The organism is Bradyrhizobium sp. UNPF46 (genome assembly GCF_006658625.1).
Lineage (GTDB): Bacteria > Pseudomonadota > Alphaproteobacteria > Rhizobiales > Xanthobacteraceae > Bradyrhizobium > Bradyrhizobium nitroreducens.
On sequence record NZ_LFJB01000012.1, the window covers coordinates 57,672 to 115,342 of the forward strand.

The 57,671-nt window shown below is 64.3% G+C and carries 48 protein-coding genes (2 of these 48 cut by a window edge); 21 read left to right on the plus strand and 27 right to left on the minus strand.

Annotation, left to right across the window (positions count from 1 at the left end; genetic code table 11):
* The 4 genes from UNPF46_RS07060 to UNPF46_RS07085 all read right to left on the minus strand — a co-directional run.
* Window positions 1-99, minus strand: the beginning of a protein-coding gene (locus UNPF46_RS07060; RefSeq protein WP_100180733.1) for a DUF7146 domain-containing protein. It extends 1,044 nt beyond the left edge of the window; 99 of the gene's 1,143 nt are visible here — the first part of the coding sequence; it begins with the start codon at window positions 97-99; its stop codon lies beyond the left edge, outside the window.
* Window positions 99-4,415 (minus strand): strawberry notch-like NTP hydrolase domain-containing protein, encoded by a 4,317-nt coding sequence (locus UNPF46_RS07065; protein ID WP_142249499.1) that lies wholly within the window; start codon window positions 4,413-4,415, stop codon window positions 99-101. Before UNPF46_RS07065 ends, UNPF46_RS07060 begins: the two co-directional genes overlap by 1 nt.
* A gap of 184 nt (window positions 4,416-4,599) precedes the next feature.
* On the minus strand, window positions 4,600-6,717 hold the full coding sequence (locus UNPF46_RS37335; protein WP_181769823.1) for a ParB/RepB/Spo0J family partition protein: 2,118 nt from the start codon (window positions 6,715-6,717) through the stop codon (window positions 4,600-4,602).
* 96 nt (window positions 6,718-6,813) lie between these two features.
* A complete protein-coding gene (locus tag UNPF46_RS07085; protein ID WP_100179535.1) occupies window positions 6,814-7,776 on the minus strand; it encodes an ArdC family protein in 963 nt (320 codons plus the stop codon).
* A 1,568-nt stretch (window positions 7,777-9,344) separates the two neighbouring features.
* Here UNPF46_RS07085 and UNPF46_RS07090 point away from each other — a divergent pair.
* Window positions 9,345-10,454, plus strand: coding sequence for a site-specific integrase (locus UNPF46_RS07090; protein WP_142249500.1), 1,110 nt, complete (start codon window positions 9,345-9,347; stop codon window positions 10,452-10,454).
* Between the two features lie 49 nt (window positions 10,455-10,503).
* Here the strand turns inward: UNPF46_RS07090 and UNPF46_RS07095 are convergent, their stop codons facing one another.
* The gene (locus UNPF46_RS07095) at window positions 10,504-11,286 is read right to left on the minus strand and encodes an enoyl-CoA hydratase/isomerase family protein (protein ID WP_100179538.1); all 783 of its coding nucleotides are present in this window, start codon (window positions 11,284-11,286) and stop codon (window positions 10,504-10,506) included.
* 180 nt (window positions 11,287-11,466) lie between these two features.
* Here UNPF46_RS07095 and UNPF46_RS07100 point away from each other — a divergent pair, with 180 nt between their 5' ends.
* Window positions 11,467-12,831, plus strand: a complete 1,365-nt coding sequence (locus UNPF46_RS07100; protein WP_142249501.1) for a caspase family protein — start codon at window positions 11,467-11,469, stop codon at window positions 12,829-12,831.
* Here UNPF46_RS07100 and UNPF46_RS07105 read toward each other — a convergent pair.
* Window positions 12,828-14,915: a molybdopterin oxidoreductase family protein gene (locus tag UNPF46_RS07105; protein WP_142249502.1), complete on the minus strand. Its 2,088-nt coding sequence runs from the start codon at window positions 14,913-14,915 to the stop codon at window positions 12,828-12,830. The two genes, UNPF46_RS07100 and UNPF46_RS07105, sit on opposite strands and share 4 nt — an antisense overlap.
* 234 nt (window positions 14,916-15,149) lie before the next feature.
* Here UNPF46_RS07105 and UNPF46_RS07110 point away from each other — a divergent pair, with 234 nt between their 5' ends.
* From UNPF46_RS07110 to UNPF46_RS07125, 4 genes are read left to right on the plus strand one after another with little or no spacing between them, the layout of a single operon-like run.
* Window positions 15,150-16,124 carry a Bug family tripartite tricarboxylate transporter substrate binding protein gene (locus UNPF46_RS07110; RefSeq protein WP_181769825.1) on the plus strand — a complete coding sequence of 325 codons (975 nt, stop codon included), beginning with the start codon at window positions 15,150-15,152 and terminating at the stop codon, window positions 16,122-16,124.
* A 14-nt stretch (window positions 16,125-16,138) separates the two neighbouring features.
* Entirely contained in the window at window positions 16,139-16,609 is a 471-nt protein-coding gene (locus UNPF46_RS07115; protein WP_142249503.1) for a (2Fe-2S)-binding protein, read from the plus strand.
* Window positions 16,610-16,611: 2 nt separating this feature from the next.
* A complete protein-coding gene (locus UNPF46_RS07120; protein WP_142249532.1) occupies window positions 16,612-18,678 on the plus strand; it encodes a xanthine dehydrogenase family protein molybdopterin-binding subunit in 2,067 nt (688 codons plus the stop codon).
* Window positions 18,675-19,373 (plus strand): molybdate ABC transporter substrate-binding protein, encoded by a 699-nt coding sequence (locus UNPF46_RS07125; protein ID WP_142249504.1) that lies wholly within the window; start codon window positions 18,675-18,677, stop codon window positions 19,371-19,373. Before UNPF46_RS07120 ends, UNPF46_RS07125 begins: the two co-directional genes overlap by 4 nt.
* Before the next feature lie 15 nt (window positions 19,374-19,388).
* On the opposite strand, the gene UNPF46_RS07130 is transcribed toward UNPF46_RS07125, so the two are convergent.
* The 4 genes from UNPF46_RS07130 to UNPF46_RS07145 form a co-directional block, all read right to left on the minus strand.
* Window positions 19,389-20,195 (minus strand): SDR family NAD(P)-dependent oxidoreductase, encoded by an 807-nt coding sequence (locus tag UNPF46_RS07130; protein ID WP_142249505.1) that lies wholly within the window; start codon window positions 20,193-20,195, stop codon window positions 19,389-19,391.
* Between the two features lie 21 nt (window positions 20,196-20,216).
* Window positions 20,217-21,509, minus strand: coding sequence for a TRAP transporter large permease (locus UNPF46_RS07135; protein ID WP_097661860.1), 1,293 nt, complete (start codon window positions 21,507-21,509; stop codon window positions 20,217-20,219).
* On the minus strand, window positions 21,500-22,048 hold the full coding sequence (locus UNPF46_RS07140) for a TRAP transporter small permease (protein ID WP_142249506.1): 549 nt from the start codon (window positions 22,046-22,048) through the stop codon (window positions 21,500-21,502). The genes UNPF46_RS07135 and UNPF46_RS07140 overlap by 10 nt, the downstream gene beginning before the upstream one ends.
* Before the next feature lie 67 nt (window positions 22,049-22,115).
* The gene (locus tag UNPF46_RS07145) at window positions 22,116-23,087 is read right to left on the minus strand and encodes a TRAP transporter substrate-binding protein (RefSeq protein ID WP_142249507.1); all 972 of its coding nucleotides are present in this window, start codon (window positions 23,085-23,087) and stop codon (window positions 22,116-22,118) included.
* Between the two features lie 292 nt (window positions 23,088-23,379).
* Between UNPF46_RS07145 and UNPF46_RS07150 the strand changes: the two genes are divergently transcribed.
* Complete coding sequence (locus UNPF46_RS07150; protein WP_100179545.1) at window positions 23,380-24,162, plus strand: cyclase family protein; 783 nt, start codon at window positions 23,380-23,382, stop codon at window positions 24,160-24,162.
* A gap of 4 nt (window positions 24,163-24,166) precedes the next feature.
* On the opposite strand, the gene UNPF46_RS07155 is transcribed toward UNPF46_RS07150, so the two are convergent.
* The 3 genes from UNPF46_RS07155 to UNPF46_RS07165 all read right to left on the minus strand — a co-directional run bounded on the left by UNPF46_RS07155 (window position 24,167) and on the right by UNPF46_RS07165 (window position 26,112).
* The gene (locus UNPF46_RS07155) at window positions 24,167-24,895 is read right to left on the minus strand and encodes a Crp/Fnr family transcriptional regulator (protein WP_028137643.1); all 729 of its coding nucleotides are present in this window, start codon (window positions 24,893-24,895) and stop codon (window positions 24,167-24,169) included.
* Window positions 24,896-25,179: 284 nt separating this feature from the next.
* Window positions 25,180-25,305, minus strand: a complete 126-nt coding sequence (locus tag UNPF46_RS38520; RefSeq protein ID WP_283811655.1) for a hypothetical protein — start codon at window positions 25,303-25,305, stop codon at window positions 25,180-25,182.
* A 93-nt stretch (window positions 25,306-25,398) separates the two neighbouring features.
* The gene (locus UNPF46_RS07165; RefSeq protein WP_100179546.1) at window positions 25,399-26,112 is read right to left on the minus strand and encodes a helix-turn-helix domain-containing protein; all 714 of its coding nucleotides are present in this window, start codon (window positions 26,110-26,112) and stop codon (window positions 25,399-25,401) included.
* Window positions 26,113-26,265: 153 nt separating this feature from the next.
* On the opposite strand from UNPF46_RS07165, the gene UNPF46_RS07170 reads away from it, so the two are divergent.
* The gene (locus UNPF46_RS07170; RefSeq protein ID WP_142249509.1) at window positions 26,266-26,583 is read left to right on the plus strand and encodes a c-type cytochrome; all 318 of its coding nucleotides are present in this window, start codon (window positions 26,266-26,268) and stop codon (window positions 26,581-26,583) included.
* A gap of 6 nt (window positions 26,584-26,589) precedes the next feature.
* Here the strand turns inward: UNPF46_RS07170 and UNPF46_RS07175 are convergent, their stop codons facing one another.
* From UNPF46_RS07175 to UNPF46_RS07185, 3 genes are read right to left on the minus strand one after another with little or no spacing between them, the layout of a single operon-like run.
* Complete coding sequence (locus tag UNPF46_RS07175) at window positions 26,590-27,705, minus strand: ABC-type transport auxiliary lipoprotein family protein (protein ID WP_142249510.1); 1,116 nt, start codon at window positions 27,703-27,705, stop codon at window positions 26,590-26,592.
* Window positions 27,706-27,708: 3 nt separating this feature from the next.
* The gene (locus UNPF46_RS07180; protein ID WP_100179549.1) at window positions 27,709-28,476 is read right to left on the minus strand and encodes an ABC transporter ATP-binding protein; all 768 of its coding nucleotides are present in this window, start codon (window positions 28,474-28,476) and stop codon (window positions 27,709-27,711) included.
* Window positions 28,477-28,478: 2 nt separating this feature from the next.
* A complete protein-coding gene (locus tag UNPF46_RS07185; protein WP_100179550.1) occupies window positions 28,479-29,615 on the minus strand; it encodes an ABC transporter permease in 1,137 nt (378 codons plus the stop codon).
* Window positions 29,616-29,789: 174 nt separating this feature from the next.
* Here UNPF46_RS07185 and UNPF46_RS07190 point away from each other — a divergent pair, with 174 nt between their 5' ends.
* Together UNPF46_RS07190 and UNPF46_RS07195 are read left to right on the plus strand one after the other, a co-directional pair.
* Window positions 29,790-30,065, plus strand: coding sequence for a hypothetical protein (locus tag UNPF46_RS07190; protein ID WP_142249511.1), 276 nt, complete (start codon window positions 29,790-29,792; stop codon window positions 30,063-30,065).
* Window positions 30,066-30,566, plus strand: coding sequence for a phage holin family protein (locus tag UNPF46_RS07195; RefSeq protein ID WP_100179551.1), 501 nt, complete (start codon window positions 30,066-30,068; stop codon window positions 30,564-30,566).
* 9 nt (window positions 30,567-30,575) lie between these two features.
* Here the strand turns inward: UNPF46_RS07195 and UNPF46_RS07200 are convergent, their stop codons facing one another.
* Together UNPF46_RS07200 and UNPF46_RS07205 are read right to left on the minus strand one after the other, a co-directional pair.
* Window positions 30,576-33,269 carry a bifunctional acetate--CoA ligase family protein/GNAT family N-acetyltransferase gene (locus tag UNPF46_RS07200; RefSeq protein ID WP_142249512.1) on the minus strand — a complete coding sequence of 898 codons (2,694 nt, stop codon included), beginning with the start codon at window positions 33,267-33,269 and terminating at the stop codon, window positions 30,576-30,578.
* A 66-nt stretch (window positions 33,270-33,335) separates the two neighbouring features.
* Entirely contained in the window at window positions 33,336-34,175 is an 840-nt protein-coding gene (locus tag UNPF46_RS07205) for a universal stress protein (RefSeq protein WP_142249513.1), read from the minus strand.
* 164 nt (window positions 34,176-34,339) lie between these two features.
* On the opposite strand from UNPF46_RS07205, the gene UNPF46_RS07210 reads away from it, so the two are divergent.
* The 3 genes from UNPF46_RS07210 to UNPF46_RS07220 are packed head-to-tail and all read left to right on the plus strand — an operon-like array spanning window position 34,340 to window position 37,867.
* Window positions 34,340-35,323 (plus strand): zinc-dependent alcohol dehydrogenase family protein, encoded by a 984-nt coding sequence (locus tag UNPF46_RS07210; RefSeq protein WP_100179554.1) that lies wholly within the window; start codon window positions 34,340-34,342, stop codon window positions 35,321-35,323.
* 23 nt (window positions 35,324-35,346) lie between these two features.
* A complete protein-coding gene (locus tag UNPF46_RS07215; RefSeq protein ID WP_100181425.1) occupies window positions 35,347-36,909 on the plus strand; it encodes a bifunctional aminoglycoside phosphotransferase/ATP-binding protein in 1,563 nt (520 codons plus the stop codon).
* Window positions 36,896-37,867 carry a CHAD domain-containing protein gene (locus UNPF46_RS07220; protein ID WP_100179555.1) on the plus strand — a complete coding sequence of 324 codons (972 nt, stop codon included), beginning with the start codon at window positions 36,896-36,898 and terminating at the stop codon, window positions 37,865-37,867. The genes UNPF46_RS07215 and UNPF46_RS07220 overlap by 14 nt, the downstream gene beginning before the upstream one ends.
* 99 nt (window positions 37,868-37,966) lie before the next feature.
* Here the strand turns inward: UNPF46_RS07220 and UNPF46_RS07225 are convergent, their stop codons facing one another.
* Window positions 37,967-39,829 carry a PHA/PHB synthase family protein gene (locus UNPF46_RS07225; RefSeq protein ID WP_142249514.1) on the minus strand — a complete coding sequence of 621 codons (1,863 nt, stop codon included), beginning with the start codon at window positions 39,827-39,829 and terminating at the stop codon, window positions 37,967-37,969.
* A gap of 202 nt (window positions 39,830-40,031) precedes the next feature.
* Here UNPF46_RS07225 and UNPF46_RS07230 point away from each other — a divergent pair, with 202 nt between their 5' ends.
* A complete protein-coding gene (locus tag UNPF46_RS07230) occupies window positions 40,032-40,760 on the plus strand; it encodes a CBS domain-containing protein (RefSeq protein ID WP_100179557.1) in 729 nt (242 codons plus the stop codon).
* A gap of 6 nt (window positions 40,761-40,766) precedes the next feature.
* Here the strand turns inward: UNPF46_RS07230 and UNPF46_RS07235 are convergent, their stop codons facing one another.
* The 3 genes from UNPF46_RS07235 to UNPF46_RS07245 form a co-directional block, all read right to left on the minus strand.
* Entirely contained in the window at window positions 40,767-41,225 is a 459-nt protein-coding gene (locus UNPF46_RS07235) for a RidA family protein (RefSeq protein WP_142249515.1), read from the minus strand.
* Between the two features lie 19 nt (window positions 41,226-41,244).
* Window positions 41,245-42,936: a benzoate-CoA ligase family protein gene (locus tag UNPF46_RS07240; protein ID WP_142249516.1), complete on the minus strand. Its 1,692-nt coding sequence runs from the start codon at window positions 42,934-42,936 to the stop codon at window positions 41,245-41,247.
* Window positions 42,937-43,082: 146 nt separating this feature from the next.
* A complete protein-coding gene (locus UNPF46_RS07245) occupies window positions 43,083-43,601 on the minus strand; it encodes a MarR family winged helix-turn-helix transcriptional regulator (RefSeq protein ID WP_181769826.1) in 519 nt (172 codons plus the stop codon).
* A 249-nt stretch (window positions 43,602-43,850) separates the two neighbouring features.
* On the opposite strand from UNPF46_RS07245, the gene UNPF46_RS07250 reads away from it, so the two are divergent.
* Together UNPF46_RS07250 and UNPF46_RS07255 are read left to right on the plus strand one after the other, a co-directional pair.
* A complete protein-coding gene (locus UNPF46_RS07250; protein WP_142249517.1) occupies window positions 43,851-45,023 on the plus strand; it encodes an ABC transporter substrate-binding protein in 1,173 nt (390 codons plus the stop codon).
* A 28-nt stretch (window positions 45,024-45,051) separates the two neighbouring features.
* A complete protein-coding gene (locus UNPF46_RS07255) occupies window positions 45,052-45,507 on the plus strand; it encodes a cupin domain-containing protein (RefSeq protein WP_100179560.1) in 456 nt (151 codons plus the stop codon).
* 7 nt (window positions 45,508-45,514) lie between these two features.
* On the opposite strand, the gene UNPF46_RS07260 is transcribed toward UNPF46_RS07255, so the two are convergent.
* From UNPF46_RS07260 to UNPF46_RS07275, 4 genes are all read right to left on the minus strand, one after another.
* A complete protein-coding gene (locus UNPF46_RS07260) occupies window positions 45,515-46,765 on the minus strand; it encodes a flavin-dependent oxidoreductase (RefSeq protein ID WP_100179561.1) in 1,251 nt (416 codons plus the stop codon).
* 52 nt (window positions 46,766-46,817) lie between these two features.
* Window positions 46,818-49,169, minus strand: coding sequence for a bifunctional salicylyl-CoA 5-hydroxylase/oxidoreductase (locus UNPF46_RS07265; protein ID WP_142249518.1), 2,352 nt, complete (start codon window positions 49,167-49,169; stop codon window positions 46,818-46,820).
* A gap of 97 nt (window positions 49,170-49,266) precedes the next feature.
* Window positions 49,267-50,103, minus strand: a complete 837-nt coding sequence (locus UNPF46_RS07270; RefSeq protein ID WP_142249519.1) for an enoyl-CoA hydratase family protein — start codon at window positions 50,101-50,103, stop codon at window positions 49,267-49,269.
* Between the two features lie 30 nt (window positions 50,104-50,133).
* Window positions 50,134-50,895 carry an SDR family NAD(P)-dependent oxidoreductase gene (locus UNPF46_RS07275; protein ID WP_142249520.1) on the minus strand — a complete coding sequence of 254 codons (762 nt, stop codon included), beginning with the start codon at window positions 50,893-50,895 and terminating at the stop codon, window positions 50,134-50,136.
* A gap of 212 nt (window positions 50,896-51,107) precedes the next feature.
* Here UNPF46_RS07275 and UNPF46_RS07280 point away from each other — a divergent pair, with 212 nt between their 5' ends.
* From UNPF46_RS07280 to UNPF46_RS07300, 5 genes are read left to right on the plus strand one after another with little or no spacing between them, the layout of a single operon-like run.
* Window positions 51,108-51,905 (plus strand): alpha/beta fold hydrolase, encoded by a 798-nt coding sequence (locus tag UNPF46_RS07280; protein ID WP_245448446.1) that lies wholly within the window; start codon window positions 51,108-51,110, stop codon window positions 51,903-51,905.
* Between the two features lie 12 nt (window positions 51,906-51,917).
* The gene (locus UNPF46_RS07285; RefSeq protein WP_142249521.1) at window positions 51,918-53,207 is read left to right on the plus strand and encodes an acyl-CoA dehydrogenase family protein; all 1,290 of its coding nucleotides are present in this window, start codon (window positions 51,918-51,920) and stop codon (window positions 53,205-53,207) included.
* Between the two features lie 2 nt (window positions 53,208-53,209).
* Window positions 53,210-54,736 carry a class I adenylate-forming enzyme family protein gene (locus tag UNPF46_RS07290; protein ID WP_142249522.1) on the plus strand — a complete coding sequence of 509 codons (1,527 nt, stop codon included), beginning with the start codon at window positions 53,210-53,212 and terminating at the stop codon, window positions 54,734-54,736.
* Window positions 54,733-55,821: an NAD/NADP-dependent octopine/nopaline dehydrogenase family protein gene (locus tag UNPF46_RS07295; protein ID WP_100179569.1), complete on the plus strand. Its 1,089-nt coding sequence runs from the start codon at window positions 54,733-54,735 to the stop codon at window positions 55,819-55,821. The genes UNPF46_RS07290 and UNPF46_RS07295 overlap by 4 nt, the downstream gene beginning before the upstream one ends.
* A gap of 3 nt (window positions 55,822-55,824) precedes the next feature.
* Window positions 55,825-56,817 (plus strand): 3-hydroxybutyryl-CoA dehydrogenase, encoded by a 993-nt coding sequence (locus tag UNPF46_RS07300; RefSeq protein ID WP_142249523.1) that lies wholly within the window; start codon window positions 55,825-55,827, stop codon window positions 56,815-56,817.
* Here the strand turns inward: UNPF46_RS07300 and UNPF46_RS07305 are convergent.
* Window positions 56,814-57,671, minus strand: the 3' portion of a protein-coding gene (locus tag UNPF46_RS07305) for a 2,5-dihydroxypyridine 5,6-dioxygenase NicX family protein (protein WP_100179571.1). 189 nt of this gene lie beyond the right edge of the window; the window shows 858 of its 1,047 coding nt (coding positions 190-1,047); its start codon lies beyond the right edge, outside the window; it ends in the stop codon at window positions 56,814-56,816. The genes UNPF46_RS07300 and UNPF46_RS07305 overlap by 4 nt on opposite strands.

The window sequence follows — 57,671 nt, forward strand, 5'->3', positions numbered from 1 at the left end:
GTACCGCCCCGCCCGCTTGCCATTGGAGAGATAGTATCGGCACACTGCCTCGGCCTCGCACGCGAGGCGGTGTGCCAGTTCGCAAGGCGCAGGGGACATCACGCGGCCTCCCGCTCACTGACGCGCGCGACCGGGTAGGTATCGAGCACCTTTGTCAGGATCCTGACGCCGCTTGCGTCCGTGGGCACGAACATCCGCAGTTTCCAGGAGATGATCTCTCCAAAGAAGCCGTAAGCGCGGAGCCGATCGCGCATCGTGTCGTTGAATCCCGACAGCTCGATGCGGTATGCGCCCATCACCCGGACGCGGCGAAGCTGGAGCCCCTCCGCGAGGTCGAGAACGGTGCGTCCCTCCATCAACGCGGCAAAGGCAGCATCCGGCGACAGCGTAGGCGGGTCCGCCGAGAAGGCGTTTGCGACCCAGCCCGCAGAAACCTTGCGGCCAATGACGCGTTCGCCCGCGTCGGTCTGGAGACGATAAACACGAGTCGATTCGTTCGGCAACCGTTTCCAGATCGGTAGCAGCAACCCCGCAACGACGTGGATCGCGCTTTCCGTGAACTCAGGCACCTCGGCAAGCTCAGCCATCCAGGCCGCGGCAAAACCTTCGCGATCCGCTTCGACCCAATGGCTCTCCAGCATCATGTTCAAGGGGACGTGGTGCTGCTCCATAGGCCGGATCAGGCAGACGCGGCGCTCGATCTCGCCGTCGTCGAGCATGATGCTCGAGGCCGGAACCTGCACGGCGGCCCGACCCGAGCGCTCGTTGATCAGCAGGACCGCATGATCGGAAAGACGAGCAAGGGCGTCGTCCAAACCAACGGGATGGTTACGCTGGCGCTGGACGATGGTGAGTAGCCGCGTCTCGGCGCCTGTGCGCGGATGGACATAGATCGTTCGCCGTTCGCGGACGACAAAGCTTTCAGCGCGGAGCGTTTCCAATCCGAGGTCATAGGTGCCCGAGGCAACTGCGCCCTCGATCCGGGCGGTCAAGAGCTGTTCGAAGGCAGTGAACAGGACATTTTGCAGGTCGATGGTGAGGGCCAACAACCTGTTCAGGAAGGTCGTGATCGGCGGCAGGTCATCCCTGAGGCCATTGGTATCCGTCAGTTTCAGGCCGCTCGCATCCTCGAACTTCTCGAGCGAGCATCCGTCGACCTTGCCTCGTACCAGCAGCGTGTAGAGTTGACGCAACGCATCGCGCCCATACTGGCTTTCGAGATTGTCCTCGGGCCGAAACAGCCCCTGCCCGCCGGTCTGGCGCTGGCCACGCGTAATTGCTCCCAAGGTGTCGAGCCGACGGGCGATGGTGCTAAGGAAGCGCTTCTCGGCCTTCACGTCGGTCGCGATGGGGCGAAACAGCGGGGGCTGTGCTTGATTGGTCCGGTTTGTCCGGCCGAGCCCCTGGATCGCAGCATCCGCCTTCCAGCCGGGCTCAAGCAAATAATGGACCCGCAAGCGGCGATTCCGGGCCGACAACTCGGCATGGTAGCTCCTTCCCGTACCGCCTGCATCGGAGAACACGAGGATGCGCTTGACGTCGTCCATGAAGGCCGATGTCTCAGCGAGATTGGCCGAACCGGCTCGGTTTTCGACCACCAACCGGTCGCCCTTACGAATGATGCGGCGCGAGCGGCCGGTCACTTCGGCGACCGTATCGGTGCCGAAGCGCTGGACGATTTGATCCAATGCGCCGGGTACCGGAGGCAACGAGGCGAGCTTCTCGATGAGGCGGCCGCGTCGTGCCACGGCCTCCCGGCTCTCGACCGGCTGGCCATCGCGGTAGACAGGCCGGGAGGAGAGATTCCCCTCCGAGTCGGTAAAGGGCTCGTAGAGCTGGACCGGGAAAGAATGGGTGAGATAGTGGAGCACATACTCGCGCGGGGTGATGTCGACCTGGACGTCGCCCCAGTCTTCGGTCGGGATCTCGGCGAGCCGGCGCTCCATTAGTGCTTCGCCCGTTGAAACAATCTGGATGACGGCGGCATGACCCGCGTGGAGATCGCGGTCGATCGATCGGATGAGCGACGGCGTCTTCATCGAGGTCAGTAGATGGCCGAAGAAGCGCTGCTTGGCGCTCTCGAAGGCGGATCGGGCCGCGGATTTGGCCTGCCCGTTCAGCGTTCCGGTTTCGCCGGTGATGTTGGCGGCCCGCATCGCCGCGTCGAGGTTGTTATGGATGATGCTGAACGCATCGGCATAGGCGTCGTAGATGCGAACCTGCTCCGGCGCAAGCTGGTGCTCGACGAGCTCGTACTCGACGCCCTCATAGGACAATGAGCGGGCGGCGTAGAGACCGAGCGCCTTGAGGTCGCGCGCCAGCACCTCCATCGCCGCGACGCCACCCTCCTCGATTGCCTCGACGAACTCGGCTCGTGTGGCAAATGGGAAGTCGGCACCGCCCCAAAGGCCGAGGCGTTGGGCATAAGCGAGGTTGTGCACCGTGGTAGCGCCCGTCGCCGACACATAAACTACGCGAGCGTTGGGCAAGGCGTGCTGGAGCCTCAGGCCTGCGCGCCCCTGCTGAGAGGCCGCCTGATCACCACGCTCGCCCTTGCCCCCGACCGCATTCTGCATGGCATGGCTCTCGTCGAAGACGATCACTCCGTCGAAGTCGGAGCCCAACCATTCAATGATCTGCCTGACACGAGAAAGCTTCTTGCCACGCTCGTCGGTGCGTAGCGTGGCGTAGGTGGCAAAAAGGATGCCTTCCGAAAGCCGGATCGGTGTGCCCTGGCGAAACCGGGACAGAGGCGTGACGAGTAGTCGCTCCATGCCGAGCGCGGACCAGTCGCGCTGGGCATCTTCGATCAGCTTGTCGGATTTGCTGATCCAGACCGCACGGCGGCGGCCCTTGAGCCAATTGTCGAGCAGGATCCCGGCGACCTGCCGTCCCTTGCCCGCACCGGTCCCATCGCCCAAGAACCAGCCGCGGCGAAAGCGGACGGCATTCTCGGCGTCGTCGCGCGCGGCGGCCACAACATCAAAGGTCGTATCGACCGTCCAGGAGCCTGCCAGGAATTCAGAATGCGCCTCGCCAGCATAAATGACGCTTTCGAGCTGGGCGTCCGACAGAACTCCGTCTGCCGCCAGACTTAAAGGTAGATGCGGACGGTAGGACGGCTTCGGTGGCGCAACGGACGCCATCGCCGCGGATTGCACGAGCTTGGTCGAATGTGCGCATGATCCGGGAATACGGATCGACTGCAATCCGTACTCCTCATAGAGCGCATCGGTGAGGCGGGCGCCTTCCGGCGGCGACCATTCGACGGTCTCATACGTAAGCTCCACACCGTCGGGCGAGCTCCCCGAAGTGGACGATGGGCTTGGTGCAATGGTGCCCGCTGATCGGGACCTTGCAGGGCGTCTAATGACGTCGGCCACGACCTGCGTTGCGATGGGCAACCTCGGAGGCACGTGCTGGCTCACCCAGTCAAGCAAGGTGGCGACATCGCTGGCCAAGCCTAGCGAAGTAGGAAAAGCCGTCGGATCGGCAGCGGGCAGCTTGTCGATCACAAGCAGCCGTGTGTCGATTTGCGTTCCGTGCTTCGCGTAAACGGCGCCATCGATGGCCGCAGAAAGCACCACCCGCCCGCGTTCCTGGAGCCGCACAAAGGCGTCTCGCCATGGCGGGTTATCCGGCGCGAAGCTTGCGCCAGCGATGGCGACGAGGCGTCCACCGTCGCAAAGACGCGCGAGCGCTGAAGCGATGTGCCTGAGAGCCGCGTCTGCCATCCGTCGATCGACGTTTGCCATCGCCGAGAACGGCGGGTTCATCAGGACGACGCTTGGCACAACACCCGCATCGAGGTGGTCATCGATGTGTGCCGCATCGAACCGCGTGACCTTAACGCCCGCGAATAGATGCTCGAGCAGCCCCGCCCGGGTCTCGGCCAACTCGTTCAATATCAGAGCGCCGCCGGCCAGTTCGGCAAAGATTGCGAGCAAGCCAGTCCCCCCAGAGGGCTCCAGAACGCGATCGGCCGGCGTAATGCCGGCTGCGGTGCATGCAGCCAGCCCAAGCGGGATCGGCGTCGAGAATTGCTGAAGTGCCTGACTATCTTCTGAGCGCCGCGTGTGGGTCGGCAGAAGGCCGGCCACTCGCGCGAGCATCGGCAGCATGGCGGTCGTCGAGCCAGCCTTGGCGCGCATGGCAGGGCCGAACTTGCGAAGGAATAGAACGGTTGCCGCCTCGCAGACGTCATAGGCGGTCTTCCAGCTCCAGACGCCGGCCGCGTCTGAGGCGCCGAAGGCTGCCTCCATGGCGCTACGCAGGACGGCGGCATCGATGCGACGGCCGCGTTCGAGCTCGGTCAGGAGCTGTCGCGCGGCCCTGACGGCGGCGGAGGTGAGATTTGCGGCGGCACGCATCGAGAGCGGCGCGGCGGCAGCGCCGCCGGCGAGAGATTCGGTCATGGCAGGATTCTTTCGGGGAGCAGGAATGGGTCGAACCACCAGGCGCTCTCCTCTGACCCCGACGGCTCAAACCCTTCCCGGCCCGACTCTCCCTCTCAGCCCTCGCCCATAAGAATGGGGACCGGCGCTGTACACCGGTCCCCAAGCAACTGCGGGACGAACCGAGCCATCCGATCGATGATGTTCACTCAGCCGCGTCGAGCCGTTGAGGATCATCGTCGCGGGCGTTCTCCGGATCCTCCTCGTCGGCAATGAATTCTGGAAGCGGGCCAGCTTCGCGCTCCGGCCCCACTGGCGCCGCATCGGGATCGAGGAGACGCAGCGGCTCCGGCAACCAGCCCGAGCCATCCAGAAGACGCTCGGCCTCCTTGGCCATGTCGGCCTTCTTCAGATGATCGATCAATTGTGCCGACGACTCGCCCTTGGCTTCCCGGATCGCCTCCAGTATGCGAGGTTTGGTGACCCGGCCGAGATAGCTATCGACAGTCGGTCGCCAGCCGGCCTGCACCATGTCGAGCCCGACCGCGCGCGCCAACACATTGGCCTGGTCGAGACGCGTGCGGCCACCATGGGCGGAGAAGCGGCCCTGATTGTGGCGGTTGGTCGGCTCATAGACGGCGTTGACCGCAAATGACGCACAGTGAGCGAACAGGGACGCCTGAGCGGCACCGTCGAGAGCTGTGAGCGCATCCCAGAGATCCTTCTCGCCCTTCGGCAACCGTGCTTTCCAAGACTCATGCCGCGCCTCGACGGCCTTCGCGGACGCGCTCTCCCGCAGGCCGGGGGCTTGAGCGGGAAAGGTCGGCGTGTGAAGTCCGATCTCAAGTGAGCTTCCGGACGAGGCGAACCGGTAAAAGGCCGTCAGCACGAAGTTATGCAGCACCGCCTGGAACGCGATGGCGGGATGTTCTGCCAGCGCATCCCGCAATGCCAGCGTACGATGCGCCGTCAGCTCGGTGATCAGCCGATCCGGCAGAGGTCTGGCCGCATCCTCATCATCTTCTTCAGCATCGGGAGCACCACCCGCGACCGCTATCACCGTGCGTTGGACGGAAGTACCCTCTTCTTGACCTTCGGTGGAAAACGCACCGGCGTCTTGCCCGACGTCGCAATCAGTTGCCGGCACCTCGTCCTCTGGCCGGACGTAACCCCGGTCCACGGAGAGGCGCCCCTCGGAATCGATGCTGATGAAGACGCCAGCTCGGGCGATCTCGGTCGGATCGTAGTGCATCGGCCGGTTTTCGAATGCCGCCAGTGCCGCCTCGATTTCGCCGAGACGCCGGTCGATTTCGTCGGGCAGCTCGTCTGCATCCTGATAATCGGTTTCCAGCTTGGCTTGCTCGGCGTTCAGGGCATCGATGGTGGCCTGCTCCTCAGGTGAGAGATCGACAGGTTTGCCCTCGATTCCTCGGAGCCCTTGAGTGTGACCGTAAGAGAACTCTACGGCGACCGAGATCCACTTCCAGCCTTCGGCCGCGATCGCCTCAGCTTCGGCTTTGAGCTTTTCGGTCACGAGGCGGTCGAGCAACACGACGTCCTGAAGCCAGCCGCATTCGTCGTGCTCGAACAGATCCCGCAGAACGCCGCCACCCGCTTGCTGATAGGCATCGCGGCCCACAAATTGGGCCCGACGATCGGACCCCCGCACGGTGTTCTCAGTGAGCAGCCGGCGGATCTGGTAAGGCTCGTCATAACCGGAACGGCTGACGTTCTCCCAGACTTGCTCCTGGCGGGCGTGATCGGCTGTGACCGAGAACGCCATGAGCTGCTCGAGCGTTATGCCGTCTTCGGCATAGACCTCAAGCAGCTTCGGCGACACCGACGCCAGCCGCAGCCGCTGCTTCACGATCGCAGGGTTCACGAAGTGCCGGGCGGCGATGTTTTCCTCGGTCATGCCGAGATCGCGGAGAGTCTGGAAGGCCCGAAACTGATCGAGCGGGTGCAGACCGACCCGCTCATCGTTCTCCGCCACCGAATCGTCCGCGGCAATGCCCCCTTCACGCACGACGCACGGCACCGCCTGCGTCTTTGACATGCGTTTTTGTTTCACCAGAAGCTCGAGGGCACGATAGCGCCTGCCGCCCGCCGGCACCTCGAACATGCCGGTCTCGTTGTCATCTGCATCAACGACGGCCCGGACACTTAGACTTTGCAGAAGCGTGCGTTGGGCGATGCTCTCGGCTAGGTGTTCGATCGAGACACCGGCCTTGACGCGGCGAACGTTCGACTGGCTGAGCACGAGCTTGTTGAACGGAATATCCCGGGAAGGCGACAGCGTGATCTTTTGTACGGCTTTCGTCATTTTGGCTCTCCACGACGGGCGGCCGTGAGACTCTCTCTCGGCTTCCAACCCGTCGCGAACAGCCTCCCCCCTCTCACTCTCGCGCGAGGCCAAGCATCACGCTGCCTCGCGATCGGCGACAGCCGAAGCCAGCGACGCGGACTCAATGGACCCGGGAACGAAGCCGAGCAAATAGTCCGCGGCCTTGCTCGCCTGCGAGGCGGCCCGCACGATGGCGCGATTATCTTCGCGCAGTACTTCGAGCCAGGAGCCGATATAGTCGGCATGGCGCACGGTCGGCGTTATCCCGAGCGACGCGCAGCCGAACGCGGAACTTAGTTCGGCTACCAACTCCTCGAAGGCATATTTCTTCGTACCGTAGGATCCGCTTTGGTCGCGGTTGAGGCGCGAGCGATGTCCCGTCGCATGACCGAGTTCATGCAACGCTGTGCGGTGCCAGTTGATGGGTTCAAAATAGGCCTGGGGCGGTGGGACCTGAACATAGTCTTCGGCTGTTGCGTAGAATGCGCGATCTCCACCGATCCGAAATGGAATTCCGCTGGCCTTGATCAGGGCGTCGACCGTAGGTTCGATGAGGCCAGCCGGCGGTGGCGGCGCAGCGGTAGCAATCCCGCCAGGCAGTTGCTCGCACTGATCGGTGTTGAAGACGGTAAATCGCTTGAGGAATGGAATTGCCTGCTCGTCTTCGCCGGTCTCGACGGCGCGTCGTTTTTCGTCATTCGGAACGAAACGATCTGCGTAGACGACAGTGGTGCCGCGCTCTCCCTTGCGAACGTGGCCGCCAAGCGAGAGCGCCTGACGGAAGGTGAGCCAACTTTGCCCGGTGAATCCGCGTTCGATTACGGCTCCCCAGAGGATGAGGATGTTAACGCCACTGTATTGCCGGCTAGTCGATGCATTTTTCGGCATCGCCAGCGGCGCTTTCGCCGCGGCCGTACCCCAAGGCTGAACCCAGGGGATGCGTCCGGCCTGAAGCTCGGCAATAATCTTGTCGGTGATTTCGCTATAGAAGTTCGCGCGGTCCCGGCCGGCGCGCGCGCGAGAAGCAGGGTTTGGCATCGCGGTTCTCCGCGACGGGCGCGGCGAGCCTCTCTCGCAGCTTGTAACCCGTCACGGAAAACCCAGCCCGCACTCTTACTCTTAGCCTCTTGCCCGATCTGCCTTAGGGCTGCAGGTCCGACCGGGCGTGCGCCAGAGGCGCATCGCCTAAACGCAAAATGGCACCCGCAGGAGCGTGAGCATAGCGACGCCGAAGGCGGCACGCGGGACCGAGTGCAGCGACGAGACCGGTTAAAAGGGCACCCGGGAACGGGGCAGTGATAGCGATCGCCGCAGGCGAGCCCCTTTCCCGAGTGCCCCCGGCGAGGAGCACCAAAGCTCTAGCGCGAGGGATCGAAGCCGCAAGGCCGAGACGCTGCGCGGCTCGGTTCACGGGAGCCCGGTGCGGCTCTGGCCGCACGCGCCCCCGCCCACAAAGAGCGACAACCTGCCACGGGCTATGCACACACGCCTGCATTCCATCGATCTTGATGCGTCAGGGGAAATGGCTTTGGCCCTTCTCACCTACTCTGGCATCGCCTCACGTTGCGGATCAGCCTAAGCGATCGATTGCCACAACTTCATAGCTCAACTTCGCGCTAGCTCCTCCAAGAAGCAGCCCACACCGATCAGGTGGATCGACAAGAGAGCCGTCGATCACGCGTTCGGGAAACCACAGAAACAAACTTCCGAAGCGCGCACAGTTCATGTTCCGGCGCTGAAAAGCGCTCTGATGCCCAAATGCAGATCCGACGGCGAATTTGTCGGAAAGACGATTGATGAAGCATCGAAAGCAGTTGACTGCCTGCTAGCGGGCGTCCCACCCACGATTGGAGAAAACAAGCCATGTTGTTCGGCTATTTGGCGGACCGGCTCATTGGCTAGCTACGATAGAGCACACCAAGGAGTACTTTTCTGCACGCCAGCCTAACCGATCACCGCGAGGCCGCACGGCGCAGTAGAGCAGGAAGCTCTTTCACCGTAAAAAATCTTCTCAAGACCAATCGCAATTCTCGCGCGTCGGGGAGGACTACAGATCAACCTGGGTCCTCTAGATCGGACGTCACAAACGGGCAAACTCCGCTCTTGCTTGCACCTAACCGTTCCCCATTAGTCAGACCAGAATATCGAAGCTCGCCACGCAAAGTGCTGCCCGCTCGATATCCACCCGCTGGAGCTTGGCCAGCGTTGATGAGGGCGGACATGGCAGCCGCTTACCTCGACTTTGAAGACACAGGCGAATTCACGCGCGCAATCCGCCAAGGGGACGCCCCGCTCCCGGTCGGTGGTCGTCGAACTGGACGGGTGCGTCAGCCGGTTTGGTCGCGGTCAGCTATGGACGACTTCGCAGCACCTCCCGTTCAGAAAGCGCAAATCAACAACTCGGAGGATCTCTTATGTCTGGTATGATGCCAGTCGATGGTAAACCCAAGCTTCCTCGATATTGTCAACGGAAGCTATTGGCAAGCAATGCCGTCGCCTACTATTTTGTACCGCCAATGTGGGCTCGTCGGCAAGGTTGCGAATTGACCGCCGAAGCGCTAGGGAGAGATTACGCCCGTGCCCTCGAGCGAGTTGAGAAGGTCCTCTTGCCAGCGTTCGACAGTTGGCGCTCTCAAGGGCAAAGTGATATGGTGCCTGCTTCGCCCGAGACCGGCACCTTTGACTGGCTCGTCGGCATATTCCAAGCTCACCAGAAATGGCACGAACTCGACAGCAACACCCAGCGCCAGTACCGCAAGAACCTGGCCCTCCTTGCCAATCATGAGCTGAGAGATGGAAGCCGCGTTGGATCGAAGCGATTGTCAGATTTCACAAAGGCCTTTGTCGACGCAATTTACGTAAAGTTACTAGTTGTTACAAAACCAGGTAAGAATGGAGAAGTTATCGTCCGCGAGCGCCGACGCTACGTCAACTTGGCCATGGCGAGCTGCCGGCGCGCTTGGTTTGTTGGCCAGCGGGCCCAAGAGATGATTGTGCCAGCGAGCAATCCATTTTCACGAATGGGGTTAAGATCGCGCGCGCCCGGGCAGCCGATACGGCCCACCCCGACCGCAACATGGGATGAACTTGTCGCGTTCAGAGCTGCCGCTACACGACTCGACTACGGTTCGATAGGAACTGCTGCCTTGTTGTCATGGGAATGGTTGCAACGAGAGCAACACGTTTTCGGTGCTTTCGACATATCGCATTATCGCCCTGACGAACGTCCGAACAGCGTCAAGATCGTGCATCCTAAGAACGGAGAGGAGGCCTGGTGGCCCCTATTTGACGAGATGGGCACCGCTCTTTTTCCTGAACTTACGAACGAACTCGACGAGATCAAGAAGGCTTCTCTTCCCGGCCTGGTATTCCGACGCACCCACGCCCATCGTAGCTCGGCGTTCCCACTTCCATGGATCACACCACGCAAGGATCTACGCTATTTGCGGAGCGTTGTGAAGAAGATCGTGGTAGAGGCCGGCCTTCGTCAGGAACTTTCCTTTACGTCCTTCCGACACGGAGGCTTCACGGAAGGTGCCGACAGCGATCTCACCGACGCGGAATTACGTGCCGCGGGCCGTCACAGGTCCAGCCGCCAACTGCCAACCTACGCCAAACGCACCGGCAAGCAGCTGATCGCGGCTACAAAGAAGCGCCGCAAGGAGCGGACGAGATCACTCCTTTTTCGACTAAATGCCAATCGCGACTGGGAATAAAAGGCAACGCCTCACTCGCGGCATCCTATATTTGCCCGGGAATGATCGCCTATTTGCCCGTCCAGACCGGCTTGCGCTTCTCGCTGAACGCCTTCAGGCCTTCCTTGGCATCCTCGGTCATCGCGAGCAGCGCGATCTGGCTTTCGGTGTAGGCGATGCTCTCGTCGAACGACATCGAGGCGATGGCGCGCATGGCATATTTGCCGCGGCGGATCGCGGTCGGGGATTTGTCGACGATGCGGCCGATCAGCCAGTCGACCTTGGCATCAAGCTCGGCCGCGGGCACCACGTAGTTGAGCAGGCCCGCCGCCTGCGCCGCCTTGGCATCGAACGGCTCGCCCGTGAGCGCCCATTCGTTGACGAGGCGCGGCGGCGCGATGGTCTGCAACAGGCTCAGCACCTGCATCGGGAACACGCCGACCTTCACCTCCGGTAGGCCGAAGACGACGTGATCGGCCGCAACCGCCATGTCGGTCATGCACAAAAGGCCCATGCCGCCGGCCATGCAGACGCCGCCGACCCGCGCAATCGCGGGCTTGGTGGCGTTCTGTGACAAACGTAACAGATCGGCATAGTCGACATTTGGTTTAGAATGATCCATCGCGAAAGCGGCGCCGGAATTCTGCAAGTCCGCGCCCGCGCAGAACGCCTTGTCGCCCGCGCCCGTCAGCACGATGACGCGGACGTCCTTGTCGTCATGCGCGTCGCGATAGCCTTTGGTGATGCCGGCGATGACGTCGCCGTTCAGCGCGTTGCGCTTCTCCGGCCGGTTGATGGTGATCCAGAATGCCTGCCCGCGCTTCTCGGTGATGATTGCTGTGGTGTCGGTCATGGTCCACTCGCTTCCTTGCCTTTCGATCTGCCGCCATTTGCGGCAGGACGGGCGGCGCGCGCAAGGGCAATCTGCAACGCGGTGTCGGCGCAGCGTGTGGGCACAAATTCGCGCGCCGATTGGACGACGGGGGACGGCCGCTGTCCCGACTGGAGATCGTGATCACCAATGAGCCATTTCATGCGCGCTGCAATGATCTTGTTGCTGGCGGGCCTGCTCGCAGTCGGCGCGAGCCCCGCAAGCCGCGCGGCCGATGCCGCCAAACTCGCGCTGGTGATCGGCAACGCCAGATATCCCGACAACGAATTCGTGCTGAACGACGTCGCCAACGACACCCAGGACGTCACTGAAGAATTGAAGCGCAGCGGCTTCGTCGTCGACCGCCAGAGCAATCTCACGGCGGACGCCATGCGGCAGGTGCTCGATCGCTTTTATGCCCGCATCGAACGCGGCACGGTGGCGCTGATCTTCTTCGACGGCTTTGCCATCCAGTCCAACCGGCAGACTTATTTGCTTCCCGTCGACGCGCAGATCTGGACCGAGCCGGACGTGGCGCGCGACGGCTTCAGCCTCGATACCATTCTGGCCGAGATGAACACACGCGGCGCGGCGATCAAGATCGCGCTGATCGACGCTTCGCGCCGCAATCCGTTCGAGCGGCGCTTCCGCCGCTATTCGGCGGGCCTCGCGCCGGCGATCGCGCCGAGCAACTCGCTCGTGCTCTACTCCGCAGCGCTCGGTGCGGCTGCGGCCGGGGGCAGGACCGATCACAGCCTGTTCGTCGCCGAGCTGCTGCGCGAGATCCGCGCCCCGAATATCAGCGCCGAGCAGGCCCTGACCAACACCAAGAACGGCGTGGTCGCCGCCACCAGGCGGGAACAGGTGCCGTGGCTGTCGTCCTCCCTGACCACAGATTTCTCGTTCGCAGGGCCAGTAACCCAGCCTTCCGACAACAAGGCCGGCGACCCGGCGCCGACGAAACCCGAGAAGCCGGTCTGCGTGACGCCGCAAGCAGACCCCACCCCCAGCGCCGACGATCTCGCCAGGGATCCGGTCGTCGCCGATCTCAGCCGCAAGATCGCAGCGAATGCCAACGATGTCATCTCGCGCTACAAGCGCGGCCAAGTCTATGCAATCAAGCGCGCCTATGCTCTCGCCATGCAGGATTTCGACGTCGTGATCCGCAAGAATCCTGGGGATGGCGAGGCGCTCAACAATCGCTGCTGGACGCGCGCTGCGACCGGCGATCTGCAGGGCGCGCTGACCGACTGCAATCTGGCGCTCCAGGCCGATCCCGGCTTGAGCGATGCGCTCGACAGCCGTGGGCTGGTCAACCTCAAGCTCGGCCGAACCGCCGAGGCGATCAAGGACTACACCGACGCGATCCAGCGCAACCCGCGCTCGTCATCGTCGCTGTTCGGCCGGGGCATCGCCACCCGCAGAGGAGGCGGCGACGGCGCCACCGATATCGCGCAGGCGAAATCCATGAACCCCGACATCGCGAAGGAGTTTGCCGGCTACGGCGTGACGGAATGCAGCCCTTAGGCGGAAGCCTTCCTGATCCAGACCTTGTTGTCGTGGAACGCGGCCCCGCCGATCGGCGCCACCGCTTCGGCGCCCGTCAGCATGTTGATGCCGCGGCCGCCGACATGGTTCTTGTTCGGATGAACCGACTCGGCGATCAGGACGCCGCGCCGCACGCCCTCGAACAGCCTCGCAATCAGCGTGGTCTCGCCGCGGGTGTTGCCGAGCGTCACGGTGTCGCCGTCGGCGATGTCGAGCGCTGCGGCATCCAGAGGATGGATCATCACGCTCGCCTTGCCCTCGCGCGCCTGCGAGGACGGCGTCTCGTTGAAGGTGGTGTTGAGGAAGCTGCGCGAGGGGCTGGTCGCGAGCCGGAACGGATGGGCCTGGTCGACGTGCTCGATCACCGCCCAATGGTCCGGCAGATCAGGCATGTTGGCGACATCGCCCATCGTGACGCCGAACGGCGGATGGGCCCAATCGGCCTTGAAGTGGAATTTCCCGTCGGCATGGGCAAAGCCGTCGAGGAAATGCGAGGTGCGGAAGTCCGGCTGCAGATCGCGCCAGAGGTCGGCTTCGAGGCCGCCGATGTCGCCGTGATTGCTGAGCTTCAGCGTCGCGTCGATCAACTCGCGCGGCGTCATCTCGAAGCCCCGGTGCTTGGCGCCAAGCCGCGGCGCCAGCGCCTGCAACACCTCGTGGTTGGAGCGGCATTCGCCGGGCGGGTCGATCAGCTTCGCACCCACCGAGATGTGCTGATGGCCGCCGCCGTAATAGAGATCGTCATGTTCCATGAACATGGTCGCAGGCAGCACGATGTCGGCCATCTCAGCCGTCTCGGTCATGAACTGCTCGTGCACCGCGACGAACAGGTCCTCGCGCGCAAAGCCCTGCCGCACCAGCGCCTGCTCCGGCGCCACCGTCATGGGATTGGTGTTCTGGATCAGCATCGCCTTGACCGGGCCCTTGCCCAGCAGGGCCTCGGCATCGCCGGTGAGGATACGGCCGATCTTGGACTGGTCGAGCGCGCGGACGCCCGGGTCGATCGCGTCGTGCCCTTCGATGATGGATTCGTTGAAATGCCACAGCGCGTAATTGTTGAAGAAGGCGCCGCCGCCTTCATACTGCCAGGCGCCGGTCACCGCGGGAATGCAATTGGCGGCGTGCATCTGCATGGCGCCGTTGCGACTGCGCGTAAACCCGTAGCCGAAGCGGAAGAAGGTACGCTTGGTCTCGCCGACCGCCTTCGCGAAGGCTTCGATTTCCGCGACAGGCACGCCGCAAATCGCGGACGCCCATTCCGGCGTGCGTGTCCTCAGATGCGCCTCGAGCTCGGCGGGACAGTCGGTGTATTTGTCCAGATAGGCGCGGTCGGCATAACCGTCGCGGAACAGGACGTGCATCACGCCGCAGGCGAAGGCGCCGTCCGTGCCGGGCCGCAGGATGATCCTGATGTCAGCCTGCTTCATCGTCTCGTTGTCGTAGATGTCGATCGCCGCGATCTTCGCGCCGCGCTCCTTGCGGGCGCGGGAGGCGTGCGTCATCACGTTGACCTGGGTGTTGACGGGATTGGTGCCCCAGATCACGACGAGATCGGACAGCGCCATCTCGCGCGGATCGACGCCGGCGATCTTGCCGGTGCCGATCGCAAAGCCGATGCGCGCGACATTGGCGCAGATGGTCTGGTAGAAGCGCGAGTACTTTTTGACATGCGTCAGGCGGTTGAGCCCGTCGCGCATCACCAGGCCCATCGTGCCGGCGTAATAATATGGCCAGATCGATTCCGCGCCGAACTCGCGCTCGGCCGCATTGAAGCGGTGCCCGATCTCATCCAGCGCTTCGTCCCAGGAGATCCGCGCGAACTGCCCCGAGCCTTTCGGTCCGATGCGGCGCATCGGATACGTCACCCGCTCGGGGTGATGGATGCGCTCGGCGTAGCGCGCGACCTTGGCGCAGACGACGCCGGCTGTGTAGGTCTGCTTTTTCGAACCTCGGACACGGCCGATGCTGCGGCCCTCGACCACCTCGACATCGAGGGCACAGGCCGACGGGCAATCGTGCGGACAGGTCGAATGGCGGATTTCGATTTTCGCGTGCTGGTTCATGTCCCAGTTCGTAACACCAAAATACCGGTCAGCCGAGGGCATTTATCCGCCAACGCCCATGCGATTTGCTCAAGCCGTGCGCGCCTGCGGTTCCTGCTGCGACCGCGAAAGGCGGCGCAATCACACCGAAAACCGCTCGATATTCCCCACCCGAGCAGTTTTGTAAGGCGTCGACAGTCCGCATTCCCTGCCGCTACAGTGCCGGCCAACAAGAACGACATCAGGGAGGTGGGCATGACGGCCCGAAGCTTCATGCTGGCGCTGGCTGCCGGCTTGCTCGCCATGGTCCCGGCCGCTCCCTCGTCCGCCCAGGATTATCCGTCCCATGCGGTGCGGATCGTGGTGCCGTTCGGTGCCGGCGGGCCGGCCGATGTCGCGGCCCGGCTGATCGGCAACGTGCTCCAGGAGAGTTTCGGCCAGCCCTTCGTGATCGAGAACCGCACCGGCGCGGGCGGCGTCATCGGCACCGTGGAAGCTGCAAAGTCGCCGGCCGACGGCTACACGCTGCTGATGATGTCGAACACCCAGACGGCGAACGAATCGTTGCTGACGCCGGACAAGCGCAAGTACGAATTGATGCGCGACCTCGCGCCGATCGCGCCCGTGAACTATTCCGATCTCGTCATCGTGGTGAACCCGCAGGTTCCGGCGAAGACGCTGGCCGAGTTCATCGCGCTCGCCAAGGCGCAGCCAGGCAAGCCGAACTACGCCTCCTCCGGTCAGGGCACGCCCTACCACATGGCCGGCGAGCTGTTCAAAGCCATGGCCGGCATCGACCTCGTCCACGTGCCCTATCGCAACAGCGGCGAAGCGCGCAGCGGCGTGATCGGCGGACAGGTGCAGATGATGATCGACGCGGTGCCGGCGATGGCGCCGAACATCGCCGAGAGCCAGGTCCGCGCGCTCGCCACCACCGGCAAGCAGCGATCGACCGTGCTGCCGAACGTGCCGACCGCGATCGAAGCTGGCGTTCCCGGCTATGAAGCCACGATCTGGCTCGGCCTGATGGCACCATCAGGCACGCCGAGGCCCGTGATCGACAAGCTCAATGCCGCCGTGAACGCAATGGTGAAGCGACCCGATATCGTCAAGCTCTGGACAGAACAGGGCGCCGTGCCCATGTCGATGACGCCGGAGGAATTCGACAAGTTCCTGCGCGGCGACATCGAGAAATGGGCCGACGTCGTCAAGAAGTTCGACAAGTCCTAAGGCCGCAGCGCGTAATGCCCACCGTCCAATTCCAGCTCAATGGCACGGCAGCCGTCGTGGAAGCCGATTCCGACCGGACGTTGCTCGACGTGCTCCGTGGCCGGCTCGGCGTCACCAGCCCGCATTTCGGCTGCGGCGCCGGCGAGTGCGGCGCATGTCACGTCCTGGTCGACGGCCGCGCGATGACGTCCTGCGACATGCCGATGTGGTCGGTGGCGGGCAAGGACGTCGTCACGGTCGAAGGCCTCGGGACAGCAGAGCGTCCGCATCCGCTGCAACGCGCCTTCATATCCGAACAGGCGATGCAGTGCGGGTATTGCGTCTCCGGAATCCTCGTCAGCGCCGCGGCGCTGCTCACGCGCAATCCGTCGCCGACGGAGGCAGAGGTCCGAGCCGCGTTGGATCGCAATTTGTGCCGCTGCGGATCGCATAACCGCATGGTCCGCGCCGTGCTACGCGCGGCGGCGGAGATGGCGGCGTCATGAGCATGCCATCCCCAGCCCCGAAGCTGCCGGTGAGCCTCGTGGCCAATCCCAAGGTGTCATCATGGCTGCGGTTCACCGAGGACGGTCGTGTGGCGATCTCGCCCGGCAAGGTCGAGATCGGCCAGGGCATCGTCACGGCCCTGGCACAGATCGCGGCGGATGAGCTTGACGTCGAGATCGGCCACATTGACATGATCCGCGCCTCGACGGCGATGAGCCCGAACGAGGGCGTCACCTCGGGCAGCCTGTCGATTCAGCAGTCCGGCCGCGCGCTCCGGCACGTGTGCGCCGAGGTGCGCCAGCGCTTCCTCACCGTGGCCTCGGAACGTCTCGGCGTCGATGCGGCGCTGCTCAATGTCCAGGACGGCACCATCTCGGGCCCCGGCAATGTCAGGACCAGCTATTGGGAGCTCGCCGGAGATGTCTTGCTGGACCACGATATCACCGCCAATGCGAGCGCGAAGAGCGTCGCCAAGCGCGGTGTCGCCGGACATTCGGTCCAGCGTGTCGACATTCCCGACAAGGTGTTCGCGCGGCCACGCTTCATCCATGACTGCGCACTGCCGGGACTGATGCACGGGCGCGTGCTGCGGCCGGATATCTCGGGCGCGAAACTGACGGCGCTCAATGAAGAAGCTGCGCGCGCGGTCCCCGGCCTCCTTGCGATCGTCCGCGACGGCGGCTTTGCGGGCGTCGTCGCCGACAGCGAGACGGCGGCGGAAACCGCGCTCAAGGCTTTGCGCAAGGCCGCGACATGGTCGGTCGGCGAGCCGCTGCCGGATGAAGACGATCTGGCGGGTTTTCTCAGGAGCCAACCGGTCGAGACCACCACCATCGACACCAGGACGGCGGAGCCGGCGCGCAAGCCCGCCCAAACCCTTCGCCGGCAATACACCCGCCCCTACATCGCGCATGCCTCGATCGCACCATCCTGCGCCATGGCGCAATGGGACGGCGATCGTGTCCACGTCTGGACCCATAGCCAGGGTGTCTATCTGCTGCGCGCCGATCTTGCGATCGTGCTCAAGCTCCCGGCCGAGAACATCGTGGTCGAGCACATGGAAGGCGCCGGCTGCTACGGACACAATGCGGCCGACGACATTGCACTCGATGCCGTGCTGCTGGCGAGGGCGGCCGATGGACGACCGGTACGGGTGCAGTGGTCGCGCCATGACGAGATGTCTCACGCCCCGTTTGGCGCGGCGATGGCCATCGAGATCGAGGCCGATCTCGACGCCGACAACGAGATCGTCGGTTGGCGTCATGCGATCTGGAGCAACGGTCACACGGCAAGGCCGGGACGTGCAGCACAGCCGGCGCTGCTGGCCGCAACCGAGATCGCAAATCCCTACCCGCGCATGATCTCGACCGACCCGCCTGCGGCCAATGGCGGCGGCGGCGACCGCAACTCCGTTCCGCTGTACGACCTTCCGGCCTGGACGATCACCTGCCATCGGCTGCTGACCATGCCGGTACGGACCTCCGCACTGCGGACGCTGGGCGGACAAGGCAATGTGTTCGCCATCGAGTCCCTGCTCGACGAGCGCGCGCGGGACGTCATCAGCGCCGCGGCACGACGCGCAGGCTGGAAGCCGCCGAAGCGTCCCGGCATCGGTCACGGCGTCGGCTTTGCCCGCTACAAGAACACCGGCGCCTATTGCGCGGCAATTGCCGAGATCGAGGGCACTGACGACATCCGCGTGAAGCGGCTGACGCTGGCGGTCGATGTCGGCGAGGCCATCAACCCCGACGGCGTCGTCAACCAGATCGAGGGCGGCGCGATCCAGGCGACGAGCTGGGTGATGAAGGAGCGAGTCCGTTTCGACAGGACGCGCATCACGTCGACGTCATGGAGCGACTATCCGATCCTGACGTTCAGCGAGGCACCGGCCGTGGATGTCGAGATCATCCAGCGGCCGGAGATCGAACCGGTCGGAGCCGGCGAGGCCGCGCACGGCCCGGTGACAGCAGCGATCGCGAATGCCGTGTTCGACTGCCTCGGCGTGCGCGTGCGCGACCTGCCGATCACCCGCGACAAGATCATTGCAGCCATGGAGCTGGCATCGTGACGACAGTGAACATCTTGAGCGGCGGCGCGGCGCAAGGCCTGGTCCGCGGCCTCAGCGAGGCCTTCAAGGCGCAGACTGGGTTCGGGATCGACGGCGAATTCGGCGCGGTCGGCATCATGGCCGACAAGCTGCGCGCAAGCACGCCGGCCGATCTCGTCATCCTGACGCAGGCTCTCCTTGCAAAGCTTGCCGAGGAGAAGCTCGTCACCCCCTCCTCGATCGCGGATATCGGCCGGGTCGAGACTGCGCTGGCGGTCCGCAGCCGTGATCCCAGGGTGACGGTGAAGACCGAAGCCGATTTGCGCGACGTGCTGCGCAGCGCCGACGCCATCTACGTTCCCGACACCAAGGCCTCGACGGCGGGACAGCATGTCGCAAAGGTGCTGGACCAGCTCGGCATCGCCTATGAGGTCGCATCGCGCCTGAAGATCTTTCCCAATGGCGCGACCGCGATGCGGGAGCTTGCGGCCTCGACCGCGCAGAAGCCGATCGGCTGTACACAGGCCACCGAGATCATCGCGACCGACGGCATCGCGCTGTCAGGATCGCTGCCGCCCGGCTGCGAGCTCGTGACGATGTACACGGCCGGCGTGGCCGCGCGCGCCGCGCATCCCAAGGAGGCGGTGGCGCTGATCACGCTGTTGACTGGCGCAGACCGGAAGGAGATGCGCCAGCGCGCGGGCTTTGCCGGCTAGGCGCGAAAGACAGCCCTATTTGTGCAACTGGGTGAGACCGGTCGGCGGGCCGTCCACCGCGGTCCAGCCGCCATCGACGAACAGCGTGCTGCCGCTGACATAGCTGGCGGCGTCCGAGGCGAGATAGGCGACTGCCGTTGCGACCTCGTCGGCGCTGCTCCAGCGGTTGAACACGGTGTGGCCGGCATAGAGATTGTAGATGTCGGGGCGCTGCTTGAACGGGCCGGTCAGCGCGGTCTCGGCGATGCTCGGCGCGATCGCGTTGACCCGCACGCCGGCATGACCGACCTCGGAGGCAAAGCCCTTCACCAGCAGGCCGATCGCGGCCTTGGTCGAGCCGTAGACGCCGAGGCCCGGCTCGATGGTCACCGCGCGCACTGATGAGCAGGCGATGATGCTGCCACCCTTTTGTTCGACCATGATGCGGCCAAAGGCCTGGAAGAACCACACAGTGCCCTTGACGTTGAGATTCAGCACGCGGTCGAGGTCCTCCTCGGTGTAGTCGAGGATAGTCTTGCGGATGTTGAGCCCGGGCGTCGTCACGGCGATGTCGAGCCGCGGAAATTTTTGCATCACGGTTTTCGCCAGCGCGTTGACGTCCGCAGCGCTCGCGGCATCGCAGCTGGCTGCTTCCGCCCAGCCGCCCTTCTCACGGATACCGGCAGCGGTTGCCCCCGCGGCGTCGAGCGCACGATCGGCGCAGACGACGCGGGCCCCGAGCCCCGCCAGCGCCTCGGCCGACGATTTGCCGATTCCCGAGGCGGCGCCGAGCACCACGGCCGTCTTGCCGGTGAGATCGAAGAGCTTGCGATAGTCCGTCACTGATGGCTTCTCCTGTAGCTGCTAGCCCTTGTAACCCATCAGCAGGCGGGGCAGCCACAGCGAGAACGCGGGGACGTAAGTCACGAACATCAGAGCTGCGATCAGTGCGGCGTAGAACGGCAGAATGGTGCGCATCACCGCGCCGACCGAAATGCCGCCGATGGCGCAGCCGACGAACTGCGTGGTTCCGACCGGCGGCGTGTTCAGCCCGAGCGCGCAGTTGATCAGCATCAGCATGCCGAACTGCACCGGGTCCATGCCCGCCTTCATCGCGATCGGCAGGAAGATCGGGGTGCAGATCAGGATGGTCGCGGCCATGTCCATGAACGTGCCGAGCACGAACAGGATGATGTTGATGAGCAGGAAGATGATCCAGGGCTGCGAGGACACCTTGCTCATGAGATCACCGGCGAAGTCGGCGACCTCGTAGAGACCCATCAAGTATTGGAACATGGTGGAGACGCCGATCAGCAGCAGCACCACGCCCGTCGTCTTCACCGCCTTGGCGGCGGCGCGCAGAAAGTTCTGCAGGGTCATGGTGCGGTAGATGAAGAACGTCAGCAGGATCGTGTAGGTGACGGCGACGGCCGCCGATTCCGTTGCCGTGAAGACGCCGGACAGGATCCCCGCGAGGATGATGCCAACGATCAAGAGGCCGGGCAGCGCAGCCGCGAAGGAGCGGACGACCTCGGCCCAGCCCGGGAACTTGCCGGCGGGATAACCGCGCTTCACCGCAACCGCGTAGGCGGCGACCAGCATGCACACCATCAACACGATCGCCGGCAGCAGGCCGGCGGCGATCAGCGCGCCGATCGAGACCTTGCCGCCGGCGGCGAGCGCATAGATGATCATGTTGTGGCTGGTCGGCATCAAGGCGCCGACCAGGGAGGCATGGGTGGTGACGTTGACGGCGTAGTCGGTGTCGAACCCCTCCTTTTTCATCATCGGGATCATCACAGCGCCCATCGCCGAGACGTCGGCCACGGGCGAGCCGGAGACGCCGCCGAACAGCGTGCAGGCGACCACGTTCGACATGCCGAGGCCGCCACGGATGTGCCCGACCAGATTCTTGGCCAGCTGCACGATCTTGTCAGCGACGCCGCCATGCAGCATCAGCTCACCGCTGAAGACGAAGAAGGGAATCGCGAGGAAGGAGAAGATATTCATTCCCGACATCATCTGCTGGAAGATGACGGCGACCGGCAGGCCCTCGTAGAGGATGGTGCAGATGGCCGAGAGGCCGATGGCGAAGGCGACGGGGACGCCGAGGATCAGGAAGCCGAAGAAGGTGGCGCCGAGGATGATCAGTTCCATGAGGGGACGACCTCTTCGCCGCGCAGGAGAGCGATGATGTGCTCGATTGAAAAGGAGACGATCAGGAGGCCGGAGGCGATCAGCGGCACGTAGCGGATGACCTCGGGCAGGCCCAGATTTGGGATCTTCACGGTGCCGACCGACGCGCCGAGGATCCAGCCGTTATAGGCCATAGCGACGCCGAACACGGCGACCAGAACGTGGATCACGATCTCGATCTTCTCTCGCGCCCGGTCGGGCAGCATCACCAGCAGGCTGTCCATTCCGATGTGTCCGGCATCGCGCACACCGACGGCGGCGCCGATCAGCGTGACGTACAGGATGAGGACAAGCGCAAGGTTCTCCGTCCAGGTCGGGCTCGAATTGAGCACGTAACGTCCGAACACCTGGTAGAAGACGATGGCGACGATGACGAGCAGCCCTGCCACGGACAGATACATGCCGACGCGTGCAACAGGCGCATTGATCTGCGACAGCAAGCCGATGGACGGGCGGCTGGCCGCGTCGTGCTCGTGATCCGCGACGTGTGGGTCCGTCATCCCGCGTCTCCCCTCGCGAGGGTCCGATGTCACCCTGCGGCGACGCCGGACCCTGTACCGCCCTGGTTTACTTCGTGTCCTGGATGCGCTTGACGAGGCCCTTCAGCTTCGCGTCACCGGCGAACTTGTCGTACACCGGCTTCATCGCGTCGACGAACTCCTGCTTGTTGGCCACCGTCACGACCTGCACGCCCGCCGCCTCGACGGTCTTGCGGGAGGCCTGCTCGCGCTCGTCCCAGAGCTTGCGCATGACCGGCACCGATTCCTTGGCCGCCTTGCGGACCATGGCCTGATCTTCCTTGCTCAGCGCGTCCCAGACCTTCTTGGACATCACGAGGACTTCGGGCGCCAGGGAATGTTCGGTGACGTTGTAGAACTTGGCGGCCTCGAAATGGCGGGAGGATTCGTAAGACGGCCAGTTGTTCTCGGCCGCATCGACCAGACCCGTCTTGAGCGCGGTATAGACCTCGCCATAGGGCATCGGCGTCGGGTTTGCACCGAGGCTCTGGATCATGCCGACCCACAGGTCGGATTGCTGGACGCGGATCTTCAGGCCCTTGAGATCGGCGAGCGACTTGACGGGTGCCTTGACGGTGTAGATGGAACGCGCGCCGCTGTCGTAATAGGCAAGGCCGATCAGGCCCGCGGGCTCCATGGCCGCCAGGATCTCGTCGCCGATCGGCCCGTCGAGCACGGTGCGCATGTGCTGGGTGTCGCGGAACACGAACGGCAGACACAACGCGATGGTCTCGGGCACGAAATTGTTGAGCGGCGATGCGTTGATCCGCATCATGTCGAGCGCGCCGATCTTGAGCTGCTCGATGGTGTCCTTCTCCGAGCCCAGGGCTCCGTTGGGAAACACCTTGACACCGAGCTTGCCGCCGCTCGCCGTCGCGAGCTGCTTGCCCATGAACTTGACGGCCTCGACGGTCGGATAGTCGGCGGGATGAACGTCGGCGGAGCGGAAGTCGCGCGCGGTCGCCAGGGGCGCTGTGAGCGCCAGCGCAACGGCTGTGACGATACCGGTCAGTGTCTTCATCGGGGCTTCCTCCTGGGTTGATTATGTCGTTGTCGGCAGGCTGCAGGCCGCCTTGGGTCGCTCCGCTCCAAGTGTGAAGTCAAGCGCCAATATCGTCCCTAGGGCGCGCGGCATTCCCTGTCCAAGCCAAATCCGGCATTGATCGATGCAACAGTTGCATCGATCAATCTGGCTCAATTCGCCTCGCTGTGGAAGCGGCAGAACGGCTTGCTTCGCCGGCACGAGACTTGACGCGACTGATGGGGGCCCTCCAAAATGGACGGAAACAGCGGACCCTGTCCAAGGAATACCCATGCCGCGGAAGCTGATCGATATCTCGGTGCCGCTCAGAAACGACGTGACGGCCGATCCGCCCGGCAACCATCCGACCATCCAGTACATCGATCACCAGCAGGGCCTGCCCCGCATGCTGCAGTTCTTCGATGGGCTCGAGGCGCAGGATCTGCCGGACGGACAAGGCTGGGCCGTCGAACAGGTCTCGCTGTCGACCCATAACGGCACGCATCTCGACGCGCCCTGGCACTTCCATCCGACCATGAATCGCGGCGAGCGGTCATGGACGATCGACGAGGTCCCGCTGGAATGGTGCTTTCAACCCGGCGTGAAGCTCGACTTCCGGCACCTGCCCGACGGCTATGTGGCGAGCGCCGAGGACGTCGAGAGGGAGCTGAAACGCATCGGGCACACGCTGTCGCCGCTGGAGATCGTCGTCGTCAACACCAGCGCCGGCGCCAAATTCGGCAAGGCCGAATACGTCAATTCCGGCTGCGGCATGGGTTATGAGGCCACCATGTATCTGCTCGAACGCGGCGTGCGGCTCACCGGCACCGACGGCTGGAGCTGGGATGCGCCGTTCGTCTACACCGCGAAGAAATATGCAGAGACCAAAGACGCCGGCCTGATCTGGGAGGGCCACAAGGCGGGACGGCACATCGGCTATTGCCATCTCGAAAAGCTGCACAATCTCGACCAATTGCCATCGACCGGGTTCACGGTCTCATGCTTTCCGGTGAAGATCGAACGCGCCTCGGCGGGCTGGACTCGCGCGGTCGCCATCATCGACGATCTACCCTGAGGCGTCACTCGCCGTCGAGGCCGCTCTCGGCGAGCTCGCGCAGCGCGTCGGTGTCGAGCACGACGATGGCACCGTGCTCGAGGCGAACCCAGTTGCGGCCGGCCCAGGCGCGCAATTGCTTGTTGATGCTCTCGCGCGTCATCCCCACCATCTCGCTGATCTCCTGCTGCGTGATGGCGAGCGTGCCGCTGCCGGAATCGAACTTGCGCTCCTCGGTGAGACCGAGCAGCGCGCTCGCCAGCCGGCCCGGCAGATTCTGCAGGATCACCTGCTCGACCTGCTGGCTGGTCCAGCGCAGACGCGCGCAGAGCAGCTCGATGAACTTCATCGCCAGCGCCGGCTGACTCTTCACGAACGGAAGGAAGTCCCGGCGGTCGATGATGTAGAGCTCGCAATTGGTGTTGGCAGTCGCGTCAGCCGATCTCGGCGCGCCGTCGAGCACCGCGATCTCGCCAAAAATCTCTCCGGGGCCGATCAGATTGAGAATGGCGTTCCGCCCATCCGGGGAGGAGGAGGAGATCTTCACCGTCCCCGAGATCACCGCGAACAGATTGTTGCCGGGATCGCCCTTGGCGGCGATCGTCGCACCGCGCTTGACGGTGGTGTGCTTGGCGTAGCGGCAGAGCTGATCGAGCGCCTCGGGCTCCAGATCAGCGAAGATCGGGTGCTTGCGCAGGACCGATAGTTTGTTGCCCGCCGACTGTCGGGGGTCGCCGGTCTTGTCCTGAGGCACGCCGCGGGGCTCCTAAGACTGCGAGGCACTGATGTTCCTGCGTAGTCAACGTTATCAGGCTTTTCAACCGGAAAGCACGCGCGTGTTTTGAGGCAAATGCCGCGAAAAAGCCGCGGTCGAGCCCGAAGCCCGCATCCGAAGGATGCGCCGATGCGTTTTGGTCGATGCAGAGTTGCAGGCCGCGCGAGCCGTAGTTGCGTTGAGGCGCTGACGAACGCCGAAGCCGGCCGGACGGGCGTCAGCCGTCAGCGCCTCCAGGCGGATTAGCTAGGACCTCGGGAGCTTCAGCGCTTGGAATCCGAATCGATCCGGCCTGAGCTGGTCTGCCGGTCCGCGTAAGCCAAGGCTGCGGCAAATACGACGAAGATCGCGACGACGACAACGGTTACCAGCAACGCGTCAGCAGGCATCATCCCCTCCCGATAATTTGGGGCATTATTTTGCCGCAGCCGGCCAACGTCATTGATCGAGATCAAGAATGCCAGAGCGTCGCGAACGGACCGTCAGGCTGCGGCCAGCGCCTCTGCGCGCGCGGGATCGAGCAGGCTGATGCCGCCGTGAATGATCTCGATCACGCCGTGACGCTCCAGCTTGGTGAAGGTGCGGCTGACGGTTTCGATGGTCAGACCGAGATAGTCGGCGATGTCCTGACGGCTCATGGGAAGCGGAACCGTGTCGGACAGCCCCTTGAGCGCGACCAGCCGTTCGCGCCAGCTGAGCAGAAAGGTCGCGACCTTCTCGTCGGCCGAACGACGGCCGAGCAGCACCATATGGTCGCGCGCCTGGCTCAACTCGCGAATCGCCAGCTCGTTGATCCGCTTGAGCAGCTGCGGCCGGTCTTCGATAAAGCGACCGAACGGGGCTTTGGCGAACTGGCACACGGTCACGACGCCGATCGCATCGGCGGAAAAATTATGCCGGCCGGATATGTTCATTCCCAGGAAATCGCCGGGCAAGGCAAAACCGACGATCTGCCGGCGGCCGTCTGGCAGCAGCTTGTACAGCCGCATGACGCCTTCGAGAACGTTGTAGAACGAGGTCGTGATGTCCTCCTCGGAGAACACGGTCTCGCCTCCGTCAAAATGGACGCGGCGCCCGAGATGCTCGAACTCCCTGAGCTCGGCCGCATTCAGCGACGAACAAACCGCCGCACCGCGCACGGCACAATCGCTGCAAAAATGTCCGTTCGGCTCAATCATGACCACGGAAGGCTTCATCCACCGCTCCCCGCGCCGGCTGCCCCCGGCCCCAGGCCGAGTCCACCGCGCGGAGGGCATTTTACTGCACTGCGCCAAAGCCAATTGACTCAGATCAAATTTGAGTGGCATCCCCGTCTTATTCTGCTCCAGAGTTCGACGGGATCACGTTCCATGCTGCAAGGCGCCCTGCGTCACGGTCTGATTGGGCTGCTTCTGATGACACCTGCGCTGGCGGCCCCGACCGCCGAACAGCGCGGCAAGGCCTTTGCAAGGGCCAATTGCGCCCGCTGCCACGCGATCGACCGCGCCTCCCGCAGCCCGCTCGAGGGCGCGCCCCCGCTGCGGATCCTGCATCAGCGCTACCCGATCGAGACCCTTGGCGAGGCGCTGGCGGAGGGGATCTATACCGGTCACGCCGACATGCCGGCCTTCGAGCTCAGTCCGGACCAGATCCACGACCTTCTGTCCTACCTGAAGACGCTGGAATAGACGGCGTTACACCGCCTGCACGGTCCAGCCGATCAGCTCCTTGGCGATGCGAGCAAAGGCCGCATCGAAGGCGGCAACCGAAGCGGCCGGCTCGACCTTGTCGAGCTTCTCGCTGGTCTCGACCAGGCGCGAAGCAACCACCTTGCCGCTCTTGTCGACGATCCGTGCCGACAGTTCGATCTCGACCCTTGCCTCGCCCTCCGTGGCGATCCGGAAGCGCCTGATGTCGATCAGGAGCTGGTAATCCGCCTGACCGAGATCGCTCGTGCGCAGCGGGGCGTGGGCGATGTCGTAATTCTCGAAGCTGTCGATCAGGCGCGCCTGCACCAATTTCGGAATGCTGTCGGCCCAGAGGAAGTCGGCAAAGCCCGGCCGGTCCCCAACGGGCGCGAACAGCATGCGCTGGGTCTGCAGCATGGCGACCGCGCTCGGCTCGGGAATGGCCAGTGATGCCGACAGCGTCTTGCCGGCGGGGCCGAGATTCTGCGGCGTGTGCAGGTCGTAGGTGACCTTCTGCGCAGGGACGCCACCGCCGGTCATCTTTTCCAGGCCCGCCAGAATGCCGTCGATCTTGCCGGTATTGCGCGCGAGCCCCTCGGAGAAGGTCTTGAAATTCGCGATGGTGTCCTTGAGCGGGCCGGAATTGTCCTGAAGCACCGTGTCGACCCGCCGCAGCGCATCGCGCGCCGCCTGCGTCATGCTCTGGCCGGCGCCGGCCTCGGCGATCAAGGTCGGCGGCTCGCCGGACTTGTCACCGGACTTGGCGACGATCAGTCCGCCCTCCAACGTCACCACCGGCACGCCGGTCAGGCCCTGGAATTCGAGACCGACCTTGGTGTCGGAGCGGACTGGCGTCGCGGTCGCGACCGAAATCGTGGCGTTGACGAAACGCGGATTGTCCGGCGCGAGCCCGAGCTGGGTCACCTCACCGACCCGAATGCCGTTGAACAGCACGCCGGCACCGACCAGCAGGCCAGGGACCGGCCCCTGGAATTGCACGTGGTAGTTCGTGCGCGGCCCGATGCCGCCGGTGTTGTTCAGCCAATAGACGAAGCCGAACACCGCGAGGATCGCGGCCAGCACGAAACTGCCGATCAGCACGTAGGGAGCGCGGGTTTCCATGTCTCATCTCATCTCGTGTTGCAGCATCTGCGAGCGCTTGCCGTGGAAATAGGCGCGCACCCAGGGATGCTCGGATTGCAGCAATTCGCGCATCGGGCCGATCGCCACGATCTTGCCGTCGGCGAGCGCGGCGACGCGGTCGCAGACCGTGGTGAGGCTCGCAAGATCGTGGGTCACCATGAACACGGTCAGCCCCAGCGTCTTTTGCAGGGTCTTGATCAGCGCGTCGAAATCGCCGGCGGCGATCGGATCGAGGCCGGAGGTCGGCTCGTCCAGGAACAGGATCGGCGGGTCGAGCGCGAGCGCGCGCGCCAGCGCGACGCGCTTGGTCATGCCGCCGGACAGCTCTGACGGATATTTGTCGGCGTCCTGAGCGCGCAAGCCGACCATTTCAAGCTTGGCGATCGCGATCTCGTCCATCAGCTCCTGCGACAGGACGAGATTTTCGCGTAACGGAAACTGGATGTTCTGCCGGACCGTCAGCGAGGAGAACAGCGCGCCCTGCTGGAACAAGATGCCCCATATCGTGGCTGCGCCTCGACCATGGCCGCCGGTGGGTTGTCCCATGACTTCGATGGTCCCGCCCCGGCGCGGGATGAGGCCGATGATGGTTCGCATCAAGACCGACTTGCCGCCGCCGGATGCCCCCACCAGTCCGAGGATCTCGCCCCGGCGGACGTCGAGCGACAGATGGTCCAGCACGGTCTGGCGGCCGAAGCCGACCACGAGGTCCCGGACGCGGATCGCGAACTGGTCTTGCGATGCGTCCATCTTCACATTCCGATCGAGGCAAAGAAGACCGCGAACAGGCCGTCGAGCACGATCACCAGGAAGATCGATTTCACCACCGACGTCGTGGTCTGTCGCCCGAGCGATTCCGCGCTGCCCTTGACGCGCAATCCCTCGCTGCAAGCCACGATCCCGATCACCAGCGCCATGAACGGCGCCTTCAGGATGCCCACCTCGAAATGGGTGACGGAGATGGCCTCGTGCAGCCGCGCGATGTAGATCGCCGGACCCATGTCGCCATAGAACTGAGCGACGAGACCGCCGCCATAGAGCGCGGCAATCGAACCGATGAAGGTGAGAATCGGCAGCGCGATGATCAGGGCCGCAACGCGCGGCAGGATCAGGACGTCGACGGGATCGAGCCCCATGGTCGAGAGCGCGTCGATCTCCTCGCGCATCTTCATCGAGCCGAGCTCGGCGGTGTAGGCGCTGCCGGACCGGCCGGCGACCATGATGGCGACGATGAGCACGCCGAGCTCGCGCAGCACCAGGATGCCGACCATGTCGACGGTATAGGATTCCGCACCGAACCGGCGGAAATGGAAGAAACCCTGCTGCGCGATGATGGCGCCGATCAGGAAGGTGATCAGCGCTACGATGGGGATCGCCTGCCACCCGATGCGGTAGAGCTGATAGACCAGCGAGGTCAGCCGCAGCGAACGCGGCCGGCGCAGCACGCCGATGATGGCCATGAACAATGCGCCGAGCATCTGCAGGAAGATCGTGATGTCCTCCCGCGCGCCAACGGTGGACTTGCCGAGATCGCCGAGCCTCGCCAGCACCGGATTGGGCACAGCCGCCGGAGCCGGCGTGTGGAGGTTGACCTGGCGCACCTCTTCCAGCAGCCCGCTGAAATGATCGGCGACGCCGACGAATTCGGCCGATCTGCCTGACGATGCGGCCCTGCGCGACAGTTTTTCCAGGACCCAGGCGCCGAGCGTGTCGAGCGCACTGACACCGGACATGTCCAGCGTGACGGCGCGCGAGCGATCGACGTCGGTCCCGACCGATCGGGACAAGGTCTCGAGCGTCACCACATTCGCGGCGGTCCAGGGCCCTTCGGGGCGCAAGTTCAGCACGTCGCCGGACGGCGTCGCGAGCAATAGCGGTTCGTGGTTCACGCTTCCACCTCGTCGGGACAATCGGTCCCCATTCAGACGGTATTTCTAGGCCAGCTTATGGCGGCCGGCTTGACCTGTCTCAAGCGCTGAGCCGCCCTGCCGATTGACGCAAATCAAGCGCGATCGCGCGCGCGGCCCCTAGGCTTGCGTCCGTTCAATGGGGATATCAAGTCCATGTTCAACAGCGACAGGATGAGCGAAGAACTACGCGCGCTGAAGATCGACGTCACGCGCTTGCTGAGCACCGCCGGCGAGGAGATGTACGAGAGCTCGAAAGATCGCGCCGAAGCGCTCGCCGACCAGATCAGGGCCGCACTGACCGAGCTCGGCGAGACCGTCGAGGAAGAGCAGGAGCAGCTTCAGGGCCTCATTGCGGACCGTCCGATCACATCGCTCGCCTCCGCCTTCGCGCTCGGCGTGGTTGTCGGCTTCATGCTGAGGAGACACTAGGTGAATACCGAGAATGTGGTCAAACATCTGCGCGCACTGTGGCGCACCGACAGGATCATTGCGGACATCCGGCTCCGCCATTTGCTAATCGGGCTCGGCCTGCGCGCCTTTGCAGCCCTGATCGCAGCGTTCGGGCTTCTGATGCTGGAGCTGTCGGCCTATTTCGCGCTGGTCCAGATCTGGAGCGCGATTGCCGCCGCGGCCATCCTCGGAGCCGTCAATTTCGTCATCGCGGCGGCTCTCTTCGTCATCGCCGGCCGCGCTCCGTCGGGCCGTGACATCGAGCTCGCCAACGAAATCCACGACTCGTCCATCGAAGCGCTCCAGTTCGAGGCGCGCGCGTTCCAGGCCCAGATGTCGGGCGCGGTGCATCATCCGCTCAGTACGATCGTGCCGGTGCTGGTGCCGCTGATCGCGATCATCGTGAAGAACTTGCGATCGACTGCCAGGACGTCCGCCAAGACATCCGCGGCGGCAGGGTCGGCCGAAGCGGATTCCTGACGGGCGTCCTCAAAGGGTCAGCTTGACGTCGCAGATATCGGGTTCGGCCGGATCCGGCTTGACCTCGAAGCCGAGCTGTCGGCACATTTCGAGCATCACGGTGTTCTCCTTGAGAACGTCGCCCGAGATGACTTTCAGCCCTTCCGACTTGGCATAGTTGATGATGAGCTGCATGAGCGCCCAGCCGAGCCCCCTGCCCTTGAGATCGGAGCGCAGCAGGATCGCGTATTCGCCGCTCTCGTAGATCGAATCTGAATGGAGCCGGACCACGCCGACCATTTCGCCCGTGGCCTCGTCGAATGCGATGAAGGCCATCGCGCGCGCATAATCGAGCTGGGTCAGGCGCGCGATGAACTCGTGGGTAAACTCCTTCATCGGCGCAAAGAAGCGCAGGCGAAGATCGTGCGGCGTGACGTGACGCAGGAATTCGTGGATGGTCGGCTCGTCCTCGGGGCGCATGGGCCGCGCGAAGATGCGCCAGTCGTCCTTGAGCTTGAGGCGGCGCTCCCATTGCGATGGATAGGCGCGAACGGCGAAATTGGCCGGGCCGGAGCCGGCAAACTTCCGTTGCGGCGGGCCGACCGCGACACGGGCATCGACCGCGGTCACGCCGGTTTCGTCCGCGAGCAGCGGATTGATGTCGAATTCGCGGATTTCGGGAATGTCAGCCGCCATCTGTGCCAGCTTGACCAGCACCATGGCCACCGCATCTTGCTTGACCGCCGGCACATCGCGGTAGGCCTTTAGCAGCCGCGATACGCGGGTGCGGTCGATCAGGTCGCGGGCGAGCTGCAAATCCAGCGGCGGCAGCGCAAGGGCCTTGTCGTTGATGATCTCCACCGCTGTGCCGCCACGGCCGAACACGACAACGGTGCCGAAAGTGGGATCGTCGGCCAGTCCCAGGATCAGCTCGCGCGCTTTGGCCTTGACGACCATGGCCTGGACGATGACGCCGCCGATCCGGGCCTCGGGCCGCAGCTTCTTCGCCCGCGCGAGAATGTTCGCCGCAGCCCCTCGCACGGCGTCAGGCGTGGTCAGATTGAGAACGACGCCGCCGACATCGGATTTGTGGGTGATGTCCCGCGACATGATCTTCAGCACGACGGTGTCACCCTGTGCGAAGATCTCGTTTGCATAGCCTACCGCCTGCTCGACATCTGCTGCCGCATAGGTCGGCACCATCGCGATGTCATACGCTTCGAGCAGGTTCTTGATCTCGACCGGCTCGAGCCATTCGCGACCGTCGGCGATCGCGGCGGTGACGATCTCCCTCGCCCCCCGGGCGTCGGGAACGAACGTGTCGGGCATCGCTGGAGGAACCTGGCTCAGCTCCTCCACCACTTCGCGGTGGCGGACCAGATGCATGAAGCCGCGCACGGCGTCGTCCTCGGTCGGATAGTTCGGCACGCCGGCGCCGGAAAGCGCCTGAATGATCTGCTGATCGGCACCGACCCAGGCGGCCAGCACCGGCTTGGCCCATCGGCTGTGCTCCTTTCGATACTTACCGACGAGCTCCGTCACGGTGGCGGCGATCTCGGCCGCCGAGGCGATGGCCGTTTGCACGTTGAGGACCAGGACCGCGTCATTGTCGCGATCGGCCAGCAGCACCTCCAGCGCCGCCGCATAGCGCGCGGCGTCGGCGTCGCCGACGATGTCGACGGGATTTGCACCGGACCAGGTCGGCGGCAGCGCCGCGTCGAGCTTCTCGCGCGCCTCCGCCGAGAGGGTCGCCGGAATTCCACCGAGCTCGACCAGTCGATCGACGGCGAGCACGCCGATGCCGCCGCCATTGGTCAGGATGGCGAGACGCTTTCCGGTCGGCGATTCGACACGGCCGAGCGTCTCGGCACAATCGAACAGCTCGCGCAGGTCCGACACCCGCAGGACGCCCGCGCGGCGGAACGCCGCGTCATAGACGGCGTCGGCGCCAGCGAGCGCGCCGGTGTGGGTCGCCGCGGCTTTCGCGCCCTGCGCCATGCGACCGGACTTCACCACGACGACGGGCTTCACGCGCGCGGCCGCGCGCGCCGCCGACATGAACTTGCGTGCGTCCTTGATGGACTCGATATAGAGCAGGATCGCGCGGGTCTTGTGATCCATCGCGAAATAGTCGAGCAGATCGGCAATGTCGACGTCGATCTGATCGCCGATCGAGACGATGCCGGAGAAGCCGACGCCGCGCTGCGCAGCCCAATCGACCATGCCGGCGGCGATCGCCCCCGATTGCGAGATCAGCGCGAGGCTGCCCGCCCCCGGCATATGCGCGGCAAAGCTGGCATTCAGGCTGACCCCGGGCATCATGATGCCGAGGCAGTTCGGTCCGATCAGCCGCATGCCGTATCTACCGGCCGCTGCGATGGCAGCCTCGTGCAGAGATCCCGGTCCATGGCCGAGCCCGGCCGAGACGATCAAAGCGCCCGCCGTGCCGCGGCGCCCGGCCTGGTCGATGATGCAGGGGATCTCGCGCGCCGGCGCGGTGATGACCACGAGTTCTGGCACGAAGTCCAAGGCGTCCAGACTCTTCACCGCCGCCATGCCGCCGATTTCCGCATGGCGTGGATTGACGAGGCCGAACCGCCCCTTGAATTGGGCCTTGCGAACGTTCTCCAGAACGGCGCGTCCCACCGAGACCGGACGAGCGCTGGCTCCGACAAGCGCAACCGAACGCGGCGCCAGCAGGTTGTTCAGACGATAGGTTGACATGAAATCAAATGCGCCCGGTCGGCGACGGTTCCGATGGTTGACGATCAGTCGGGACGAATGGCGAGCCTAGTGTGAGATCATAACCCAGCACGGTGGCTGGCCAATGACGGTCTTTGTCACACCGCCCCAGACGATCTCGTTCAGACGCGAATGATGATAGGCGCCCATCACGATGGCGTCCATATCATGGGAATTCACGAAGTTTTCCAGGACCTTGCCGATCGAGCTGCCGCGGCCTTTCACCGTTTCGAACGAAGCATGGACACCGTGCTCCCTGAGATGATCGACCAGGGCGGTTCCGGATTGCACGATCGCATCGGTCTTGTCATCCGCCACGGTCACCACGCGGACGGTCGCCGCCGCCTGCAGGACCGGCAGCGCGTCGCCGGTCGCACGCGCCGCACGCGCGGAGTGATCCCAGGCGATCACGACATTCTCGAATTTGGGCCGAAGCTCGTTCGCGAGATGTTCCGGGCATAGCAGGAGCGGTCGGCCGGATCCGAACAGGAAAGCTTCGACAATGCTCTCTGTCCGACTGTCGTGCGGCTTCACGGGAAGCAGCGTGAGATCGCTGAAACGGGCGTGCTCGGCCACGACCGCCGCGATCTGGTCCGCCGGCACCTTGCCCGTTCGGCTCCGGGCGAGAATCTTGGCGCGGGACGTCGCACTCGTGAATGCGTTCAGAAGCTGCTGCATGTCGCTCACCTCGCACGAGCTGCCGGCTTCCGCGGCTTCGCGATCGTAGGGCAGCATCACCTTCGGCCGCTCAAAAACTTCTTCCTCGAGCGCGAGCGCGGTGATCCTGGCGCCGAGTTCGGCGGCGACGGCCACGCATTTGTCGATCGCAGCCAGCGCCGCCCCGCGCGGCTGGCCGACAAGCGGCATAAAGACATCCTTGATCGGCATCGGGATTCTCCTTGGCCGCCACAATAGGCCGGCTCTGGTCGAGCTGCTTGATCCTCGTCAAGCCAGGGGAACTTCGGCCAGAACAGGCGTTGACCGGCATCAAGGACTGGCCGCCCGGTTGTTCTACGGATAATCCAGTGGGAGCGGTTGCCCCGGAGAAGCTCATGCGTGCGATGGTGTTGCCGGCCCCACGAACGCGGCTCGAGATAGAGGAGCGGCCCGACCCGATACCCGGCGAGGGTCAGCTCCGGGTGAAGATCAGCGCCTGCGGCGTATGCCGGACCGATCTTCACCTCGTCGATGCCGAGCTGCCCGATATTCGCTATCCGATCGTGCCCGGTCACGAGATCGTCGGCCGGGTCGATCTCGTGGGTCCGAACGTCGCAACGCATGCGCCGGGTGATCGGGTCGGCATTCCCTGGCTCGGCTTCACCTGCGGACATTGTCGCTTCTGCCGGGACGGCATGGAAAACCTGTGTGATGCGCCGCTGTTCACCGGCTACACGCGCGATGGCGGCTATGCCACCCACACCATCGCCGACGCACGCTACGCCTTTCCCCTCGGCGAGGAAGGCGACGACGTGGAGATTGCGCCTCTGTTGTGCGCGGGGCTGATCGGCTGGCGCTCGCTGGTGCTGGCTGGCCCCGCCGAACGGCTCGGCCTCTACGGCTTCGGCGCGGCCGGCCACATCATCGCGCAGGTCGCGCGCTGGCAAGGGCGATCCGTCCATGCCTTCACGCGCCGCGGCGATGCTGCCGCACAAGACCTTGCCCGTCGTCTCGGCGCGGTCTGGGCGGGGGCATCCGACGAGGTGCCCGAGGAGCCGCTCGACGCGGCCATCATCTACGCACCATCTGGCGAACTTGTCCCGGCCGCGTTGCGCGCGGTCCGCAAAGGCGGTCGCGTCGTATGCGCCGGCATCCACATGACCGACATTCCAGGCTTTCCCTATGATCTGCTCTGGCAGGAACGGCAGTTGGTCTCGGTCGCCAACCTGACCCGGCAGGATGGCCTGGATTTTCTCAAGATCGCTCCGCAAGCCGGCGTGCGCACGGAAACGACGGCATTTCCGCTTCACCAGGCCAACGACGTCCTGAACATGCTGCGAGCCGGTCAGATTCTCGGCGCGGCCGTGCTGACGCCCTGATGGTGCTTACGGATGCTCGTTCCATGACAGATGAAATGGCGCCCCAGGAGCGGATCTTCCGGACGCTGACCGACCATCCCGGCGTGACGCGGATCGACACGCATGGCGCCGCGGTGTTCCTCGACGGCAAGCGCGCGCTGAAGATCAAGCGTGCCGTGAAGTTTCCCTTCCTCGACTACTCGACGCTCGAGAAACGCAAGGCCGCTTGCGAGGAGGAAATCAGGATCAACCGGCCGCTGGCGCCGCAGATCTATCATCGCGTCGTCGCGATCACGGAAGAGCCGGATGGGTCGGTGCAGGTCGACGGTCCCGGCCGGCCGATCGAGTACGCGGTCGATATGTCGCGTTTCGACGAAAGCAGGACGCTGGATCATCTGGCAAAGACCGGGCCGTTGGATGCGAAACTGGCCTCGGCTGCCGCCGACGCGATTGTGGCTTCGCACGCGGCGGCGATTCACGCCGACGGAAAAGCGTGGGTCTCGTCCATCCCTGCCTTGATCGACGGCAACAGTCACGGCCTGCGGACAGGCGGCAGTTTCAACGCTGACGAGATCGACAAGCTCGACAAGGCATCGCACGAGGCGTTCTTGCGCCTCCGTTCCCTGATCGCGGAGCGCGGCCGTCAGGGCTTCGTGCGCCGCTGCCACGGCGATCTGCACCTGGCAAACATCGTGCTGCTCGATGGCCGGCCCGTTCTGTTCGACGCCATCGAGTTCGATGCGCAGATGGCAACCGTCGACGTGCTCTATGATATCGCATTCACGCTGATGGATCTGCTGCACCACAATCAGCCCAGCGCCGCCAACATCGTCCTGAACCGTTATCTCGCCGCGACATCTGCCGACAATCTCGACGCGCTCGCGCTTCTGCCGTTGTTCATGTCCATACGGGCCGCGATCCGCGCCCAGGTGGCTCTGGCACGGCTGAGGCCGCCGCACTCCGATGACCCCGGCATTCTGGATGAGGCCCAACGCTATTTCGACCTCGCCAGGACGCTGATCCATCCGGCCGCTCCGCGCCTGATTGCGGTCGGCGGATTGTCAGGCACCGGCAAGACGGTTCTGGCGCAAGCACTCGCGCCCCTCGTCGCACCACCGCCCGGAGCCGTCGTGCTGCGCAGCGACATCGTCCGCAAGCAGATGTTCGGCGTCGAAGACACCCACCGCCTGCCGCCGTCCGCCTACACGTCGGAGCACGCGGGCCGCGTCTACGACAGGCTGGTTCAACTCGCCCGCCGGGTGCTGGCGCAAGGCCATTCGGCAATCATCGACGGCGTGTTCGCGCGTGAGGACGAACGGGACGCGATCTCGGCACTGGCGCGCAAGAGCAAGGTGCCGCTGAACGGCCTGTTCCTGGTTGCAGACCTTGCGACCCGGCAGATGCGGATCGGAAGCCGCCGGGGCGACGCATCCGACGCCACGCAAGAGGTTGCCGCGCTGCAAGAGCACTATAATATCGGTCATGTCGGTTGGGCGACCGTCGATGCATCCGGGACGCAAGAGCAGACGCTCCAGAACTGCCGGGACGCGATCGCTGAAGGCAAGCAGGGCAATCTGATTGGTGCGGGCAAAGATGGCGCGACCTAGCACGACCTCGACGGCCGCTCGTCTCACGCCAGCGGCACGGCGGAATGCCTTGCCCGGCCGCCTCAGTCCCGGCATGGCCTGCGATACGGCGTTCCGGATCATCGCGCGCCGCCACCTCGCGGCCGTCCTCGCCCAGCATGACGGCACCTGCCGCGGCGATCCCGACGCGCTCCATCAGATTCGCATTGCGCTCACGCATCTGCGCACCGCCATCCGCTTCTTCTCGCCGATGGTCGACGACGCTCAGCGGCCGCATGTCTGGGCCGAACTGAAATGGCTGAATGGCCAGCTCGGCATGGTCAGGGACCTCGACGTGGCGATCGAGCGGGTGATCGCCGAGAGCGACGGCGAACTCGTCGAGGTCGCCGAGCTCCGGCACTGGGACGAGAAACGGGCCGAGAGCCACCGCCTGCTCGCGCGCGCGCTGCAATCGGCGCGCTATCGCCGCCTCGTCGAGCAGACCTCGGCCTGGATCGAGAGCGGCCCCTGGTCGACCCGGCGCAGCAAGGAGGCCATTCGACTGCGCCGCTCGACGCTCGCTGAACATGCGATGCAGAGGCTGACCGAATGGGAGACGACGCTGCTCAAGAAGGCGCGAAAGCTCCGCAAGCTCGACGTCGAGAAACGCCACAAGCTGCGGCTTCTCAACAAGCGGATGACCTATTCGATCGAGTCGCTCCAGGACCTGTTCGCCGAGGAAGCCCTGAAGAAGCAGCAGTCCATCCTCAAGAAATTGCGCAAGGCGCAACGGTCGCTCGGGCAACTGAACGACGATGCGCGTGGACAGGCATTGGCGGCGTCGTTGAACGGCGCCGGCCTCGATGCCAGCCATCGCTTCCTCGACCGCAAGCGGGAAAAGAAGCTGTTGCGAGCGGCCTCGGCGGCCTACCGCAAACTGGACAAGACCAAGCCTTTCCGCTCCTCTGTTCTCGCGCCGAATTCCGAGCCCGAAGCTTAGAGCGTTTTCGAGCGAAGTGGACACCGGTTCGCGTGAAGAAAACGCGTCAAAACACGAATCCAGAGCTTCGGTTCTGATTCAATCAGAACCGAAAATGCTCTAGGTATGGACGTAGTTCCCTGGTGCATCGGGCAGGTCCGCAGCGTCTCCAACGCCGATCTGCGGTGGATCGCAGGGCGCGCCGGAGCGCGCCGCCAGCCAATTGGTCCATTCCGGCCACCACGACCCCTCAACGTGCGGAGCCAGCTTCAGCCATTCGTCCGGACCGACATAGGGCGCGTCCTCCGCCTTGGTCAGCACCTGATAGCTGTGGCCGGCCTCCTCTGGAGGCGCAACGACACCGGCGTTATGACCGCCGCTGGTCAACAGGAACGTCACGTCGGCATCGACCTGATAGTGAATCTTGTAGACGGATCGCCATGGGGCGACGTGATCGGCGAGCGTGCCGACCACGAACATCGGCGCGTGAATATCGGACAGGGAAACGCTCCGGCCGCCGACGTGATAGCGACCTCCGGCCAGATCGTTGTTGAGGAACAGCTTGCGCAGATATTCCGAATGCATGCGATACGGCAGCCGCGTGGCGTCCGCATTCCAGGCCATCAGATCATTCGGCGGCGCGACCTCGCCCATCAGATAGTCGTGCGACAGACGCGACCAGATCAGTTCGTTCGAGCGCAGCAGCTGGAAGGCGCCGGCCATCTGCGTCGTGTCGAGATAGCCGCGCTGCCACATCATGTCTTCGAGGAAGGCTACCTGGCTCTCATTGATGAAGAGCGTCAACTCTCCGGCCTCGGTGAAGTCGGTCTGGGCCGCGAGGAGAGTGATAGTGCCGAAGCGGTCGTCACCGTCGCGCTCCATCGCGGCGGCGGCGATCGACAGCAATGTGCCGCCCAGACAATAGCCGAGCGCATGGATCTTTCGGCCCGGTACGATCAGGCCGATCATGTCCAGCGCGGCCATGACGCCCAGCTTGCGATAGTCGTCGAAGGCGAGATCCCGATCTCTCGCATCCGGGTTGCGCCAGGAGATCGCGAACACGGTGAAACCTTGACCGGTCAGGTATTTGACCAGCGAGTTCTGCGGCGAGAGATCGAGGATGTAGTACTTCATGATCCAAGCCGGCACGATCAGAATCGGCTCGGGCCGGACCTGCGCCGTGGTCGGATGGTACTGGATCAGCTCGATAAGCTCGTTGCGGTAAACGACCTTGCCGGGTGACGCCGCCACCGTCTTGCCGACCACGAACTGCGCGTCATCTGTCAATTTTGCGTTGGAGAGCAGGCGCATCAGGTCGCTGCACCAGTTCTGCCAGCCGAAGACGAAATTCTCCCCTCCACTCTGGAACGCCTTCTCCAGCACCTTGGGATTGGTCGCCGCGAAATTCGACGGCGCCAGCATGTCCAGCATCTGACGAATCGAAAACTCGACGATCGCTTCATTGGCATGCGAAACGCCGCGCACGCCAGTCGTGGCATCGTGCCACCAACGCTCTCCGAGCAGGAATGCCTGCGCCAGCAGATTGAACGGCGCAGTCTCCCATTGTGGCCCGCTGAAGCGGCGATCGCGCGACTGCGGCTGAATCACGGACCAAGGCTTTTGCTCCGGCGACGTCGCGTGCGCGACTGCTTCAGCCAGCCGACCGGTGTCGCGCAAGATGTTGCGGGAAATCTCCATCTGGCGCTGCGGCGCCGCTGCGAGATGCGAACTCCAGTCGAGCCAAGCGAGCGACAAGGCCAGCGGCGAAATGCCGCCCGTGAATCGCGCCAGCATCGCGTGAAACGCGCGGTCGAGGGGATATGGCTCTGATGCAGGCAAAGGCTCGGCGGCAACCGGCGTCGGCGCAAGCGCAGGCTTCTCGGAACTCGTCATCGCGGCTTCCGGAGGAGCGGCTGGACTGACGGGGAGAGCCAGCGCCGCCGTTTCTTCTTCAGTCCGGGGAAAGATCTGGACGACGCTCATGGCTAAATGTTCCTGTCGGTCTAACTGAAACAGCATATGACCAAGCTTCGCATAGGGGTTGAGCTGCATCAAATCCCGCCCGCCAGATCACGTTTGCTTAATCGAGGAGATCGGCTTCACCTAATTGACCTGAGTCAAACCGCACCTCGATACCCGAGCTAGTTTTCGTGCATCGAAATTGAACAAGCCAGCGGAGTTGTCCATGCGCGCCCACCAGATCATGACCCGGTCGGTCATCTCGGTTACCCCCGACACCAGCATCGTCGAGGCGGCGAATATCATGCTCAAGCGGCATGTCAGCGGTCTCACGGTCGTCGACGATACCGGCAAGCTGGTTGGCGTCGTTTCGGAAGGAGATTTCATCCGCCGCAGCGAAATCGGCACCGGGCGCAAGCGTGGGCGCTGGCTGCGGTTCATCCTCGGCCCGGGCAAATCCGCTAGCGACTTCGTCCACGAGCATGGCCGCAAGGTCGCGGAAGTGATGACCGACTCGGTCGTCACCATCACGGAGGATACCGCGCTCGCCGAGATCGTCGACCTCATGGAGCGCAACAACGTGAAGCGGCTACCGGTGGTGCGCGGCGACAAGGTCGTCGGGATCGTATCGCGGGCCAATCTGCTGCAGGCGGTGGCGGGGCTTGCGCGCGAAGTGCGGGATCCGACGGCCGATGACGACCACATTCGCAGCCGCATCATCGACAGCATGGAGAAGAACGACTGGTGCCCCTTCGGGCTGAACGTCATCGTCCGTGACGGTATCGTTCACCTCAGCGGCGTCATCACCGAAGAGCGCACGCGGCAGGCCGCGATCGTCGCTGCGGAGAACGTCGAGGGCGTGAAGAAGGTGCACGACCATCTGTGCTGGGTCGACACCATGTCGGGCATCTACCTGAATTCGCCCGAGGACGAGGAGCTCTCCAAGGCGAGCTGACGCGCGTCAGCGCGGAATGACGGCGGTGGCCTCGATCTCGACGCGCGCCGCCTTCTCCACCAGGCGCACCACCTGCACCAGCGCCATCGCGGGGTAATGCGCGCCGAAGACGGCACGGTAGATCTTGCCGAGCTCCTTCAGGTTGGACAGGTACTCGTCCATGTCGACCACGTACCAGGTCAACCGCACGAGGTGCTCGGGCCGCGCGCCGGCCTCAGCCAGAATCGCGGCGATGTTGCTCAAGGTCTGGCGCACCTGTGCGACGAAGCCGTCGGCGAGACGCTCCTCGATATCCCAGCCGATCACCCCGCCGGTGACGACGATGCGTCCCTCGGCGGCCATGCCGTTGGCATAGCCCTTCGGCATCGGCCACCCCGACGGCTGGAGCACCTGCACCCGCGAACGGGTGTCATCCTCGGCGGCGGTCGACAGCACTGCGAGCTGCGGGCCTTTCGGCGTCGTCACGGACAATTCTCCATCCCTCTCATTCCGCCGCGACGCCTGAGGACGTCACCGCAGCCTGCGCCAGTTGCCGCAGGGCAAAGCGCTTCAATTTTCCGGTCTCGGTCTTTGGCAGTTGCGCCACGAACTCGATGGCGCGCGGATATTTGTACGGCGCGATCTCGCGTTTGACATGCTCCTGCAGCTCGGCCACGAGCTTTGCATCCGGCGTCACGCCGGCCGCCGCGATGACATAGGCCTTCACGATCATGCCGCGCGCCTCGTCTGGAGCGCCGACCACGCCGCACTCGGCAACCGCCGGGTGCGTGAGCAGCGCCGCCTCGACGTCGGTGCCCGCGATGTTGTAGCCGGCCGACACGATCATGTCGTCGGAGCGGGACTGGTACCAGAAATAACCGTCGCTATCCATCAGATAGGTGTCGCCGGTGATGTTCCAGCCGTTCTGGACGTATTTGCGCTGGCGCTCGTCGGCGAGATAGCGGCAGCCGGTCGGCCCCCGCACGGCAAGCTTGCCCATCGTGCCCGGCGGCAGGTCACGGCCGTCGTCGTCGACGATCTTCGCCTCGTAGCCCGGCACCGGCTTTCCGGTCGCGCCCGGGCGAATCTCGTCCTCGGTCGCGCTGATGAAGATGTGCAGCAGCTCGGTCGAGCCGATGCCGTCCATCAGCTTGAGGCCGGTGGCCTTGAGCCAGGCATCGAAGGTCGGCTTGGGCAGTGTCTCGCCGGCGGAGACGCATTTTCGCAGCGAGGAGATGTCGCGGCCGGCGAGCTTGCCGATCATGGCACGGTATGCCGTCGGCGCCGTGAAGCAGACCGTGGTCTTGTACTGCTCGATCGCATTCAGAATGTCGTCCGGCGTCGTCTTCTCCAGCACCACGAAGGAGGCGCCGATGTGCATCGGAAACAGCACGCCGCCGAAACCGAACGTGAAGGCGAGCGGCGCCGAGCCGACGAAACGATCCTTCTGCTCGGCGCGCAGGATGTTGCGAGCATAGCCGTCGCAGACCGCGAGCATGTCGCGGTGGAAATGCATGGTGCCCTTGGGATTACCTGTCGTGCCCGACGTGAAAGCGATCAGGCAGACGTCGTCGGAGGCGGTGTCGACGGCATTGAACTCCGGGCTCGCGTCCGCCATGAGCGCTTCGAGCGAGTCCGGCGCGCCATTGCCCCAATAAACAACCCGCTCGAGATTCGGCGCAGCCGCTTTCGCCTTCTCCATTTCCTCGGCGAGCTTGCCGTCGCACAGCGCCAGCGTAATCTCTGCCTTCTGGATCGGGTAGGACAGCTCCTTGGCGCGGAGCAGTGGCATGGTCGCCACCACGATGCCGCCGGCCTTGATCACCGCGAGATAGGTCGCAACCATCATCGGGTTGTTGGCAGAGCGCAGCAGCACGCGACCGCCGGCGACGAGACCGAGCTTGCCGACCAGCACGTTGGCGATGCGGTTCACCAGCGCTTGCAGCTCGCGATAGGTGTAGCTGATTGCGGGGCTGATGACGCAGGGCGCGTCGCCATGGCCCTGCTCGACCCAGCGGTCGAGGAAGTAGCTGACGCAGTTCAATCGGGGCGGATAGTCCAGCTCGGGCCGCGTGAAGATGAATTCGGGCCACAGCTCGCGCGGCGGCAGATGCTGCCGCGCGAACGTATCGACATGGGCCGTCGCGGCGTTGCCGTCATGCGAGCCCGTCACTTGAACCTTGGCGGCGTTGGCCATCGCACGCTCCTTTCAGCATGGATTGCACCCGGCAGCACGATCTGGAAAACATTTTAGGCTTAAAACAATTCGGCGCAATAGCGGATTTTGGGCATGGCGTGCTTTTTCCTGTGGCAAAGGGATTGGGCGGATTGCTCGCCCAGCGCTTACGGCCGGCGGCGGGCGGCCGATTTCTGCGCCGACGCCTTGGTCTTGGCGAGCAGCCGCATCAATTCGCGCACGTCCTTCGGCGAGAGGTCGGCGAACAGATCGGCGATCCAGGTCTCGTGTTCCGCAGCCATGCGGCGGAACTCGGCGCGACCGAGCTTTGTGAGGCGGATCACCTGGACACGGCGGTCCGTCTCCGACGTCCGCCGGTCGAGATGGCCGGATTCCACAAGACGTTCGACGAGACCGGTGACGTTGCCGTTCGACACCATCATGCGCTTGGAGACATCGGACAGCGTCATGCCGTCGGGTACCTTGTCGAGCTGCGCCATCAGGTCGAAACGCGGCAGCGTGACGTCGAAGCGCTGCCGCAGCCGGCCTCGGACCTCGCCTTCGATCAGCGTCGTGCACGTGAGCAGGCGCAACCACAGTCGCAGTTCGTCGGCGTGATCTTCCGGCGTTTCGACGGCCTTGGTCTCGGAATCGAGCATCGCGGTGCAGTCACTCTCGGCGGGCATTGGCGCCGGCACGGATTCCCCAACATTTTGAGCTTCAAATAAATCGGGTCCGGCCGCAAGCCCAAAGCTGCAACAATCGACCGCACGTCAACTTCTTTAGGCTTCAAATAATTGGCGCGCCACTTGCATGCGCGCTGCCCGCACGAATGGCGGCGCTTCGAGCTTGCTTGCCGCGGCAGCCATCATCGGCATAAGCTTGGATTGGAGTACGCGGCTTGCAGCGCAAGCCCGATGTCACGGGGACAGATCATGAAGACGCAATTGACCTTGGCCGCAGCCTTGCTCGTCGGCACCGCCCTCAATCCAGCCGTGGCGCAGGAAAAGATCAAGCTGGGTGTGGTCGTAACCCTGTCGGGGCCTGCCGCTGCACTGGGCCAACAAGTCCGCGACGGCTTTGCGCTCGCGGTGAAGGATCTCGGCGGCAAGATGGGCGGCCGCGACGTCGAGGTGATCGTCGCCGATGACGAGCTGAAGCCGGATGCGGCGGTGACCAAGGTCAAGGGCCTGCTCGAGCGCGACAAGGTCGACTTCGTGGTCGGCCCGATCTTCTCCAACATCCTGCAGGCGATCCATCGGCCCGTGACGGAATCGAAAACCTTCCTGATCAGCCCCAATGCCGGTCCGTCGACATTCGCCGGCAAGGACTGCAACCCGTTCTTCTATGTGACCTCGTATCAGAACGACCAGGTGCACGAGATCCTCGGCAAGGTCGCGCAGGATCGCGGCTACAAGCGCATGTACCTGATGGTGCCGAACTATCAGGCCGGCAAGGATTCGGTGGCGGGCTTCAAGCTCGACTACAAGGGCGAGATCGTCGAAGAATCCTACATGCCGCTGAACACGCTGGATTTCCAGCCGGAGCTTTCCAAGATCTCCTCGCAGAAGCCCGATGCACTGTTCACGTTCATGCCGGGCGGCCTCGGCGTTAATCTCGTCAAGCAGTATCGGCAGGCCGGCCTTGCCGACAGCATCCCGGTGCTCTCGGCGTTCACGGTAGATGAATCGACCCTGCCGGCGCAGCAGGATGCGGCCGTCGGCATGTTTGGCGGGGCGAACTGGGCGCCCAACCTCGACAATCCCCAGAACAAGAAGTTCGTGGCGTCCTATGAGGCCGCCTACAACGTCGTGCCCGGCACCTACGCCTTCCAGGCCTACGACGCCGCGATGCTGATCGACAGTGCAGTCAAGGCCGTGAAGGGCGACCTGTCGAACAAGGACGCCGTGCAGGCCGCGCTGAAGAAGGCTGATTTCACCTCGCTGCGCGGCGCCTTCAAGTTCAACACCAACGGCTATCCGATCCAGGATTTTTATCTGACCAAGGTCGCCAAGCGTCCGGACGGCAAGTTCCAGACCGAGATCGTGCAGAAGGTCTTCGAGAACTACGGCGACCGCTACGCCAAGGACTGCAAGGCGGCGAACTAAAGCCGCGATGGGTTACGGGAGGACTTCAATGAGCAGCGAAATCACCGGCATCACACGGGCCAATGAGGGCATCCAGGGCATTTCCTGGAACATTCTGGGCCAGACCTATGTGCCGAAGAGCAAGACCGAGCACAGTTTCTCCTGGCACGCGACGCTGCCGCCAGGCACGTTCGTGCCGCCGCACATTCATCCCGACCAGGACGAATATCTCTATATGCTGGAAGGCAAGCTCGACTTCATGCTCGGCAATTCGGAGGCGCAGGCGACCGCAGGTGACCTGATCCGGCTCGGCATGGGCGTGCCGCACGGCATCTTCAACAAGTCGGAGCAGACCGCAAAGGTGCTGTTCTGGGTCTCGCCGACCAAGAAGCTGTTCGACCTGTTCTGGGGCCTTCACAACATGAAGGAACAGAAGCCGGAGGACGTGGTGGCGATGGCGGCCGAATTCAACATCCACTTCCTGCCGCCGCCGCCCGGCGGCTAGCCGCGCATTAGGCGCGCACCGCCGCGAGCCCCGGTACGGCGGCGAAGCCCGCCTTGGTGGCATAGCCGCGCACGATGGCCTCGCGCTGGGAATAGCTCAGCACGTTGTCCACATTGTCGAAGCCGTCGGGTGCGAGCTGCTCGACGGCGTCGATAACGCCCTCGGGGCCGCCGCGCCGGTTGGAACGAACGATATCCGCCGTCATCGGCAGGCGCTTCTTCTCGTATTCGAGCAAGGCCTGGCGCGGATGCTCGGCGCGCACCAGCGCGTCCGCAAGGCAGCGCGCATCGAGGATCGCCTGCGATGCGCCATTGGAGCCGACCGGATACATGGGGTGCGCGGCATCGCCGAGCAGCGTGACGCGTCCGGACGACCAATAGGGCAACGGATCGCGGTCGCAGGTCGGATACTCGTAGAATTCGGGTGTCGCGGAGATCAGGCTCTTCACGTCGATATAGGGCACCGAGAAGCGGGCCACATGGGGCATCAGCTCCTCGCGGCGGCCCGGCCGTGACCAGTCTTCCTTGCGCGGCGGCGGAGCATTGCCCTCGCCGACCTTCACCAGCACGGCCCAATTGGTCAGGCGGCTCGCCGGGCTCGATCCCTCCGCGATCGGATAGATCACCACCTTGGCATTGAGACCACCGGCCACGATCATCGATTTGCCGGTGAGGAACAGCGGCCAGTCGCGCGCGCCGCGCCACAGCATCAGGCCGTTCCAGCACGGCGGCCCCTCGTTCGGAAACAGCGTCTCGCGAACGCGGGAATGAATGCCATCGGCGCCGATCAGGATATCGCCGCGCGCGGTGTGAACATGCGCGCCGGCGCGATCGAAGAAATAGGCGGTGACGCCACCCTCGTCCTGCGTGAAGGCGCCGAGCCTGCAACCGGTGTGGATGGCATCAGCTCCGAGCCGCTCCTCGACCGCACGGTGGATGACGCCCTGAAGGCGGCCGCGGTGGATCGAGAATTGCGGCACGTCGTGGCCGGCATCGATCCCGCGAGCTTCGCGCCAGACCTCCTGGCCGTGACGGTTGAGATAATAGAGCTGGTCGGTGCGAACAGCGACGTCGTCGAGCTTCTGGAGCAGGCCCAGCCCGGCGAGCTCGCGCATGGCATGCGGCAGCGTGTTGATGCCGACGCCAAGCTCACGAATGGTGTCGGCCTGCTCGAAAATCTCGCAGTCGAGGCCGCGCGAGCGCAGCATCAAAGCGGTGGTGAGACCACCGATACCACCACCGACGATAATCGCCTTCATCGCCCCTTACTCCACTCAAAACACAGGCAATGGGTTAACGTCGCACGGGCGGTCACTCCGCCGCAAGCGGCTTTGTCGCCTCCGCCTTGAGCTCGGCCCGGGTCTTGGGCTTAGCCTTAATCCGCAGCTCCTCCAGGTCCTGGCGATCGCGGACGCTGTTGCGGAAAATCTGATCCATTCCGGGCAGATATTGCGGCGGGCAGTACGCGTCCTTTGCGCCGTACCAGGCCGCCGCCCTCATGGTGAAAAAGGGATCGACCAGATGCGGCCGGCCAAGGGCGACGAGGTCCGCCCGACCCGCGGCCAGGATGGTGTTGGCCTGGTCCGCCGTCGTGATGTTGCCGACGCACATCGTGGCCACCCGCGCCTCGTTGCGGACCTGGTCGGAAAACGGCGTCTGGAACATGCGGCCGTAGACCGGTTGCGCATCTCGCACGGTCTGCCCGGTCGAGACGTCGACGAGATCGACGCCGGCCTCGGCAAAGGCGCGCGCAATGGCCACCGCATCGTCGCCGGTGATGCCGCCTTCCGCCCAGTCGGTCGCGGAGATACGCACCGACATCGGCTTGTGCGACTGCCACACCGCGCGGAGCGCCTCGAAGATTTCGAGCGGGAAACGCAAGCGGTTTTCCAGCGAGCCACCATACTCGTCCGTGCGGGTGTTGGTCAGCGGCGAGATGAAGCTCGCGAGCAGATAGCCGTGGGCGCAATGCAGCTCCAGCATGTCGAAGCCGCAGCGTTCGCCGCGCTCGGCCGCCGCGACGAAGGAATCCCGCACCGCATTCATGCCGGCGCGATCGAGCTCGCGCGGCACCTGACTGTCGGGGAAATAAGGCAGCGGTGACGCCGAGACCACGTCCCAGCCACCTTCGTCCAGAGGACGGTCGATGCCGTCCCACATCAGCTTGGTCGCGCCCTTGCGGCCGGCGTGCCCGAGCTGAAGGCAGATCTTCGCAGCCGAATTGCCATGGACGAAATCCACGATGCGACGCCAGCCGGCCTCTTGCTCATCGTTCCACAGGCCGGCGCAGCCAGGCGTGATGCGGGCATCGCGGCTGACGCAGGTCATCTCGGTGAAGATGAGGCCGGCGCCACCGATCGCACGCGATCCGTAGTGGACGAGGTGAAAATCGGTCGGCACGCCTTCCTTGGCCGAGTACATGCACATCGGCGACATCACGGCGCGGTTGGCGATCTCCAGCTCGCGCAGCCGGAACGGCTGGAACAGCGGCACTGCAGGCTTTTCGGTGTCGACGTCAAAGCCGCCGGCGCGAACCTGTTTGGCAAAGGACTTCTCGACCTCGGCGACGAAATCGGGCGCCCGAAGCTTGAGATTGTCGTAGGTGATCGCTTTCGAGCGCGTCATCACGCCGAAGGCGAACTGCACGGGATCGAAATCCCAGAAGCGGTCGACATGCTCGAACCAGACCAGCGAGACATCTGCAGCGTGCTGCGTCTTCTCGACCTCCTCACGCCGGCCATGCTCGTAGACGTCGAGCGCGGCCTTGATGTCAGATGCCTTCTCCATCGCGTCGGCCAGGGCGATGGCATCTTCCATCGCGAGCTTGGTGCCGGAGCCGATCGAGAAATGCGCGCTTGCCTTGGCATCGCCAAGCAGCACCATGTTGTCCTTGACCCAGCGCTTGCTGCGGATCATCGGAAAATTCCGCCACATCGAGCGGTTGGTGAGCAGCTTGTGGCCATCGAGGAACCAGCCGAATATCTCGGCCATGCGGGCGGCGGACTGGGTCTCGTTCAGGCCGGTCAAACCGGCGCGTTCGAACGTTGCAGGGTCGGTCTCGAAAATCCAGGTCGAGTGCCCTGCCTCGTATTGATAGGCATGGGCAATGAACGGGCCCCACTCCGTCTCCTGAAAGATGAAGGTGAAGGCATCGAGCGGCCTGGTCGAGCCCATCCAGGCGAACTTGTTGGTGCGCAGATCGACTTCCGGCTGGAAATGATCGACGTATTTTTCGCGGAAGCGGCTGTTGATGCCGTCAGCGAGCAGGATGAGATCGGCATCGGCGAAGCGGGATTCGTCATCGACGTCGGCTTCGAAATGCAGCACTACGCCGAGCTCGCGCGCCCGCTCCTGGAGGATCAGCAGCAGCTTCTGCCGCGAGCAGCCGCAAAATCCGTTGCCGCCGACCCGGTGGACCGTGCCGCGAAAATGCACCGCGATATCGTCCCAGTAGGCGAACTCCTGGGTGATGCGGCGATAGCTCGGAAGATCGTGTTTCTCGAAATTGTCCAGCGTGGCGTCGGAGAACACCACGCCGAAGCCGAACGTGTCGTCGGCGCGATTGCGCTCGTACACCGTGATGTCGGCGCCCGGGCGCTGCTTCTTGAGCAGGATTGCAGCGTAGAGACCCGCAGGTCCGCCACCGATGATCGCGACTTTCATGGGAGCCTCGCCAATTCACCCGGCCATGAAAACTATTTTAAGCCTAAAATAATTTGACGCAAGTCCCCGCTGCTCACTTCGCTTCAGAAGGCGCGGCCTAGTCGCCCCGGAAGACCGGCTTGACCTTGTTGGCGAAGGCCTCGAAGGCGCGCTCGAAATCGGCCGTGGTCATGCACAGAGCCTGGGCAACGGCTTCCGCCTCGATGGCCTCCTCAACCGACATTGCCCATTCCATCGCCAGCATTCGCTTGGTCATGGTGTTGGCGAAGGTCGGCCCTTCCGCGATCTGCTTCGCCAGAACTTGCGCCTGGGGCAGCACCTGCTCCGATGTCACGATCCGGCTGAAGAAGCCCCAGCGCTCGCCCTCCTCCGCGGTCATGAACCGGCCGGTATAGAGCAGCTCGGATGCACGGGCCTGCCCGATGATCCGCGGCAGGATCGCGCAAGCCCCCATGTCGCAGCCGGCCAGCCCCACCTTATTGAAGAGAAAGGCCACTTTGGCGCCGCTCGCCGCAAGGCGTATGTCCGAGGCCATGGCGACGATCGCACCGGCGCCGGCACAGATGCCCTCGACTGCGGCAACGATCGGCTGCGGGCAGGCCCGCATCGCCTTGACGAGATCGCCGGTCATCCGCGTGAAGGCGGTCAGCCCCTTGGTGTCCATCTTCACGAGCGGGCCGATGATCTCGAACACATCGCCACCGGACGAGAAATTGCCGCCGGCACCGGTCACGACGATGGATTTGACGGCGTCGTCAAAGGCGCAGGCACGAAAGAAATCGGTCAGCTCCCGATAGCTTTCGAATGTCAGCGGATTCTTCCGCTCGGGACGATTGAGCGTGACCGTCGCAACGCCGTCGACCACGGCCAGCAGGAAATGCTGCGGCGAGTAATCCGCGAGCGGCACGGTGACAGGATTGGCTGGTCTGCTCATGCGATCTCCTTGGGTGTCTGTTGCGCGCCGCTAGATTTCGCCGCCTGCGACTGCGATTGCCTGTCCGGTGATTGCGCTGGCGCCCTGCCCGCACAGCCAAAGCACGGAATCCGCCACCTCTTGAGGCGCGATCAGGCGCCCTTGCGGATTGTGCCTGGCGAGCTCGGCGATGGCCTGCTCGCGGCTTCGTCCCGTCTTCTTCATGATGTTGTCGATGCTGCCGGCGACGAGATCGGTATCGGTGAATCCGGGGCAAACGGCATTCACGGTCACATGACTGCCCGCGAGCTCCAGGGCAAGCGAACGAACGAGCCCGACCGCGGCGTGCTTGGCCGCAGTGTATGCGCTGACATAGGCATAGCCCTTGAGGCCCGCCGTCGACGCAATCACGACGATACGGCCATAGGGACGATCCTTCATACCCGGCAGCACGCCGTGGATGGCATGGACGACGCCCATGAAATTGATGTCCATCATGCGCGCAAACAGGGCACTGTCCGACTTTGCAAACGGCGCGGATTCGGCGCTGCCCGCATTTGCGATCAGGATATCGATCGGCTTGCGCGCATGGGCCTCGGCGATGGCGGCCTTCAGAGCGATCTCGTTCGCGACGTCGGCGGCAGCCGCAAAATGCGCAGCGCCTGCGTTGACGGCCTCTTCGAGGGCCGCGACGTTCCGGCCGACGATCGTCACAGTGGCGCCGGCACCGACGAGAGCCGCCGCGATCGCTCGACCGATGCCGCGGCCGCCACCGGTCACCAGCGCGTGCGGCGAATGCGGCAATCCGGACATGCGCTGGCTCCCTCGGATCTCGTGATCGTCTTCCGATATATTTTAACCTTCAAACTTTTGCAATGAAGGCGCCGCTCGCCGGCGCGAATGCCGCGCCACGAAACACGGCCCGGAAATTGCTTTAAGTATAAAATTATCGCTTCCCATCGCCGCAAGGCCTGTTAGCATCCATGGGCCGAGCAGAAGGATGTCGCGTGTCGCAGCCTGTACCAATGATAACAAAGGACGGACGCTTCGCCTATGAAGCCGCAGGCGATCCGGGCGCGATCCCTCTGATTTTCCTGCATGGCATCGGCGGGGCGGCCCGGAGCTGGCGGCAGCAGCTGGCGACTTTCGGCAGCAGCTTCCACGCCATCGCTTGGGACATGCCGGGCTATGGTGGCTCGGCACCGCTCGCGAGCGTCAGCATCGCTGCCCTGGCAGATGCACTCCAGCAATTCATCGAACAGCTTGGTGCAACGAGACCCATTGTGGTCGGCCATTCCATCGGCGGCATGATCGTCCAGCAATGGCTGGTGCAGTTCCCGAAACTGGCCCGCGCGGTGGTGCTGGCGCAGACCAGTCCTGCCTTCGGCAAGGCCGACGGCGATTGGCAGAGATCCTTCATCGCGGCGCGGCTCGGCCCGCTCGATCGCGGCGAGACCATGAGGTCGCTGGCACCTTCGCTGGTGAAGGAGCTCGTTGGCGACGATCCGGATCCCAGGGGAATGGAGCTTGCGCGCGCGTGCATGGGGAGCGTGCCCGAAGCGAGTTATCGCGCCATGATGCTGGCCTTGATCGGGTTCGACCAGCGCAGCACGCTGAAGGACATCTCCGTTCCGGCCCTGTTGCTGTCAGGGTCCAAGGACAACAATGCCCCCGCGCCGATGATGGCGAAAACGGCGACCTACATCCCTGGGGCTGAATATGTCGAGCTCGCCGGCGTCGGCCATCTCGCCAACCTCGAGCGTCCCGACGCCTTCGACGCGGCGCTCGGCCGCTTCCTCGATTCCGTGACGACCAAAGCGTAAGGTGATTGCGCGATGACCATGCAAGTCAGCAAGACGATTGGCGCAACCGGCAAGGTCGCGCTGGATGCCCCGATCTTTGATCCCGTCGCCTTCCGCCTCAGTGACGAACAAGCCGGCATCATTGCGCGCGCGAGGGAGATCGGGCAGAGCGTGTTCGCCGGTCGCGCCGCCACCTACGATCGCGAGGCGATCTTCCCGACAGAGAATTATCGCGATCTGCACCGCGTCGGTCTGCTCGGCATTGCCGTCCCCAAGAAGCACGGCGGACTCGGCGCGAACTACCAGACCTATGCGTTGGCGGCGGCCGAGATCGGCCGCTATTGCGGTGCAACGGCGCTGACCTGGAACATGCACGTCTGCTCGACCCTGTGGTCGGGCCCGCTGGCCGACGATCTCGACATGGACGCCGAGACCCGCGCGGAACACGAGCGGCGTCGCGCGGTTCATTACAAGCGCATTGTCGATGACGGCGCGATCTATTCGCAGCCCTTCTCCGAGGGCGGTGCGGCGGCCGCCGGCGGCGTCGCCTTTGGCACGGAGGCAAAGCCGGTCAAAGGCGGCTGGATCGTCAACGGCAAAAAGATCTTTGCATCGCTCTCCGGTCATGCCGACTATTACGGCGTGCTCTGCACCGAGATCGAGGAAGGCGAGAAGGCGTCTCGCCGCAACACGCTTTACCTCGCGATATCAGCCAAATCGGAAGGCGTTTCGGTCGTCGGCGACTGGGATCCGCTCGGCATGCGCGGAACGGTTTCGCGGACGCTGCTGTTCAAGGACGTGTTCGTCCCCGAGGATTCCGCGCTGATGCCGCGCGGCGTCTACTTCCAGGCCGCGATGCGCTGGCCGCACATGTTCCTGACGCTGTCGCCGACCTATATGGGCCTCGCGCAGGCCGCCTACGACTTCACCGTGCGTTATCTGCGCGGCGAAGTGCCGGGCATGCCGCCGGTCAAGCGGCGGATGTACCCGACCAAGCAGATCGCGGTCGCGCAGATGCAGATCAAGCTAGAGCAGATCAAGGGGATCTGGTTCCAGGCGGTCACGGAAGCCTGCGCCAATCCGAGCAAGGAGCAGGTGCTGCGAGCCTATGCCGCGCAATATTCGGTGATGGAAGGGGCCAACGAGCTCGCGGCGCTCGCGATCCGTACCTGCGGCGGCCAGGCCATGCTTCGCTCGCTGCCGCTGGAGCGGATCTATCGCGACAGCCGCTGCGGCTCGCTGATGCTGCCCTGGACGGCCGAGCTCTGCCTCGACCGAATCGGGCGCGAGGCGCTGTACGAGGCCGGCGAGACGGACGACTGACGGTGGACCTCTGTAGTCTGATCGATCGCAACGCGGCGTTCGCGCCAGACAAGACAGCCATTGCCTTCGAAGGCGAGCGGCTGAGCTATGCGGCATTCGGCGCGCGCATCGAACGGACCGCGACGGCGTTGAAGCAGGAGCTGGGTGTCGGCCGCGGCGATCGCGTCGCGATCCTGAGCCTGAACCGGCCAGACTATCTGGTGCTGCTCTACGCATGCGCACGGCTGGGTGCGATGCTGGTGCCGCTGAACTGGCGGCTCGCGGTCGCCGAGCAGCTCTTCATTCTCACCGACGCCGGTGCAAAGGTGCTGGTGCTCGAACGAGCGTTCGAGGGCATTCTTCCCGAGCTTGCATCGGGGACATCCGTTGTCGGGCTCGACTTCTCGCCGCCTCGCGGTACGACGTTCGAAAGCCTGCTGGCCCGCAGCGACGGCACCAGCCGCAATCCGCACACCGATCTCGCCTGCCCGTTGCTGATCGTCTACACCTCGGGAACGACGGGGCGGCCGAAAGGCGCGGTGCTGCGCCAGGAGGCTCTGTTCTGGAACGGCGTCATGAGCCAGCACATGCACAACATGACGTCGGACGACCACGTGCTGACCGTGCTGCCGTTCTTTCATGTCGGCGGCCTCAACATCCAGACCACGCCGGCGCTCCAGCTCGGTGCGACGGTCACGATCCACGCCCGCTTCACGCCGGACACGGCGCTCTCCGCGATCGAGAACGAACGGCCGACGCTGACCGTGATGGTGCCGGCGATCATCCAGGCCGTCAGCGAGCATCCCGCCTGGGCGACCACCGATCTGTCGTCACTCAGGGCCGTCGCCACAGGCTCGACCATCGTGCCGCCGCACCTGATCGAGCGCTTCGTCGCGCGCGACGTTCCCGTGCTTCAGGTCTACGGCTCCACGGAGACCTGCCCCATCGCCGTCTATACACGCCTTGGCGGCGATCTCTCACGGCCGGGATCGACCGGACTTGCCGGCCTGTGCTGCGAGGCCAAGATGGTCGATCATTCCGGTAACGAGGTGCCGGCGGGCACGCCAGGTGAGATTGCCGTGCGCGGACCCAACGTGTTCTTCGAATATTGGGGCAACGAAGCTGCAACGCGCGAGGCGCTGCACGACGGCTGGTATCGCACCGGCGATATCGGCCTGTGCGACGCCGACGGCTATTTCTGGGTTCGCGACCGCAAGAAGAACATGATCATTTCGGGCGGCGAGAACGTCTACCCGGCCGAGGTCGAGCGTGTCCTGCTCGAGCACCCCGATGTCAGTGAATGCGCCGTGATCGGACGGCCAGATCCGCGCTGGGACGAAGTGCCGATCGCTTACGTCATTCCCCGATCCGGTCGCCGGCTCGAAGCGGACGAACTGAGGTTCCACCTTCAGGCGCAACTCGCGCGCTACAAGCTTCCGCGCGACATCGTCTTCGTCACGGATTTGCCGCGGACGGCGCTGGGCAAGGTCCAGCATTTCCTGCTGAAGCAGCTCGATGCGCAGTCACGCGCGCAAGGAGAAGCATCTTGAAGATCGCTGTTCTGGGTGGGGGAAACGGCTCTTTCGCGGCCGCAGGCGATTTTGCGCTCTCAGGGCATGAGGTGCGGCTTTGGCGCCGCGATGCCGACCAGGTCGCGGCGCATCGCGCCGCCGACGCGCGCATCCTGGTCAAGGACCACAACGGCCGCCACGACGTGAGGCTCGCGCTGGTCACGGCCGATATGGCCGAGGCCGTCGATGGCGCTGAGCTGATCCTGTGTCCGGCTCCCGCCTTCGCGCAACCGGATATCGCCCGCCTGCTCGCCCCACATCTGCGGGACGACCAGGTCGTCTTCCTGCCGCCGGCGACATTCGGCTCGATGATCTTCGCCCAAGCTGCGAACGACGCGGGGAACCATGCCAAGGCGAGCTTCGCCGAAACCGGCACGCTGCCGTGGCTCACCCGCAAGCACGGGCCGTTCGAGGTCGCGATCACCATCCGCGCCAAGCGGCTGCCGGTCGGGGTGTTTCCGCTCGACCGGGCGCCGCACGCGCTCGAAGTGATCGGACGCGCCTTTCCCGACGCGATCGAGCCATGCGGAGACGCATTGTCCGGCGCACTGATGAATGCTGGCCCGATCATCCATCCGCCGCTGATCGTGATGAATGCAGGCCCGATCGAACATTTCGAACGCTGGGATATCCATAAGGAAGGTACGCAAGCCGCGATCCGGCGGGTGACCGACGCGCTCGATGCCGAGCGGATCGCGGTGCGCGAGGCGCTCGGCTACGGCGCGCCGCATTTCCCGCTCGCTCATCACTACGCGAAGCAAGGCGAGATCTGGATGTATGGCCGCGGCTCGCACGACCGCCTGACCGATTCCGGCGACTGGCGCGAGCGGATCGTGCTGACGGAGCATCGCTACATGCGCGAGGATCTGCGGCTTGGACTGTCGCTGCTGGTCTCCGTCGCCGGCCTCGCGGGCGTGTCCACACCTCTAGCCAAGGCCTTCCTGTCGATCGGCGGCGCGATCTGCGGCGAGGATTTTGCGCAAGGCGGCCGCACGCTCGGGACGCTGGGGCTCGACAAGCTCAGCAAGGCCGAATTTCAGACGCTGCTTCGCAATGGATTCTGACCGATGACCAGTCGCGCCCACATTGCCTGTCTCGGGGCCGGCCGCATGGGCCGTGGGATTGCCGTCGCGTTCGCCTACGCCGGGCACAAGGTCGCGATGATTGACGTCAAGGCTCGCTCTCCGGAGGACTTCGCCAAGCTGGAGGCGGACGCGCTCGGTGAGGTCAGGAAGACCTTCGCTAGCCTGTCGACGCTGGGGCTATTGACCGAGGCGGATGTGGATCCGCTGATCGCGCGGGTCTCGGTGGTGCCGGCGAGCCAGAGCGGCGCGGCGTTGGCCGAGGCCGGCATGGTCTTCGAAGGCGTTCCTGAGGTCGTCGAACTCAAACGCGAGGTGCTGAGGGCGGCCTCCCAGCAGGTCGGCCCCGATACGATCATCGCATCGACGACGTCGACCATCCTTGTCGACGATCTCTCAGGCGCGATCGTGAACCCGCGCCGCTTTCTCAACGTGCACTGGCTCAATCCCGCCTACATCATTCCGCTTGTCGAGGTCTCGCCCGGGAAAGCCACCGATCCTGCCATCATCGACGAGGTCAAGGCTCTGCTCGAAGGCATCGGCAAGGTTCCGGTTGTCTGCGCAGCGACGCCCGGCTTCATCGTGCCGCGTATCCAGGCGCTGGCGATGAACGAAGCCGCACGCATGGTCGAGGAAGGCGTCGCCAGCGCCGAGGAGATCGACAAGGCAATCCGCTACGGGTTCGGCTTCCGCTACGCCGTGCTCGGGCTGCTCGAGTTCATCGACTGGGGCGGCGGCGATATCCTGTACTACGCGAGCCGTTACCTCGAGGGCGCGCTCGCCAGCGACCGCTATCGGGCGCCGGAGGTCATTTCCCGCAACATGCATGAGGGGCGGATCGGCCTGCGCACGGGCGCTGGCTTCCTCGACTACTCCGGGATGGATGTGGATGCGTATCGCGTGAAACGGCTTCAGGCCATGGTCGACCTGCTCCGGCACTTCGACCTCGCCCGGCCGCCCGTGCTCGACCGCGGCTAACCGAAGACGTCCTGAAGCACGCCTTCCCGCACCACGGCGACGCCATCGAGCTCGATGGTCGTTCCCATCATCGGCAGATCGAAATGGCCTGCCGTATAGCGGCCGGCGAATTCGTTGGCGCCGGTCGAGAACAGGAAATTGCCGGAGACGGCGCGAATTTCCGTACCGTTGGTGTCACGCTGGTCGTACATCGACAGCGCTTCGTAGCGCGCGCCCGGATTCATGCCGAAGCCGACATGCGAGACCGCATAGGCCTCGCGGTCGCCCCAGGCGGCGAGATAGGCGCGCATCATCGCCGCATCCGTGCCCTCACCCGCCAGCTCGACGACATAGTCGTCCTTCAGCGTCATCGTCACTGGCGATGTCAAATATCGCTTGAACGTCAGATTGATGTCGCCCGGCGCCATCACCAGCGTGCCGTTGATGGTCCCGCTCTTCGGAAAGCTGACGACGATTCCGCCCGGCCAGTGCGCGAGCGTGCCGGGCTTGTCGGTCCAACCCCACACGCCGACCGTGGACGCGCCGACCATGTCGATATCCAGCGCCGTGCCGGCCTTCGACGTTACCCGCATCCGCTTGGTCGCGCGCAGCATCTTGGCCGCCGCGCGCACGCGCTTCTCAAGCGCGGAATCCGGCACCATCCGCTCCAGCGCCTCGGGGTGCTCGTTCGAAATCACCAGAATTCGCGCGCCGGCCTTGAGGATCTCCGGCGTCTCCACCGCGTGCATCAAGCCCTCGATGGTGCAATCCACCACGAAGCCGGCCTGCTGCAGGGCGGTGATGACCGGGCCCAGCTTCTGGATGGCCTCGCTCGCTCCCGTCGAACGAACCGGAACGATATTCCGGTTACGCGG

Excerpts from the sequence above, each read along its gene's own strand:
- UNPF46_RS37335 (WP_181769823.1), bottom strand. The coding sequence starts at position 6,717 with ATGACGAAAGCCGTACAAAAGATCACGCTGTCGCCTTCCCGGGATATT.
- UNPF46_RS07200 (WP_142249512.1), bottom strand. The coding sequence starts at position 33,269 with ATGTCAACCTATCGTCTGAACAACCTGCTGGCGCCGCGTTCGGTTGCG.
- UNPF46_RS07105 (WP_142249502.1), bottom strand. The coding sequence starts at position 14,915 with ATGAACCAGCACGCGAAAATCGAAATCCGCCATTCGACCTGTCCGCAC.
- UNPF46_RS07300 (WP_142249523.1), top strand. The coding sequence starts at position 55,825 with ATGACCAGTCGCGCCCACATTGCCTGTCTCGGGGCCGGCCGCATGGGC.
- UNPF46_RS07180 (WP_100179549.1), bottom strand. The coding sequence starts at position 28,476 with ATGGACGCATCGCAAGACCAGTTCGCGATCCGCGTCCGGGACCTCGTG.
- UNPF46_RS07120 (WP_142249532.1), top strand. The coding sequence starts at position 16,612 with ATGCCATCCCCAGCCCCGAAGCTGCCGGTGAGCCTCGTGGCCAATCCC.
- UNPF46_RS07215 (WP_100181425.1), top strand. The coding sequence starts at position 35,347 with ATGACAGATGAAATGGCGCCCCAGGAGCGGATCTTCCGGACGCTGACC.
- UNPF46_RS07230 (WP_100179557.1), top strand. The coding sequence starts at position 40,032 with ATGCGCGCCCACCAGATCATGACCCGGTCGGTCATCTCGGTTACCCCC.
- UNPF46_RS07140 (WP_142249506.1), bottom strand. The coding sequence starts at position 22,048 with ATGACGGACCCACACGTCGCGGATCACGAGCACGACGCGGCCAGCCGC.
- UNPF46_RS07275 (WP_142249520.1), bottom strand. The coding sequence starts at position 50,895 with ATGTCCGGATTGCCGCATTCGCCGCACGCGCTGGTGACCGGTGGCGGC.
- UNPF46_RS07225 (WP_142249514.1), bottom strand. The coding sequence starts at position 39,829 with ATGAGCGTCGTCCAGATCTTTCCCCGGACTGAAGAAGAAACGGCGGCG.
- UNPF46_RS07175 (WP_142249510.1), bottom strand. The coding sequence starts at position 27,705 with ATGGAAACCCGCGCTCCCTACGTGCTGATCGGCAGTTTCGTGCTGGCC.
- UNPF46_RS07115 (WP_142249503.1), top strand. The coding sequence starts at position 16,139 with ATGCCCACCGTCCAATTCCAGCTCAATGGCACGGCAGCCGTCGTGGAA.
- UNPF46_RS07145 (WP_142249507.1), bottom strand. The coding sequence starts at position 23,087 with ATGAAGACACTGACCGGTATCGTCACAGCCGTTGCGCTGGCGCTCACA.
- UNPF46_RS07150 (WP_100179545.1), top strand. The coding sequence starts at position 23,380 with ATGCCGCGGAAGCTGATCGATATCTCGGTGCCGCTCAGAAACGACGTG.
- UNPF46_RS07085 (WP_100179535.1), bottom strand. The coding sequence starts at position 7,776 with ATGCCAAACCCTGCTTCTCGCGCGCGCGCCGGCCGGGACCGCGCGAAC.
- UNPF46_RS07110 (WP_181769825.1), top strand. The coding sequence starts at position 15,150 with ATGACGGCCCGAAGCTTCATGCTGGCGCTGGCTGCCGGCTTGCTCGCC.
- UNPF46_RS07165 (WP_100179546.1), bottom strand. The coding sequence starts at position 26,112 with ATGAAGCCTTCCGTGGTCATGATTGAGCCGAACGGACATTTTTGCAGC.
- UNPF46_RS07190 (WP_142249511.1), top strand. The coding sequence starts at position 29,790 with ATGTTCAACAGCGACAGGATGAGCGAAGAACTACGCGCGCTGAAGATC.
- UNPF46_RS07065 (WP_142249499.1), bottom strand. The coding sequence starts at position 4,415 with ATGACCGAATCTCTCGCCGGCGGCGCTGCCGCCGCGCCGCTCTCGATG.
- UNPF46_RS07270 (WP_142249519.1), bottom strand. The coding sequence starts at position 50,103 with ATGAGCAGACCAGCCAATCCTGTCACCGTGCCGCTCGCGGATTACTCG.
- UNPF46_RS07255 (WP_100179560.1), top strand. The coding sequence starts at position 45,052 with ATGAGCAGCGAAATCACCGGCATCACACGGGCCAATGAGGGCATCCAG.
- UNPF46_RS07210 (WP_100179554.1), top strand. The coding sequence starts at position 34,340 with ATGCGTGCGATGGTGTTGCCGGCCCCACGAACGCGGCTCGAGATAGAG.
- UNPF46_RS07280 (WP_245448446.1), top strand. The coding sequence starts at position 51,108 with ATGATAACAAAGGACGGACGCTTCGCCTATGAAGCCGCAGGCGATCCG.
- UNPF46_RS07265 (WP_142249518.1), bottom strand. The coding sequence starts at position 49,169 with ATGAAAGTCGCGATCATCGGTGGCGGACCTGCGGGTCTCTACGCTGCA.
- UNPF46_RS07135 (WP_097661860.1), bottom strand. The coding sequence starts at position 21,509 with ATGGAACTGATCATCCTCGGCGCCACCTTCTTCGGCTTCCTGATCCTC.
- UNPF46_RS07205 (WP_142249513.1), bottom strand. The coding sequence starts at position 34,175 with ATGCCGATCAAGGATGTCTTTATGCCGCTTGTCGGCCAGCCGCGCGGG.
- UNPF46_RS07245 (WP_181769826.1), bottom strand. The coding sequence starts at position 43,601 with ATGCCCGCCGAGAGTGACTGCACCGCGATGCTCGATTCCGAGACCAAG.
- UNPF46_RS07285 (WP_142249521.1), top strand. The coding sequence starts at position 51,918 with ATGACCATGCAAGTCAGCAAGACGATTGGCGCAACCGGCAAGGTCGCG.
- UNPF46_RS07100 (WP_142249501.1), top strand. The coding sequence starts at position 11,467 with ATGCGCGCTGCAATGATCTTGTTGCTGGCGGGCCTGCTCGCAGTCGGC.
- UNPF46_RS07240 (WP_142249516.1), bottom strand. The coding sequence starts at position 42,936 with ATGGCCAACGCCGCCAAGGTTCAAGTGACGGGCTCGCATGACGGCAAC.
- UNPF46_RS07220 (WP_100179555.1), top strand. The coding sequence starts at position 36,896 with ATGGCGCGACCTAGCACGACCTCGACGGCCGCTCGTCTCACGCCAGCG.
- UNPF46_RS38520 (WP_283811655.1), bottom strand. The coding sequence starts at position 25,305 with ATGCCTGCTGACGCGTTGCTGGTAACCGTTGTCGTCGTCGCGATCTTC.
- UNPF46_RS07170 (WP_142249509.1), top strand. The coding sequence starts at position 26,266 with ATGCTGCAAGGCGCCCTGCGTCACGGTCTGATTGGGCTGCTTCTGATG.
- UNPF46_RS07260 (WP_100179561.1), bottom strand. The coding sequence starts at position 46,765 with ATGAAGGCGATTATCGTCGGTGGTGGTATCGGTGGTCTCACCACCGCT.
- UNPF46_RS07250 (WP_142249517.1), top strand. The coding sequence starts at position 43,851 with ATGAAGACGCAATTGACCTTGGCCGCAGCCTTGCTCGTCGGCACCGCC.
- UNPF46_RS07095 (WP_100179538.1), bottom strand. The coding sequence starts at position 11,286 with ATGACCGACACCACAGCAATCATCACCGAGAAGCGCGGGCAGGCATTC.